Raw genomic sequence first — 57,671 nt, 5'->3', positions numbered from 1 at the left:
AGGGCAACTACGGCGCCGACCGGCCCTTTCCAGCGCGAGCTGGTCCGCGCCAGCCACCAGGCGATCGGTGTCCCGATCAGGAGTAACAGGATCGTGACCAGGCTGGCCAGGCGCAGGGTCAGCCAAATGGCCTGAAGGTCAGCGTCGGAGAAGCCCATGGCGTGTGGTCCCTTACTGAATCTGGTAGCCGAAGGAACGGATGATGGCCTTGACCTTGTCGGTCTTCAGATAGTCCACCAACGCGCTCGCCGCCGCATTGCCCTCGCCCGTCTTCAGGATCACCGCATCCTGGCGGATCGGCTCATGCATCTCGGCCGGGACGATCCAGGCCGACCCCTCGGCGATCCGGCCATCCTTGAACACCTGCGACAGAGCGACGAAACCCAGTTCGGCATTACCGGTGCTGACGAACTGATAGGTCTGGGCGATGTTCTCGCCCTGGACCAGCTTGGGTGCGAGCATTTGATCGACCTGGAGCGCCTTCATGGTCTCGACGGCGGACGCGCCATAGGGCGCGGTCTTGGGATTGGCAATGGCGAGTTTGCGGAACTTGTTGCGGCCCAGCACCTTGGCGCCATCCTCGATCAGCGCGGGATCGGCGCTCCACAGCACCAGGGTGCCCGTGGCATAGGTGAAACGGGTTCCGGGCTGCGTCATACCCTCGGCTTCCAGCTTGGCCGGCGTGTTGTCATCGGCGGCCAGAAACACCTGGAAGGGGGCGCCGTTCGTGATCTGGGCGTAGAACTTGCCGGTGGACCCGTAGGCGGCCTCGGCCGTATGGCCGGTGTCCTGCTTGAAGGATTCGGCGATGAGTTTCATGGGCGCGGTGAAATTGGCCGCGACCGCGACCTGGACGGTCTCGGCGTGCGTGGCAAAGGTCGCCGCGATTAGCGCGAAGGCACTGAATGTCGTCGTCAAAGTCTTCATGGGGTTCTCCGAATCATGGGTGATCTGTTGGGGCGACCAATCGTTGTATCGATATGGATATAACGATTGGCGCAACAATGAGTCGTTACGGTCGTCCGTTTAATCCTTGACGGCCAGGATGACGTGCGGCGCCTTGATCAGGGCGCAGGCCCGCTCACCCACCGTCAATCCCAGCTCGGTGGCGCTGTCGTTGGTGATCATGGCCGTCAGGCGCGTCCCGCCATTGAGGGCCAGCACCACCTCGGTGTTGACGGCACCCGTGACGATGCGCTCGATGACCCCGCACAGCCGGTTGCGCGCCGAGGTCTTGAGTCCGCCGTCCTCGGTGGCCAGGATGACGAAAGACGCCTTGATGAGCGCAAACGCCTCGGCACCGACTGTCAGACCCAGCGACCCGACGCTGTCGTTGGTGATGATGGCGACCAGTGGGGCGCCGTTGATGTCGAGCGTGACCTCGGCATTGACCGCGCCGGGCTTGATCGCGGAGACGGTGCCGCACAGATGATTGCGTGTACTGACTTTCATGCTAAGTGTTTCCAAGAGTGCGTGAAAATGATCAAAATCCTGAATACCGGCGCTCAAGCGCTCCAGAAAGCGCTGGTGTTCGCGTTCGGCGGCCTCGTAGACCGCAATCAGGCGTTGCCCTTCCTCGGTGAGTTCGGTCCCGCCGCCATGACGACCCCCGACCTGACGCCGAACCAACGGTTGGGGCGAGAGGTTGTTCATGGCATCGACTGAGTCCCAGGCCTGTTTGTAGGACAGGCCGAGCGACTTAGCCGCGCGCGAGATCGAGCCGGTCTCCGCGATGCGGCGCAACAGATCGATCCGGCCATGACCGGCGAACCGCTGTTGGTTCAGTTCCAGTTGCAGCGAGCTGCTGGTTTCCAGACCTTGCTCCAGGGTAGGCGTCATGTGATCGATCTCCGAGTCGGGGGTTATATCCTAGACGATATAACGCCAGGGATTAAAGCAATTTTCGGTCCAATTTCAGTAAAACTCCCGGCGTGCCACGCCATTCGGCCGCTTGAGGCCGAATCAAGCGCGATCAAGGCGCATAGCTCGATCGACAATGATGCGACAATATGCGCGAAACCGAACAATCGAACGGGCACGAGAGATTATGAGCAAGAGCGAGCATAACCTGATCTGGATGGACCTGGAGATGACCGGGCTGGACCCCGGCCAGGATCGTATCCTGGAGATTGCGACCCTCATCACCGACAGTCAGCTCCGGGTGCTGGCCGAGGGGCCGGTGATGGCGATCCATCAGGATGAGGCGATCCTGGCTGGTCTGGACGACTGGAATCGCGAGCATCACGGCGCGTCCGGACTGCTGGAGCGCGTGCGTCTGAGCCAGCACAGCGTGCGTGATGCCGAAGTAGCGACGCTCGACTTTCTTGCTAAATATGTTCCATCCGGTGCCTCGCCTCTGTGCGGCAACAGCATCTGTCAGGACCGGCGCTTCCTGGCGCGCTGGATGCCGCGTCTGGAAACCTATTGTCACTATCGCAACCTGGACGTGAGCACGCTCAAGATCCTCGCCCAGCGCTGGGCGCCCGAGGTGGCGAGCAGTTTCAAGAAGGAATCACGCCATCTGGCGCTCGACGACATCCGCGAGTCCATCGACGAACTGCGTCACTACCGAACCCATTTACTGAAGGTCGACTGAAGCCGGCGCCAGCCGCCGAGCAGTATCAGAGCGAACGCCAGACCCACCGTCGGCCAGTTGCCACGCTGACTGAAGGGCGTCGCTCCCTGGCGCGGCTGGATCTCGGCCGTGACCGCGCCGCGCACGAAGGAGGGCAGGGTGTCGATCAAGCGGCCGCGATGATCGATGATGGCCGAGATCCCGGTATTGGTGGCGCGGAGCAGATCGCGTCCGGTCTCCAGCGCCCGCATCCGCGCCATCTCCAGATGTTGCGGCGGGGCGAGCGAGTCGCCGAACCAGGCGTCATTGCTGACATTGATCAGATAGGCGGCCTCGGGCAGCGCCTCGATGACTTCGGTCGGAAAGGCATCTTCATAGCAGATGGAGACGCCAGCCTGATGCACGCCCAGGTTGAGCAGCGGGCGGCGGTTGTCGCCGGGGCTGAAGTCCGACATCGGGATCTCGAACAGCCGCACCAGCGGTCCCAGCCAGGATTTGAAGGGCAGAAACTCACCGAAGGGCACCAGATGACGCTTGGCGTAGAGATCCTCCTGGCTCCCGATCGCCAGCAGGCCATTGAAATAGCGTCCGCTCTCCAGATCCATCACCGGCAGCCCGAGCACGATCTCAGCACCCTCGGCGCGCGCGCGCTCGGCGAGCGGATCGAGCAGGGACGCACGAATCTGGTGCAAAAAGTCGGGCAGGGCGGTCTCTGGCCAGACGATCAGGTCCGAATCCAGGTGTTTCAGGGTCAGATCGACATAGGTCTCGGCGATCATCCGGCTCGCCTCGGGATCCCACTTGATCGCTTGCGGGATGTTGGCCTGGAGCACGCTGGCGCGTAGCGGCGGGCCGGATGGCTGTGTCCAGTCGACAGCGCTCAGACCGGCCCCACCGATCCAGAGTGCCGCCAGCGCGATCCAGGCGCCGTGCCGCGCGCGATCACGCCAATGGATCGCGCACCACAGCAGTCCGCCCGAGAGCACGACCAGCAGACTGACCCCATGCACACCCAGCAGCGGCGCATAGCCGGCCAGCGGTCCGGCGATCTGACCATAGCCCAGACTGAGCCAGGGGAAACCGGTGAAGAGCCAGCCGCGCACCCATTCGAGCAGCACGGTGCTCCCCGGCAGCAGGATCAGCGGACCGACCCAGGCCGGGCCTGGATCCAGACGGCGGACCAGCCAGCCGGTCGTGCCGTAATAGAGCGCCATGGCCGCGATGAAGAGCGCCGTGAGCAGATGCGCGGCCCAGGCGTCCATGTTGCCGAATTCGTTGAGACTGATGCGAATCCAGAACACGCCGACGCCGAGCAGCCCGACGCCGAACAGCCAGCCGCGCCAGAACGCGGCGCGCGGGCTGGCGTCGACGAGCGACTGATAGAACGCGGCGCTGGCGAGTACCGCCAGTGGAAACAGCGAGAAGGGCGCGAAGCTGAGGACCGTCAGCGCACCCGCGCCAAGTGCGAGCAGCGCGGGATGGCAGCCTGTCAAACGCGCCTTGAGCAGCGGAACCATGGAGATCGCCGGCGGCTGGATGGAAAGGCGCTGTTTCTATCAGCCGCAGGTCCAATGGTCAAACGAAGAACCCATGACCGGGCGCTCCTGTCCCGGCTCAAGCCGCGATTTTCTGCGGCTCGTGCGCCAGACAGCTCTTGGGACAGACACGCGAGCAGGACTCGCAACCGATACAGTCGAGCGCGTCCTTGAGGTTCATGACCATGCCGGGCGCTTCATCGTCGAATGCATCATCGTCGTCGAGGTCGTCCAGATCCAGATCGTCGCGATCAATCAGCTCAAACACATCGCGCGGGCAGACCTTGTAGCAACGCCCGCAGCCAATGCAATTCTGTTGATTGAGCGCCACGATGAAAGCCGGTGTCCATTCGGCGCCGCCGCGCGTAATTCCAGTGATGACGGACATATCAGGGTCTCCGAATTCGGCGCCTCGCGCGCCGTGTCAATAAGGGTATGGTGGATGGGTGTTTGGCCGGAAGCGCGCGCTAGCCGCTTGCCGCCTTGAGTCGGGCACTGGCCTCGGCCCAGGCGTGGCAGGCATCGTAGGTCGCCTGGGCGATCGCCGGGATGTCTTCGTAGGCGGCGGGCAGCCGGTCCTCGACCAGATCGTGCAATTCGCTCGCCCGCTCGCTGGCGATGCGCTTGGCCTTGCTGACGGCCTTTTCCAAGACCTTGAGTTCCTCGGGTGTCATGCCTGTACCTCCGGGGTTCAGAGACCCGCGACCTTGGAATGCTCGCCGATGAGTTCGAGCGCAACCGAGAGAATCTTGTCGGCCTCGTCCTTCATCTTCGACAGACTCGGAAAGCCGAAGCGGTGGACGTCACGCAGGGTGCGATCCATCACCACCAGCTTGCCGACCGTGATCAGCGCGCGCCCGAAGCCCTCGTGGGTGAGGTTGATCAGCGGCACGGCCATGAGTCCGCATTCGGACTCGATCATGGCCGAGATCGCGTTGTAGAAGACCTTGACCCGCGCCACCACCAGCTCGTCCGGGTCGCCGATGATGGGGATCTCCTGTTTCTTCTCTTTGGTCAGGACGAAGGGTTCCAGGATCTCGGTGGTCGAGAGCCGATCGTAATGGCCGTAGGCGTCGATGGCGCGCATCTGGCGCACCATCTCGACGATGAAGACCGATTGCAGAAGTCCTTCATTTTCGATGTGTGGTGTCTCGGACATGGTCGTGACCTCTTGGATCATGGATACGATTGCGGTTGTGAGCTGTAGGCGGTTTTGTCGAGGTCGGAGGCTGAGCCCAGAGCGCGGTGCGCCGCGCTCATTCGGCCCAGCCTTCGGCTTCCATGAGATCGAAGCGGTTGGCGCGCTCCGGGTTCTGACGCTCGATGGCGCGCGCCAGCCAGGCACTCGGGCCGTCGCGCAGTTCGCTCTGGAGCGCGCGGATCAATTGGTTCAGCGGGGTGCGAGCGGCGACCTTGATCGGCTGGATGCCGTAAGGGCGCAAGCGGTCGACCGCCGAGGCACCGATGGCCTGACAGTAGACGGCGATGCAGCCGTCGAGCGCGGCGATCTTGGCTTCGAGCTTGTCCTCGTTGCCGTCCATGTCGGCGGGGCCGAACTGGACGACTTCCAGCAGATTGGCCGTCTCGGCGTCGATCGTGTGGATCGCGAAGGACTCGGCAGCCCCGAAGTGCTGATCGATCTCCTTGAGATTGGAGGTCGCGAAGGCGACCCGAATCGCCGTGGTCATGGGTTTGGTCTCGCTTGGGTCACTCAGGAGGCGCAGTCGGCGTTGCAAGGGCATGGTGGCTGGTCCTGGTGGCTTGGGTTTGAGCGTGGGCCATGTTCTGCGTTTTACGCAGCGTGTTTGACTGAGGCCTGTGTGTCCTCAGTCGGCCATTGCTTGAGCGTGGAGCGATAGGGATGGATCTCGCCCTTCTCCAGGCTCAGGATCAGATTGGCCAGATCGAAGAGCGTGGCGCGCGTACCCGAGTAGCCGATCCAGGTGCGGGTGTAGCCGCCGACACGGTCGTACTGGGGGAATCCGGCGCGCAGCAGCGGCAGGCCGAGCCGTTCAGCGGTGTGGACGCCGTGCGAGTTGGTGATGATCAGCTCGGCGCGGTTGGCGCGTACGGCCAGTTCCAGGTCTTCCAGGTCGCCGATCTTGACCTGCTCGCACTGGGCGTGCTGAAGCACCGGGGCATTGCTCGGGCTGACGGCGGCGACCGTCTCGGCGCCGAAGCCGGCCAGCATCTCGGTCAGGCCGACCAGCAGATCCGGCTCAGCAGCGATGGCCAAACGCGACATGCCGAGCATGAAATGACAGTCGAGCATGGCGTCCTGGAGCTGCTGGCGCTGGCGCTCGATGCGCGGCGGCACGGGCGCGGCAGCTAGCTCCGAGAGCGTCAGGATCAAACGGTCGACGGCCTCGATGCCCATGAGATGGGTGAATCGATGGTCGGGCACCGCGGTTTTGGCCTTGAGCACATCGGCTGGGCCGTGCATGGAGTCGCCGATCACCAGGGTCGCCAGGGCATCGCCGAGTGTGTTGAGTTCATCGACCAGGGTGCCGCCGATGGTCAGCGGGCTGTAATCGGCTTCGGGCAGATGGCCGTCGAGCGAATCGGACAGATCGGGCAGCACCAGCGGGCGCAGACCAAAACCCTCGATCAGCTCCTTGAGATGCTCCAGATCGCCGGGCGTCAGGTGCGAGCCGGCCAGGACGTTGATCTGACGCCGGCGCCGTCCCGGTTGGGTGCCGGCCTCGTCGGCGCTCGGCACCAGTTCCTCGATGATGGCCTTGACGGTAGCGGCATAGCCGGATTCCATGGCGCCGCTGAAATCGGGCGTGGAAACCGGCACCACCGGGATGGCCGCGAATTCGGGATGCGCTTCACGGAAGGCCCGCACCGCCTGACGGATATCGGCGCCCTGGGTCTCGACCAGTCCCGTGGTCGGCAGCCCGATCAGGTCGGGGCGATGCTTCTCGCACAGGGTACGCAGACCCTCGACGACCAGCTCCTGACTGCCCATGACCGCGCTCACATGATCGATGGCCGTGGTCTGGAGCGGGATCGGCTCGCGGAAGTGGCGCACGAAGAAGATCTTGCCGAACGCGGTACAGCCCTGTGAGCCGTGCATCATGGGGATGGCGCGGTTGAAGCCGAGAAAGGCGAGCGCCGCGCCTACGGTCGAGCTGGCCTTGAGCGGGCTGACGCAGAGCGCCTTGCTACGCTTGATGATCTCAGGCATGACGCACCTCCAGCGTGGCGGATTCGGAATCGATGGAGGTTGCGACAGCGGGCGGCTGGGCCGATGACGATTGCGTCGTCGCCGCAGACCGCGCCCAGGGCGGCGGACGGCGCACCACCTCCCAGATCGGACTCTCGATGGTCAGACAAAGCTGACGCGCCAGCTCTTCCATGCCCGTATAACCGGCATAGCCGAATTCGCGTTCCTGATTGATATCGAGGAAGGGCAGACGTGCCTTGAGGGCGGTGTAGAGGTTGCGCCCGCCGGCGATCAGGATGTCGACGCCCTGATCGTGCACCATGTCGATCAGGGTGCGAGGATTGCCCTCCTCGATCATCACGGCGTCCTCGCCCATCAGCTCGCGGATGCGCGCCTTGTCCTCCTCGGTCGACTTGCGCGTCCCGCTGGCCACCACGGTCATGCCCAGATCCTGGAGCGCCGAGATCACCGACCAGGACTTGACCCCACCTGTATAGAGCAGCACCTTGCGGCCCTGGAGCCGCTCGCGCCAGGGGGCAAGCGCGGCCTCCGCCCTGGCTTCTTCGCGCGCGATCACGGCTTCGGTGCGCGCGGTCAAATCCGGGTCGTCGATGATCCGCGCGAAATCGCGCAAGGCCTGCGAGACATCGCGCACTCCATAGAAACTGCCCTCGAACCAGGGCGTGCCATAGGTTTCCTGGAGCCGCCGCGCCACGTTCACCAGGGCGCGCGAGCAGACCATCATGTTGACCTCGGAGCGGTGCATGGTCTGCACTTCGCGGAAACGCGCATCGCCCGAAAGCGTGCAGAGCACGCGCAGACCCAGTTCGTCGAACAGCGGCAGGATGTGCCAGAGTTCGCCGGCGATGTTGTACTCGCCGATCAGACAGATGTCGTGGATCTTGAAATCGGGACGCTCGATGCCCTCGGGGATGGGGTCAGGTTCGCGTCCGCCGCAGACGCGCTTGACCATGGTCTCGCCTGAGATGCGGCTGCCGAGATTCTTGGCCCCATAGAACCCGGCGGCATCGATCGAGATCACGGGCGTGCCCCAGCGCTGCTCGGCGGCCTGGCAGACGGCCTCGACGTCGTCGCCGGTCAGGGCTGGAACACAGGTGTTGTAGACGAACACTGCCGCTGGCTGGTAGCCGTCGATGGCCTGCTTGATGGAGTGGAACAGGCGTTTTTCGCCACGTCCCATGATGATGTCCTGCTCGGTCAGATCCGTGGTCATGCCGATCTTGAAGAGCTTTGGACCGCTGGAGCGCGTGCCCCGGTTGTCCCAGGAATTGCCGGCGCAGGCAATCGAGCCATGCACGATATGGGCGACGTCTCCGATCGGCAGCATGGCGATCTGCGCCCCATCGAAGGCGCAGCCGCCGGCCGTCGCGCCCGGCTTGGGCTTGGCGCAGCCCGATTTGGACTTGGTGTTATGCGCGCAGGCCGGCTCGTCGAGCAGGGCGGAGAGGTCTTTTGACTTCATGCGTGGCTCCAAAAAATGCGTTTCGAGAGCTTTTAAGCATGAATCATGCCTTGAGTTTGGCGGACCGTTACGGGATTGATTCGATTGAAATAATCGGCAGGATACAGCGGCTTTGCGGACGTGGCGCCTTGTCGCTGGCTGTCGGAGTCGCGACAATCGGCGGTCTTGTTACAACCCCGACATTGATCGCGACTCGATCCTGTTTGACGCGTGGCGTGATGGCCGCTATCATTGCGCGTCTCATCTGGCTACGTAGCTCAGTTGGTTAGAGCATCGCACTCATAATGCGAGGGTCCCCTGTTCGAGTCAGGGCGTAGCCACCAGATCTCAACGGCTTAGCCGACACATGGATGTGTGTCTAAGTTGTTCGCCTCAACTCTCTCCCAAAGCGCCTTCGCGTTCACGCGCCTCAAGCCATTCGAGATTCAAGCTCCCTTGAATGATCTCGCTTCGCGGCCTGGGTGTCGCGACTGAGCGCGGCTCAACGTGCTTCAAGCGCAACGCCCACTGCCGGGTTCGGCATTGAAAGCAGTTGCCGGACCGGGCCTCAAGTCGATATTCTGTTGCGCCGCACAAAAGACTGGATCCCTTCAAGATGACTACTCCCAGACCCGTGTTTCTCGATCTGTGGCGGATCAAGCTGCCGCTTTCAGGTCTCGTGTCCATTCTCCACCGTGTCAGCGGGATCGTCATGGTTCTGACCATCCCGATCGTCGCGATCCTGTTCCATCAGGCCCTGTCCAGCCCCGAGGGCTTCGCGGCGACCGCCGCCGTCCTGGATACCTGGCTGACCAAACTGGTGCTGCTCGGACTGCTCTGGGCGCTGTTCCATCATCTGCTCGCCGGGATCCGTCATCTCTTCCTGGACTATGGCGTCGGGCTCGATCGCGCGCCGGCGCGCCAGACCGCCCGCCTCACGCTCTATGCCGCGCCTGTGCTGCTGGTGCTGTCCATCATCCTGTCGTTCCTTCTGGGAGACTGAACGCATGAGCCGTCAAGCATCCGGACTCATGGCCTGGCTGTTGCAGCGCACCACGGCCATCTATCTGTCCTTTCTCGCGGGCTATCTGCTGCTCAAATTCATCTTCGACGCCCCCGCCGACCATGCCGAACTGGTGGCCTGGGTAGCGCATCCGCTGGTCGCTATGGCGCTGATGCTCGGTGTGCCCCTGGTGCTCGCCCATGCCTGGGTCGGCATTCGCGACGTGCTGATCGATTATGTGCGTCTCACCAATCTGCGCGTGGGTCTCATGACCTGGTTCGTCTTCATCATCGTCGCCTCCGGACTCTGGTTCGTGAAGGCGATCATCACTGCCGGCATCGGGGGTTGAGTCCTGCTATGAGTCTTCCAACACGTCATTTCGACGCCCTCATCATCGGTGCCGGCGGTGCGGGTCTGAACGCGGCGCTGCAACTGGCCGGCGCGGATCTGCGCGTGGCCGTGGTCTCCAAGGTGTTCCCGACCCGCTCGCACACCGTGGCCGCGCAGGGCGGGGTGAACGCCGCCCTGGCCAATGTCCTGCCCGACTCCTGGCACTGGCACATGTTCGACACCGTCAAAGGCTCGGACTATCTGGGCGACCAGGATGCCATCGAGTTCATGTGCCGCGAGGCCATCCCCACGGTCTATGAGCTGGAGCACGCGGGCGTGCCCTTCTCGCGTCTGGACAACGGCAAGATCTATCAGCGTCCCTTCGGCGGCCAGAGCCAGAACTTCGGCGGCGATCAGGCCGCGCGCACCTGTGCGGCGGCGGATCGCACCGGACACGCTATCCTGCATACCCTCTATCAGCAGAACATCCGCGCCCGCACCCACTTCTTCGACGAGTTCTTCGCCATCGATCTGGTGCGCGATGCCGAGGGCATCATCTGCGGCGCCCTGGTGCTGGAGATCGAGAGCGGCGAGCCGCTGCTGATCGAGTCCAAGGCCACATTGCTCGCGACCGGCGGCTGCGGTCAGGTGTTCCGTACCACCTCCAATGCCCACATCAATACCGGCGACGGTTGCGCCATGGCCCTGCGCGCGGGCATTCCGTTGATGGACATGGAGTTCTTCCAGTTCCATCCGACCGGCATCGCCGGCAAAGGGATGCTCATCACCGAGGGCACGCGCGGCGAGGGCGGCTATCTGATCAACAAGGACGGCGAGCGCTTCATGGAGCGCTATGCGCCGCGCGCCAAGGATCTGGCCAGCCGCGACGTGGTCTCGCGCGCCATCGTCACCGAGGTCAAGGAAGGGCGCGGCTGCGGTGAGAACGGCGATCATGTGATGCTCAAGCTCGACCATCTCGGTGAATCAGTCATCGCCAAGCGTCTGCCGGGCATCCGTGAGTCGAGCAAGATCTTCGCCGGCTGCGATCCGGTCATCGAACCCATCCCGGTATTCCCGACCGCGCACTATGCCATGGGCGGCATCCCGACCGACCGCTTCGGCCGCGTGGCCATGCCGGCCGGGCACGGCTCGGAAGAGGTCGTGGTCGGACTCTACGCCGCCGGCGAGTGCGCCTGTGCCTCGGTGCATGGGGCCAACCGTCTCGGCGGCAACTCGCTGCTGGACATCCTGGTGTTCGGACGCCTGGCGGGCAAGGATATCATCGACTTCGTGCGCGAGAATCCCTATCAGCGCGCCGCCGACTCGGCGAGCCTGGATCAGGCCATGGCGCGTCTGACGCGCTGGGAGCAGAAAGGACAGGGGGCTACGGTGCAGGAACTGCGCGCCGAATTCCGCAAGTGCATGGAAGACCACGCCGGCGTCTTCCGCACCGAGGAGATCATGAGCGAGGGCGTTGAGAAGCTGCGTGAGCTACGCGACCGGCTGCCCGAGGTGCGTCTGACCGATCACTCCAAGGTCTTCAACACCGCGCGCATCGAGGCGCTGGAGCTGGAGAACATGGTCGATGTGGGTCTGTCGATCGCCGTCTCTGCGCTCCACCGTCAGGAGAGCCGGGGTGCACACTCACGCCCTGACTATCCCGAACGCGACGATCAGGTCTGGCTCAAGCACAGTCTCTATTATCAGGAGGCCGATCGTCTGGACTACAAGCCGGTGCGCACCAAGCCGCTGACCGTTGAGTCCTTCCCGCCGAAAGAGCGCGTGTATTGATTCAGGTGTGCCGGGTCTATCTGATGGACCCGGCGACCACGCTAAAATTTCCCCGCAATCACAGGCGCTCGAACGTCCAGCGTCCTGAAGCAGGCGACGTGCGCCAGCTCCAGAAGAGTTTCGATGTCATTGAAAAAATCCGGCCGGACTGCGCTATGCTTGTCCACCTAGCGGGCACGAGTTCGATTCGTGTCGGCCGGGTGCCTTCTCAGGCATTGGATTTACCCATCTTGACATGCAGTGAATACAGCATGTCCTCGTCGGCGATATGATCGATGAGCCAGTCCTGGGTGATATCGAGCGCACGATCAGCAAGATCCTGGCTGGGACCGAAGATCATGAGATCGTTCTCCAGCTCGTCGAGACGACGGAAGAAAGCCGTGTGTTGACGCAGGTGATCCTTGAGTCCGGGGTAGTTATGCTCACGCATGAACGCTTCCTCGGTCTGGAAGTGCTGGTTGGCATAATCGCGCATGAAGGCAATCGCCTCGACAACGGCATTACGGCCCTCGCGATCGAGGATGTCCTCGTACAAGCGGTGAGCCGCGTTGAAGAAGCCGCGGTGTTGCTCGTCGATTTCGGCGATGCCGATCGAGTAGACGTCGGACCAGTCTCTTAACATGTGACACCCAGTCTGGATTGAAACTCAAGCGTCCAGCGCGCCAAAGGCGCCTGGCTCAGGCTGATCATAGCCCAACATGCACGGCGATTCGCGCTGGATTTGCGACAGTTGCCTGAAACGTTGGGCGGCCTAATACACTAGAACGTTGGACACACAAACAGCGGGGTCATTGCACCGTGGAACCAGAATTTGCTCAACTTTCCGCTCAGATCGGACAGCGTCTTCGCACCGAGCGCATGCGTCGTGGCTGGTCGCTCAACGACCTCTCCAAGCGCACTCAGGACCAGTTCTCCAAGTCCAGGATCAGCAATTACGAGCAGGGGATCCGCCGTATGGGGTTGGAAGCCGCCTGTCAGTTGGCTGATGCCTTCGGTGACGTGACGCCGGCCTGGCTGCTGATGCTCGACGACAGCGGACCGCTCAGCATCGAGGAACGTGAACTCGTCGAAGCCTTCCGCGCCATGAACGAGAAGGAGCGCCGCCGGGTGCTCGACCTGATCGCGCCAGCGGACGCAGACTGAGTGTAGGACTCAGGTTTTCGGGTTTGGAGTCGATCACGCCGATGACGCGCGATTCGGCTCCGGCCTGACAGCGACTCCAGCACGCGCGGCGGCGATGCATCCCTGACCCAGCGCCAGTCCGCCGTCGTTGGCCGGCAACCGGCGATGGACGAGCACCTTGAATCCGGCACCGCGCACTCCAGCGGCGACCGACTCCAGTAAACGCCTGTTTTGAAACACACCGCCCGAGAGCGCGAGGGTCTCGACGGCGAAATCCTGCGCCAGCCGCGTGCCCGTGTCGACGATGGCGGCGGCGAATCCATGATGGAACCGGGCGGCGATACGCTCCGGTGTCACATCCCGCGCCAAGTCGGCAAAGAGCGCCTCCCACAGCGGCGCCGGGTCCAGGCACCAGGGCTGTGCCGAGCGTTCGAGCGCGAAGCCATAGCCCGACGCGTCCGCGCCGGTTTGATCCAGCTCGCCGGCGGCCATCCTGACCCTGGAGGCCAATGCCTCCAGCTCGATCGCCGCCTGTCCCTCATAGCTCAGACGCTCGCCACCGACACCGAGCGCGGCGGCCACGGCATCGAACAGCCGTCCGGCTGAACTCGAGCGCGGTGCGTTCAGACCCTGCGTGATCAGACCTCTGACCAGTCCGAGCGGCTTGGTCTCCAGACGTCGCACGATGTCCAGCTCGGGATAACGCGCACGCCAGTGTTCCCAGCCGCCCGCGTCCTCCAGCCGCGCCAGCAGATTGCGCCACGGCTCGCGGATGGCCTGGACACCGCCCGGCATCGCCGCCGGTCGCAGATGGGCGAGACGCTGGACGCGCCGATAGTCGCCCAGCAGGAACTCACCGCCCCACAGCGTCCCGTCCTCACCCAGTCCCAGACCATCGAGCAGGATACCCAGCACCGCGCCACCCTCTAGCGGCCAGTCATTGTCGGCCAGCACCGAGGCCAGATGGGCGTGATGGTGCTGGACCTCGATCAGCCGCAACCCTTCGCGCTCGGCCCAGTCGCGCCCGAGGTGCGTGGAGTGATAATCGGGATGACGGTCGATGGCCAGGATCTCGGGGCGATGCTGGAACAGGTCGCCATAGAGGGCCAGCGTGGCGCGATACTCGCGCGCGGTGCGTGCGTCTTCCAGATCGCCCAGATGTTGCGAGAGGATCGCTTCGCCGTCGCGGATCAGACAGAGACTGTTCTTGAGTTCGCCGCCGAGGGCCAGAATCGGTGCCGTTGACTCGAATCCGGGCGGCAGCCGGATCGGCGCTGGCGCATAACCGCGTGCACGCCGTAGCGGGCGTGGCTGGCCGTCCATGACCCGCCAGACCGAATCGTCGACCCGATTGACGATGTCGCGGTCGTGCAGCAGCTGATAATCGGCCAGATCCGCGAGCCGCGCGTGGGCGTCGGTATTGTCGATGCACTGTGGCTCGTCGCTGAGATTGCCGCTGGTCATCACCAAGGGCCGATCCCAATCGGCCAGCAGCAGATGATGCAGTGGGCTGTAGGGGAGCATGAAGCCGAGCGTGGATTGGCCCGGTGCGATGCCGGGGGCGAGGTCGGCATCGTAGTGACGTTCGAGCAAGAGGATCGGGGCCGCCGGACTGGCGAGCCACTCGGCCTCCAGCCCGGACAGGTGCGCCCAGCACCGGATCGCGTCCAGATCGCGCGCCATCAACGCGAACGGCTTAGCGAAGCGTTGTTTGCGCTGGCGCAGGGTCGCGACTGCCGCGGCATTGGTGGCATCGCAGGCCAGATGAAAGCCGCCGATGCCCTTGATCGCGAGGATTCGCCCCTCGGCCAGCAGGCGACTGGCCGCGGCGATGGCGTCCGGCGCGTCCAGATCCGCCGGCTCGATCTCCAGTCCCTCCGCAGCGACCAGCCACACACGCGGCCCACAGTCCGGACAGGCATTGGGCTGGGCATGGAAGCGCCGGTCAGCCGGGTTCTCGTATTCGGCCCGGCAGCGCGCGCACATCGGGAAGGCGGCCATGCTGGTGCGCGCGCGATCATAGGGAATCCCGCGCACGATGCTCAGTCGCGGGCCGCAATGGGTGCAGTTGGTGAAGGGATAGCGGTAGCGCCGGTTGGCCGGATCGCGGATTTCGGCCAGACAGGCCGGACAGGTCGCCGCATCGGCCACGATGCCGGTATGGACGTCGCTGTTGTCGCTACTGAGGATCGCGAAGGTCGTCGTGTCGAGCCGGCCATCCAATGGGGTGCGCTCAATGGCATCGATCCGCGCCAGCGGCGGGCATTCGGCTTGCAGCCGGATGCAGAAGCGATCGATGGCGTTCGTGTCGGTCGGGTCGCCCGGCTGGAGCCGGATCAGCACGCCCTCGCCATCGTTTCGCACGTCACCGACCAGCCCCAACTCATGCGCCAGACGCCAGACGGTCGGACGGAACCCGACCCCTTGCACCAGCCCCCGGACACGCAGGCGCTCGGCGTTCATTGGCGCGCGCGCCGACACTTGGCTCGACCAATAGATGCCCTTATTTGCATGGATTGATCCGTGGTCTGAAATATCAGGCGTTCGATATTCATGGAAAACAATGGAGGTAGATCATGGCGATAACCATTGCGACACTCGGTGGAGGGTGTTTCTGGTGTCTGGAAGCGGTCTTTCAAGCGCTTGCAGGCGTCGAGTCGGTGCACTCAGGCTATGCGGGCGGACAGCTCGCCAATCCAACCTATCAACAGATCTGCACCGGAACGACCGGACACGCCGAGGTGGTCCAGATCGCGTTCGACGATCAGGTCATCGACTATGAGACCCTGTTGAACGTCTTCTTCAGCCTCCACGATCCGACCACGCGCGACCGTCAGGGCGCGGATGTCGGGAGTCAGTATCGATCAGTCATCTTCCATCATGACGACCAGCAGCGCGCTGTTGCTGAATCCGTCGTCACGCGGCTCAATGCTGGCGGCCTCTGGCCGGAGCCCATCGTCACCCAGATCGAACCCGTGCCGACATTCTATCCGGCTGAGCGTTATCATCGGGACTATTATCGCCGTTACCCGACTCAGGGCTACTGTCAGGCCGTGATCGCGCCCAAGCTCGCCAAGCTGCGCCGGAGCTTTCGCGATCTGATCGTCGATGAGGAACGGCGCTCGGCCTGAAACCTTAGCCAGGACAGCTCATGACGCCTGAAACCGCTTTCGACCGCAACGCGCTCAACTTCTCAGGTGGACCAGGCGCGCTACCGGCGGTGGTGCTGGCTGAGACCCGGCAGGCGATCCAGGCCGTGCCTGGGGTCGGACTTTCGATTCTGGGCATCAGCCACCGCTCGGACTGGTTCGCCGAGCTGATCACGCAGACCGAGCGCGACCTCCGCGCGCTCCTGAAGCTGCCCGACAGTTACGCGGTGCTCCTGCTCCAGGGCGGAGCAACGCTGCAATTTTCCATGATTCCCATGCTGCTGCTACGCGGTTCGGGGTGCACGGCTGAGTATCTGCGGACCGGTTACTGGAGCGCCAAATCCATTCCGCCCGCCCGACTGGAAGGCGAGGTGCGCGTGCTCTGGGATGGCGAGCGTCAGGGCGACGGTTTTCGGCGACTGCCGACGGCGGACGAGTTGGAGTGCTCGTCGGCGGCGGCCTATTTGCACTATGTCTCGAATGAAACGGTCGAGGGCGTGCAATTCCAGACCATCCCCGGACGCGACGGGGTCAAGCGGGTCTGCGACATGTCATCGGATTTTCTCTCGCGTCCCTTCGACCCTGAGCGTTTCGATCTGGTCTATGCCCATGCGCAGAAGAATCTGGGACCGGCCGGAGTGACCCTGGTCGTCATCCGCCGCGCGCTGCTCGATCAGGTGCCGGCCGGCATTCCTGAGATCCTCGACTATCGCGCCCATCTCCAGGCACGTTCGATCTACAACACGCCGCCGGTCATGGCCATCTATGTGGTCTCGCGCGTTCTGCGCTGGCTGCGTGAAGAAATCGGGGGGCTGGAGCCGATGGACGCGCTCAACCGGCGCAAGGCTGACGGTCTCTATGGGGTCATCGACCGGCATCCGGATGTCTATGCCGGCTGGGCGAATCCGGCGGACCGCTCACGGATGAACGTCGTCTTCCGGCTGCCGACGCCCGAGCGCGAGGCCGATTTCCTGCGCCGTGCCGAGTCGGCTGGATTCAGTGGACTCAAGGGCCATCGCTCGCTCGGCGGTATCCGCGCCTCCATCTACAACGGCATGACGCTCGCCGCGGTCGAACGGCTGGTTGAGTTCATGGACGATTTCGCGCACAACGGACACTGAATCGGCCATGTCAAACGTTTCAGGTCTCGCCAAATGGTTGCGGCTCGCGCTGTCGGGCACGGATCTGGTGCCCTTCGGTCAATCGCTGTTGCAACGCGCGGCGGACGATCCGCATGACAGCGCGGCGCTGCTGGATGCATCCATCGTCTTGCAGTGTCTCGGCAACCTGGACATGGGCTTGCAACTCCAGCGCGAGGCGTTCAGCCAGCAGCGGCTGTATCGGATTCCGGCCAGGACGTCGCCCGCGCGGCTACGCCTGCTGGCGCTCATGGCGCCGGGCGCGATCATGGCCAATGTCCCGGTCGAATGTCTGCTCGACGGTAGCGATATCGAGCTTGATCTCTACTATGTGTCGCCCGCTGTACCGGATCCGGCCAAACTCCCCGCGCATGATCTGCTGTTCGTCGCCATCGGTGAGTCAGAGGCCAACCGACCGCTGCTCGAAGCCTGGGCGCCGCGTCTGCGCGACTGGCCCTGTCCGGTGCTGAATGATCCGCGCCGCATTCTCGACGTAGCGCGCGATTGGGCCGGCCGTCGGCTCCAGGGCCAGTCGGGACTGGTGGTTCCACTCACGGTGCGTCTCGATCGCGGCCAGCTTCAGGCGTTGGCGAGCGGGGAGGGCGGTTCGGGACTCGATGTTCCGTGGCTGGTGCGTCCGCTCGACTCGCATGCCGGGCAGGGATTGACCAAGGTCGACCGGCCGGAAGCGCTCTTGAGTCTCCTCGACGCTCAGTCGAGCCAGACCTTCTTCGTTTCGCCCTTCGTCGACTATCGCCGTCCGGATGGACGTTTTCGCAAATTCCGTGTCGTTTTGATCGACGGTCTGCCCTTTGCCGTCCACATGGGGATCTCGGATCACTGGATGATCCACTATCTCAACGCCGGCATGGACGACAGCGCCGCCAAGCGTGCCGAGGAAGCCGAATTCATGGCCAACTTCGAGCGGGATTTCGCCCGGCGGCATGCCGAGGCACTGGCGGCCATCCAGGCGACCTTTGGCTTGGACTATCTGGGCATCGATTGCGCCGAGACCGCTGATGGACGCCTGCTGATCTTCGAAGTCGATCCGGCCATGGTCGTGCATGATATGGACCCGATCGATCTCTATCCGTACAAGCCAGCGGCCATGCACCGGATCTTCGCGGCTTTTCGTGCGCTCTTGATCACGGCTGCCGAGTGTCGGTCACCCGGTCTGCCGCCGGATGCTTAATCAGGCTACAGCGTCTCGACCTCGAAGCCGATCACGGTGCGCAGTCATGTCGTCAAGGTGCCGCAAAGGTTTCGCGGCTGCAAACTGCCCCCAGCGTGGGAGCGGCGTGCAGCCGCGATGGAACGAATCGGGAGATACTCAGCTCAGGAGGCTCTACGCATCTGCTCGGGGATGGCGTCCCAGCCGGCTTTGATCTCACGCAGCAGGGTCGAGACTTCTTCCAGTGCTTCGGGTTCGTTGCGGGCGTTGCCTGTGACCAGACGGCGGGTCATATAGTCATAGAGCGCGTCCAGGTTGGCCGCCAGCTCGCCGCCGCGTTCGAGATCGAGTGCACCGCGCAAGCCATCGATGATGTCCATCGCCTGAGTGATCTTCTGGCCCTTGAGCGGGACATTGCCCTGCATCATGGCGCCGCGTGCCACGGCGATGCGCTCCAGCGCGCCCTCGAACAGCAGTTGCGTCAGGCGATGGGGATCGGCTACGGCGATCTCAGCGATCGGACCGGCTTGACGGTATTGGTTGAGTTCTCTGCGCATCGCGTACATGACCTACCTCGACAAATGCTGGATGACTGTCGGTCGTTGAAAGAGGGGGAGCGCTTCAAACCTGAATCGACGGGGGTGTCTGCGCTCTTGGTGACTATAACGACGCAGAGTTGGATTTCTTGAGGCTGGATATGCAGAGCGTTGTGATCGAGTTCACACCAGCCCCTGGGAAGCCGGCCTCCCAGGGGCGTCAACAGGGCTGTCTCAATTCGAGGCGGTGAAGGGCAAGCGGTCGTTGATGCCCTCCAACTGGCTGCCGGTATCATTCAGGCTGTTGACGATGTTCTCCATGGCCATGAACTGAGACATGAGCCGCGCCTGGAACCCCTCCATGCGCCGGTCGAGTGTGCTGCGCTCTTCCTTGATGCTATCGAGCTGTTTCTGGATGCTGGACTCTCGGGTCTTGATGGACCCCGTGCTGCTCATAAAATTCTCGATCATGTTCGACAGTTCACCCGCCACGCCGCGCGAGAAGCTGATTTGAAACGCCCCCTGGGCGGTTGCGCCTTCGCCAATGGTCAGATTCAGACCATAGGCGGGAGAATCGACGGCCGGCAGCAGGACGTTTCCGGCACCGAAACCCTCCACGCCGTTGATGGTGCCCTTGACGTCCAGACCCTGGGTTCCGGTCAGGGCGGTGTCGATGCCCATCTCGGCCATCTGGGTGCTGGCGGCGGTGAAACTCACGTTTGAGATCGAGCCATATTCGCGCGAGACGAAACTGAATTGGTTGGTGCCTGTGTCATAGCTGACGTCCAGCGCCACACCTGCCGCCTTCAGGCTGGAGTCGCCGTTGATGCGTGCCTGCAAGTCGGCGCGCAGTTCATCGGCGTTGGCGTAGGTGCCGGTGAGCTGGATCAGGCTCGAATTGGTGCCATCGACATTGATCTTGAAGCTGTAATCGGCGGCCGGGTCCGAGGCATCCAGCGGTGCAGAGAAGTCATGGGTCAGGGCGTTGCCGGCGATCTGGCCGCGTGTCGGGTCCTGGGTGATCTCGACGTCATAGGTGCCGGCAGTGGCGCGCGAGGCGAAGGTGCCGGCGTTGACTTCCACGGCGCTGTTGGTCGAACTCATCTTGCTCGCGAACAGCCCTTCGAGCAGGTTGAAGTTATTGTCGAAGGCGTTTTTGAAGTCGGTTTCATTGATCGTGAGCGAACCGTCGCGCTCGGTGCGGATGCCGACATTGGTCAGGGCCGTGAAGCCGCCCTGGGCGCCGGGCAGGATGCCGCCGATCTGTTCGCGCATGCGGTTGATCATGGTGCGTGCCGTGCTGTCGCCGGCCAGACCGCCGCGCACCAGGTTGTCGTCTTCGTCGCGGGTGTAGCCGACCAGTTCCGCGGTGGTCTTCTGAAAGCTGTTGTAGGCTTCGACGAAATCGCGGATCGCCTGATCGGGGGCGGTTTTGTCGGCGGTGATCGAGAAGTTCAGACTCTCGCCGGCGGTGCCCTTCTTATTGAGCGTGAATGCAAAGCCCTCGATGACGTCGTCGATCTCGTTGGTTTCGCGCCGCACCTCAAGACCATTGACCTTCAACTGTGCATCCTGCCCCTGTTGAGTTTCGTTGGCGTTCTGGGTCGTGGCGTCGAAGACGAAGTCGTCCAAACCGACCGAACCGGCGCTGGCTGTGATCTCCATCGCGCTCGACTGGCCCGAGGGGGCGGTCAGCATGAGCTGATATTGATCGTCGACCTTGACCACGGCGGCTTGAACGCCTGCATCGCTCGCGTTGATCTTGTCGGCGATGCTGGTGAGCGAGTCGCTGGCCTCGATGCTGATGGTCAGGGCGTCGCGGTCGTCATTGAGTGTGAAATTGGACGGAGCGCCCGTGCCGCCATCATAGGTCCAGTCGCCGAAGCGGATGGTGAGATCGCCTGACTTGCTGAGCGCGGCCTTATTGTCGGGTTGTGCGGACATCGCCAGCGATTGGGCACTGGCCACTTCCAGTACCTCGATCTTGTAGGAACCGGTCTGAGCGCCAGGCTCGACCGCGTTGGCGGTGATGACGTCCGAGTTGGGCACGGTGGCCGAGCGGGCGTTGAAGAGGTCGCCATTGCTCAAGGCTGTCAGTGAACCCTTGAAGGTATCGAAGGCGCTGCGCAGTTGGCCATAGCCGGAGATCTGCGCCTCTAGTTTCTCCTTGCGCGTATCCAGGCGCTGTTCTTGCGGGGCGCGCTCGACGGCGGTCAGTTGGGTAACGAGACTCTTGATATCGATACCGGAACCGGCGCCCAGTGAACTGATGATGTTGTCGGCCATGGCTATTGCTCCAGTGTCTCGTCGAACCTGCCTGCCACACCACGCCCGTTACATCAGCGGCAAGCGGCTCACGCCTTCTTGTTGAAAATCAGACCCGCCAGCCCATCGACATATTTAGCGAAGTTGAGTGTCTCCTCGCTTGGGATCTGGCGGACTACTTCCTTGCTCTGGGAATCGACCACTCGGACCACCATCCGCCCTGAGTCGTCGTCGAGCTGAAAGGTCAGCATTTGCTTTCCCTGCTGCATCATTTCGTTGATCTTGTCGACGGCCTCGGTCAGCTTCTCGACCATGGCGGTGTCGGTGGCGGCGACGCCCTGGGACGGATCGCTTTTCGAGTCGCCGGTTCGGCCCGGTTGATTGGATTCGAGGCGGTTCGTTGAGCGTGTGGTGGTGCCCGGTGTGGTGTCGGTACGGCTGCTGGCTGGCGGCAAGCCGTTTGGACGTATTTCTGAACTCGAAGGCGTTCGTGTGCCTGTGTTGCCGGTGTGTTGAATCGGTTGTGTCGTTCCCATGACACCGAATGAATCGCTGGCCATCGCTTGCTCTCCTGGTTTGAGCGGGCGGTCTCCGTCTGGAGCGCCGCCCGCGTCTGTCGCTTACCTGGCCATGAGTTTAGCGCAGGAGTGACAGTACCTGCTGTGGCTGCGAGTTAGCCTGGGCGAGCATCGCCTGGCTGGCCTGTGTCAACACCTGCGAGCGCGAGAGTTTCGAGGTTTCCAGCGCGAAGTCCGCGTCCTCGATGCGCGAGCGCGAAGCCGAGGCGTTCTGCGAGATGCTGGTCAGGTTGTTGATGGTGAAGTCGAGTCGGTTGTTGACCGCACCCAGGTCGGAGCGGACGTTGTTGACCCTCTCCAGGGCGTTGTCGATGGCTACGATCGCCTTGTTGGCACCCTCAACGGTCGAGATATCGACGTTGGCGAGTGCTTGGCCGTCCTCGCCGCCGCCATAGTTGCCGACGGTCATGCCCGAATCCGCGATATCCCCGTCTGTGCCACGGGTAATGACGATCTCCTTGTCGGAGTTAAGCGTGAACTCGCCGACAAAGGTCGTGGTGGCGTCGGCACCACCCGCACCGAAACCAGCGGAAGCGCCATTGGTCAACTGGGCCTGGATATTACGTCCGTCCTCGGCAATGAGTTGGACACCGCCGCCAGCGGTGGTGCCATCCTCGCCGGTATCGACGGCGCGCACCCCGGTCTGGTCCTGGATGGCATTGATCGCATTCACCAGCGACTGACGGTCGGCGCTCGTGTTCGATGCTCCTCCAATCGTCGAGAATCCGGTAATCGCCACGCCGTTGATACTGCCGGACACCGATGCGCTCGCCGTGTTCTGAGTGGTATTGTTGTCCGCTCGGTTCTGGTTGACGGTCGCAGTCACGCCAGTCTTGTCGGAAACGGCATTGACCGCCGCTGCCTTGGCGATGGCACTGTAGTCATTACCCGCCGAGGAGGCGGTGTCGTCCCTGGCATAGGATGGACCGATCGAAACGCCATTGATGAAGACGTTGCCGGCGGTCATGGCGGTCGTCGAATCATTGAGGTTCGATGAAACCTGGGTGTTGGTGCCGTTATAGGTGCCTTCCATGAAGCCGGCGTCGCTCGCCTTGCCGGTTGCCCCCGAGGTGATTTCGATCGCCTTGCCGCCCTCGGCTACCAGGGTCACAGTGCCGCTGGTGATCGAGGAGTTTCCATTCGCCGCACCCGCCAGGCCCAGTCCCGTGTTGGCGGCCGTGAGACCACCGGCCTCATTGGAGAGTGCGATATTACGCCCGTCCGCCGCGACCAGGGTCACGCCACCGTCAGCCGTGCCGGTATCGATGGCCGTGACGCCGGTTTGATCCGATTTGAGGTTGATCGCATCGACGACCGATGAGCGGGTGGTGTTGGTATCAGCGGTCGTCTGCAGGGTGATCTGCACGCCATTGAGCAGGATGGTTCCCGTTGCAGAACCTGCCGCCTGTGAGGCACCGCCTACGGACGTCTCGCCCACGATGGCCGTGACGCCGGTCTGATCGCTCTTGGCATTGATGGCGGCCGCCGTCGAGATAGCGCTGGAACTCTTGGCGGCCGACGACGCGGTATCGGAGGCCGCAACGGCACCATCGATGGCGATGCCATTGATGACCAGATCGCCGGTGCCGAGTGATGTGGCATTGGCCGCCGGCGCGGAGACATCGCTGCTAGCACCCGTCGCTGTGCGAACGAAGGAGCCAACGCCTGCCGTATCCTCCACGCCCAGCGACTTTGAGTCGAGCTGACCGATGCTGACGCTGATGGTCTCATTGGCTTCGGCGCCAACCTGCAGCTTGACATCGCCCGCCGAGCCATCGAGCAGGTTGAGACCATTGAAATTGGTGCTCTCGGAAATGCGATCCAGCTCCTTGATCAACTGCTGGGTTTCGGCGTTCAGCGTGGTACGGTTGCCGCTGGTGTAGGTGCCGTTCGCCGACTGCACCGACAGCTCACGCATCCGTTGCAGGATGTTGGACGACTCACTCAGCGCACCCTCAGCGGTCTGCACCAGCGAAATACCATCGTTGGCGTTGCGCACCGACTGATCGAAACCGCGGATCTGCGAGGTCAGGCGGCTGGCGATGGCCGAGCCGGCGGCGTCGTCCTTGGCCGAGTTGATGCGCATACCGCTACTCAAGCGCTCCATCGACTGCCCCAGAGCGCCCTGGGATTTGGTGAGATTCCGCTGTGCATTCAGCGACATCACGTTGGTGTTGATGACCATTGCCATGACTGTTCTCCTGTCTGTGTTGACCCAGGCCGACGGCTGAACACCAGCGCTGCCTTGGTTTTAATCGCTTCGATCCGACTTGGGTATCGGCCGGCCGGATGAAACCTTGAGCCGCTGTACCACGCCGATTGTGACATCGATCACGCTTCATAGAGCCGTGCTCGGAGGGCGATGTCGACGGCCGGCACCATGCTATCCTCATCGCGATTGGAGCGTCGATCCTGTTTTCCAGAGACCTGCCATGGGTGAAGTCAGAATCAAGGCCAGATTGCGCAATTTCGTCGATGTCGCCTTAGCCGAACGCGGCGGCGGGACTGTGGATCGATTGCCAACGAGCGAACTCGACTGTCTGGTAGATACCGGGGCCGTGATGATATTGTTGCCAGCCGATGAGGTTGGAAAACTCGGTCTAGCGCGCGGTGGGCGAGTCATCGTGACCTATGCCGATGATCGCCGCGAGGAGTTGTCGACCGCACGCGGCCTGGAAGTGACCGTTCTCGGACGCACCATGGTCACGGATTGCGTCATCGGCCCGCCGCTGTGCGAGCCGTTGCTCGGTCATTTGGTGCTGGAAGAACTGGATCTGGTCGTCGATTGCGCACGCCGCTCCCTTGGACCACGCCCGGAATCGCCGAATCTGCCGCTGCTCAAACTGAAGTAAGCGTCTCGACCTCGAACCCGACCACGGTGCGCGTCTCCCGCGAGAACTCGACGCCGATCAGATGAATGGGTCCGCTCTCGTTCCGGTACTTATCGGCATAGCCGCGCGCCTTGATCTGCGCCAGCGCCTGGCCCTCCGGTTCAAGCTCGACCACCTTGAACTCAAACAGCCACACCGCGCCCTGAAAGCGCAGCGCCATGTCGAGCCGCCCCTGACGGCTGGCGTCCTCCAACCGGATCTCTAACCCCAGCGCCGCGAAGTAGGAATAGAACACGCTGGCGTAATAGCCTTCGTATCGAGCGATGGGATTGGCGCGGTGCCAGTCGTTCGGGATGCTAGCGAAGAACGCCTCGAACAGCGCGCGCAGTTCGGCCGTGTCACCGGCCTGGAGCAACTGGAGCAGCCGCAACCGATTGGCGAAAGCGCGCTGTCCATCGACACCATAGCCGATCAGCAGCGCGGCATTCAGACTGGTCTCGACCTCGTGATTGGGATAGCCGAGGGTATAGACCCAATAGCCGGTCAGCGGCTGCTCGACGGCATGGAAGGTCAGATAACCGGTCTGCCACAGCAGGGCGTCGCTGTCGATGTGCTCGACATCAAAGCTGGACAACAGCTCTAGACTGGTCTGGCGTCGCGTCAGATCGGGCGTGAAATAGCCACGCTGGGTCAGGAGTTCGATCAGAAAGGTCGGCGTTCCCGTTTCGAACCACCAGGGCCGAAATTCGCGCTCCTGAAACAACAGCAGCACATCGAAGGGGTTGTAGACCGACTCGCCTGTCCAGTTGTAGCCATTGTACCAGCGACGGATCTCGTCACGATCCAGGCCCGGAAGTTCGGGTGCGAACACCGTCTCCAGATCGTGCTCGGTATAACCGCACAGGGCCGAATACTCGGACGATACCGTAATATCGCGCAGATTGTTCAGCCCCGAGAAAATGCTGACCTTGCTGAACTTCGAGACTCCGGTGATCAAGGCGAAGCGGATATGGGCGTCCTGAGCCTTGATGACGGAGTACAGGTCGCGCAGACCGGCGCGGATCTCACGCGCTACCTCGGGGTGGAGCAAATTGTCCAGGATCGGTTTGTCGTACTCGTCGACCAGGACCACCACCCGCTCGCCCGCAGCGGCATGTGCGGCGCGGATCAGACCCGATAATCGCCCAGAGCGGCTATGCCCCGGCTCATAGACGCCCAGGCGCCGTTCGTTCTCCTCCAACTGCTCATCGATCTTGGCATCGAGATCTGCGCGATTCTCCACCACGCCCTCGGTAAAATTCAGGCGCACGACCGGCGCACGGCGCGACCAGTCCCAGCGCTCGTGGATGAACAGCTCGCGAAACAGTCCCTCGTTGCCGGAAAACAGTTCGGCGATCGTATCGATCAGCAGCGATTTGCCGAAGCGGCGCGGGCGCGAGAGGAAATAGTATTTGCCCTCATCGATCAGACGCCCGATCAGCGGCGTCTTGTCGACGTAATAGCAGTCATCCTCGCGGATCTCGCGGAAGGTCTGGATGCCGATGGGCAGCTTGCGACGCGGTGATGTCATAGCAGGGACTGTTGAGTGTTCGACGATAGGTGTTGTCTGGATTCTAGGGTAAGGTCGCGATCACGGCTAGAATGCTTCGATCCATCGTCAAACGCTTTTCCGCCGACTATGCGCAAGAACAAACGCTCATCCAGTCCGCGCGTTCCGAACCGTCTCGGAACGCGCTCCACCGCCATCGCGTCCATGCCATCTCAAGCCGAGCAGGACGCACTGGTCGCGTTGTTCAACGCCGGGCGTCTGAGCGAGGGCGAGACGATGGCGCGACAATTCACCGAGCGTTATCCAAACGCGGCCTTTAGCTGGAAGGCGTTGGGCACGGTTTTGCTGGCGGTCGACCGGAATCGGGACGCGCTGCCGATCCTGGAGCGCGCGGTCGCACTCGCCCCGCGTGACAGCGAAGCCATCAACAGTCTGGGCAAGACACTTCAGGATCTGGGGCGTGCCGAGGAGGCGCTAGAGTGTTTTATCCGCGCTCTGAAGATTCGGCCGGACTATTCCAGCGCCCTGATCAATCGCGGCAACGCACTCGCCCGACTTGGCCGTCACACGGAAGGTCTGGCCTGCCTCGATCAGGCACTGTCGTTGAATCCGAACGCCCCGATTGCCCACAATGACCGGGGCAACGTGCTCAAGGCGCTGGAACGATTCGAGGACGCGCTGGCCGCCTATACCCAAGCCCTCGCGCTCAAGCCGGAGTTTGCCGAGGCGCACAACAACATCGGCTCCGTACTGCGTGATCTGGGGCGGTTCGAGGAGGCGCTGGAACACTATCGGCGGGCGCTGGAACTGAAACCGGATTTCTTCATGGCCAAGAGCAATGCCGCTCATTGTCTCAAGCGCCTGAGCGTCCGGCACGATCAACCCGGCGTGCGCACACTCCTGCTCAGGGCGTTGCGCGAGTCCTGGTGCCATCCGGGTGAACTCATGGCGGTCTGCGTCGCCTTCATCAAGATGAATCCGCTCGTCCAGGCGGGCCTGCGTCGTCTCGACCAGACCGCCTCGCTGTCGCCCGAGGATCTGTTTGGACCGGCTGGACTCCTGGGTCTGGCGGATGACGCGCTACTGATGAGTCTGCTGGAAACCGTCCCGGTCGCGGATGTCGATCTGGAGCGTCTGCTGACCGGCATCCGGCAGGCCATGCTGGAGACAGTCGCGCTGAATGGGGCTGGCGCTCCATTAACGGCGGCCCCGCTACGCTTTTTCGCCGCGCTGGCCACGCAAGTCTATCTCAATGAATATGTCTTCGCGGTGAACGAGGCGGAACGTGCGCGGATTGATGTGCTGAAAAATGCGCTGACCATCGCGCTCCAGCATCAAGCCACCATCTCGGCGCCTCATCTGCTCGCGCTGGCAGCCTATGTTCCGCTCGATACGCTACCTGGTGCCGCGACCTTGCTGGAACGCATGTGGCCGGAACCGGTCATGGGTGTTTTGATCCAGCAGATCCGCGAGCCGCTGGAACAGGCCGAGTATCGCCACACCATGCCCTGTCTGACCGGGATCGCGGACGACGTTTCAGTGCAGGTGCGCCATCAGTACGAAGAACATCCCTATCCGCGCTGGATCAAGGCCGGGATCGTCCCGCCCGCACCGACCATCGACGCCTATATCCGCCAGCAATTTCCCAGGGCGCGGTTTCAGCCGCTGCGTAAAGAGACGGATGTCTCGATTCTGGTCGCCGGTTGCGGCACCGGGCTGCATTCGCTCGATACCGCCCGGCGCTATCCGGACGCACGGGTGTTGGCCATCGACCTGTCACTGAGCAGTCTCGCTTACGCGCAACGCAAGACGGTCGAGGCCGGTATCGCCAGCATTCGCTATGCCCAGGCGGACATCCTGCGCTTGAGCGAACTGGCCGCGTCGGATACCGGCGAGGCGTCATTCGATCTCATCGAATCCGTTGGGGTGTTGCATCATCTGCAAGACCCGGTCGCGGGCTGGAAGGCGCTACTGTCGCGTCTGCGGCCGGGCGGATTCATGTCGATCGGACTCTATAGCGAAACGGCACGCCGCCCCGTGGTCATGGCGCGCGAGCTGATTGCCCAACAGGGGTATCAGGCAACGGTTTCAGACATTCGCCGGTTTCGGCAGGAACTCATCGCCAGGCGCGACGAACCCGAATACCGTCACTTAACGCAGGGAAGCGATTTCTTCACCCTGAGCGGCTGTCGCGATCTGCTGTTTCATGTCAACGAACATCGCTTCACTCTGCCGCAACTGGCCGGGTTGCTGCGCGAACTGAAGCTGAACTTTCTGGGTTTCATCCTCGACCAGTCGGTCATCGACCTCTATCGGCAACGCTTCCCTGACGACCCGTCCGCGACCGACCTGGAGCATTGGCACCAGTTCGAGCAGCAGAACCCAAGAACCTTTGCCGGCATGTATGCGTTTTGGGTGCAGAAAAGTGGGTTGAGGGGCTGAGTGTCTGTCCGGTGCCGTGTCTCAGTGCCGAGCCTCATCAGGGTCATGCTCCGCCGCCGCCAGCGCCTCCATGATGGCCGCTTGAATCCATTGCCCCAGATCACCTTCAACCTGGCGATGATCGAACGCTGCAATTGGCGCGAGGAAGGGACGGTTGATATGAATCTGCAAATCGTCCGGGAGGGAATCGGCCAGCCAGGGCATGAGTTCCAGCATTTGCGTGATTGCATCCAATACGGCTTGAGAGTCACCGAGTTCAGCATGTAGGCGAATCAAAGCTAAACTCGTGCCAATGTGCTGGTCGCCGTTCGCGTTCAAGGCCTGAAACTGATCCCGGCTTTTGATGAGCCGGCTATGCCGTTCGTTCAGTGAGCAGGTTTCGTCTTGGGATGCCAGATAGGCATCGAGTGCCTGCTCATAGTCTGACCAATGAATATCCCTCGCACGATCAGCAATCTGCCAGCCAATCAACAGCGGTTGGGCATAGGGGTAGGCGGCAAGTTGGGTCGGCCAGCGATGTTGGTTCATGAATGTTCTCGATTGTGATGATATCGCAGGGAACGCAATTCGAGTCGCGTCCAGAGTCTCTCGCAGAATGGGCAGGATGCTGTGTCCATCTGAACCCATGTTAAACCACCGTCGCACACCAGTGCTGCCACATGTTGCGATAGGCCTGCTCGACCCGGCGCGCAAAGCCGGCCTCGTCTCGCCAGAGACCGGTTTCCAACTCACCGCGCAAGCTAGCGCGGACGGTCGCCAGGCGCTCCAGATCGCTCGCCAAGGCTACAGCTTTCTCGATGTAGTCATCCTCAGTGCTGGCGATCCACTCCGCATGCCCCGCACCCGCCAGTATCATACTGCCGATGCGTCCCACGCTGGGGCGCTCGGCGAGCGTGACGAAGGGCACGCCCATATAGAGCGATTCGATCAGCGTGGTGCCGGAGTTGTGAGGAAAGCAGTCCAGGCCGATATCGATGCCGCGCAGCACGTCCCAGGGCGGACTGTGACAGCCGATCTCTAGGCGTTCAGGGCCAATGCCGTGCGCACCGAAGCGTTCGGCCAGTCGGGCTTGCATGGACTGCGTGGCGAAGTTCTTGCTGTCGATCACCAGCCGCGCGTCGGCTACTTGCTGGAGGATCGCCGACCAGACGCGGATGGTGCGGTGATTGATGCGCACGCTGCGCGTGAGGGTGCCAAAGGTCAAGTAGCCTCGGCTCAGCGCCGGCAGCGGCCCTGGCTCGCCCATGCCCTCGTCGGGTCGATAGACGAGCGAGGGGGGCGCGAGACGCCAGGGCTGCTCGGCAAACAACCCCTCGCTGCCTTCCGGCACCATGACCGGATCGCAGAGAAAATAATCGATGGCTCGCAAGCCGGTGGTATAACCGTAGCCCATCCAAGATACCGAGACCGGCGCGGGACGACGCGCGAAGACCCCAAGGCGATTGCTGGCGGTATGGCCAGCCACTTCCACCAGGATATCGATCCCGTCGGCGCGGATGCGCTCGGCCAACGCCGCGTCGCTCAATCCCCGCGTCGCGACCCAATGATCGACATAACCGCGATAGCGCGCCGTGACCCGATCCTCGCACGCCAGCTCGGCGTAGGCGGTGATCTCCACTTCATTCCGGTCATGCCGTGCCAGCAGTGGTTCCAGAAAATGACGCGCGGAATGCTCACGGAAATCCGGCGACACATAGCCGACACGCAGGCGCCGCGCGGGATCGCGGGTATTGCCATGCGCTTGCCAACTGGATCGATGCGGCTCACCAAAACGTCGGTCATAGTCCTGATAGGCTGCAAAAATATCCTCGGCCGGTTTGTCTGGGTGGTAATTCAAGACGAACAGCGCATTCGATAGCGCAATCGAAAAGTCAGGATCAAACTCTAAGGCCTTGGCATAATCGACCAGTGCATCATCCAATCGCCTCATTGAAAACAGCGCATTGCCACGATTGATCATGGAAAACAGTATATTTTCGCGATCAGTCAGAACTGCGGTGCCATTTTTTTCGAGCATCTTGGCATGGATCGCCAAGGCTCGATCATAACAGGCCAGAGCCTCGTCGATACGCTCCATGGCCTGTAAAGCCAAGCCCCGATAACTGTGTGTCTCGGCATTATTGGGAGCAATGGCCAATGCCCGATCATGGGTTGCTAATGCCTCCTCGACGCATCCCAATTCGCGCAGCAACTTTCCTCGATTGTTAAGCGCCTTGACATAGGCTGGTTGAATTGCCAAGGCTCGATCATAACTTTTCAGCGCGTCATCATGCTGCCCCAATGCATGCTGCGCCGTCCCCTGGTTGTTCCAGCACTCGGCGAATTCAGGCTGCAACTCCAGCGCATCATGATAAAGCTGCAATGCCTCGTGAAATCGCCCCAGAATTTGATAAGCACGCGCCAGACTGTTGAGCGTCTCTGCGTCCTGCGGAGCGAGTCGGCTGGCCTGTTCCAGTACCGATACGGCGTCTTGGCTGCGGTCATCCCGCACCATCAGGGTGCCAAGCACTTTCCAACCGAAGGCATCATCCGGATCACGTTCGGTCAATGTCCTTGCCAGCGTTTCGGCCTGCGCGAGTTGTCCGGCCCGCAGCCGTTCGAGCAGCATTTCATGGTCGCTGGTCATGGTGCGCGCTCCTGCCCGATCAAGATTTCGCTCAACATGCAAGTTGATTTTCGTTGATTGCGGTTGAATGCTTCAGGCACCAGCGTTGCCACATCTCGCGATAAGCCTGCTCGACGCGCCGTGCAAAGCCGGCTTCGTCACGCCAGGGACCACGTTCCAGCTCGTCGCGCAGACTGGCGCGGATCATGGCCAGACGTTCCAGATCGCCCGCCAGCGCGACCGCCTTGGCGATATAGTCCTCCTCGCTGTCGGCGATCCATTCCGCACGGCCTGCCCCCGCGAGCATCAGACTGCCGATGCGTCCCACGCTCGGACGTTCGGCCAGCGTGATGAAGGGGACGCCCAGATAGAGCGATTCGATCAGCGTGGTCCCGGAGTTGTGCGGAAAGCAGTCCAGGCCGATGTCGATGCCGCGCAGCACGTCCCAGGGCGGGCTGTGGCAGCCGATCTCCAGGCGCTCGGGGCCGATGCCGTGCGCGGCGAAGCGCTCGGCCAGCATCTGTTGCATCGCTTCAGTGGAAAAGTCCTTGCTATCGACGACCAGTCGTGAGCCGGGCACCTGCTGGAGGATCGCCGACCAGACGCGGATGGTGCGGTGATTGATGCGCACGCTGCGCGTGAGCGTGCCGAAGGTGAGGTGTCCGCGATCCAGTGCCGGCAGTGGTCCAACCTCGCCCATGCCCTCGGCCGGGCGATAGACCAGCGAGGGCACGTCGAGCCGCCACGGCTGCTCGGCAAACAGCCCTTCGCTGCCGTCCGGCACCATGACCGGGTCGCAGAGAAAATAGTCGATGGCGCTCAGTCCCGTGGTATAGCCATAACCCATCCAGGACACCGACACCGGCGCGGGACGACGCGCGAAGATCCCCAGACGGTTGTTGGCTGTGTGTCCGGCCACGTCGATCAGGATATCGATGCCGTCGGCGCGGATACGTGCAGCCAAATCGGCATCACTCACGCCTTTGGTCGGCACCCAGTGGTCAACGTATTTTCGATAGCGCGCCGTGACAGCATCGTCCCGCGTCAGCTCAGCATAAGCGGTCAACTCCACCTGTGACTTGTCATGCTGCGCCAGCAGCGGCTCCAGAAAATGGCGCGAGGAATGGCTGCGAAAATCCGGCGAGACATAGCCGATGCGCAGGCGCCGCATGGGATCAGGGTCGTTCGCGTGCGGCTGCCAGCTTGCGCGGTGCGGCTCGCCGAAACGCTGGTCGAAATCCTGGTAGACGGCAAAGATCTCCGAAGCCGATTTGTCCGGGTAATAGTTCAGCGTGAAAAGCAATTTGCTATAAATCGAGTAATCGACACTGATGGCCAATGCCCGGCGGTAAGCGGACTCTGCTTCATCGAGATTACCAAGATACTGATTGGTATTACCCAGAATGACGAGCATTTCAGGGTGTTCGGACTGAATCAGCGAGGCTAACTGCTGGGATGCCAAAGCCTTCTGGTCGATGGGGTTGTGCTCCGCATGAATCGCCATTGCTCGCTGATAGGTAGCTAGCGACTCATCGAGTCGCCCGAGATGCTGGAGTGCATTGCCGAGATTAGACAAAATCTTGGGGTGACCGGGCTGGAGCATGGCTGCACGCTCATGGCAGGCCAGGGCTTCGTCCAATCGACCCTGTGCGATCAGAGCGTTGCCCAGATTGCTGTAGGCATCGGCCTGATTCGGCTGAATGGCTACCGCTTGCCGAAAACAGGCCAGTGCCTCGTCCAGGCGCCCCAACTCGCGCAGGACGGAGCCATGATTATTGAGTGCTTTGACATGCTGTGGGTCGATGGCCAACACTCGGGCGTAATACGCCTGAGACTCTTCAAGCCGGCCCATGGTCTGTAACAGGCCCGCCAGGTTGTAGATGGCGGCGACAAAGCCAGGTGACAGTTTGGCCGCCTGTGCATAACGCACACCAGCTTCTGCGAGTCGCCCCAGATCCTGAAGTGCCGCACCGAGCGTATTCAGTGATTCGGAATCCTGCGAATCAAGCCTGAGGGCTTGTTCAAGGGCGGCAGCGGCTTCCTGATTCCGCCGGCTCTGCTGCAGGATCGCGCCTAGCAACTTCCAGCCAAAAGCATCGCTGGGATGACGCTCGATCCATTGTCTGACCTGTGTTTCGGCCTCGGCATAGCGACGCTGTTCAAACAGCGCCAGCAGGGCATCGGCCTCCCGTTCGGACGCGGCATCCAGCGCATCCCGAGGGCTTTCATGCAGATTACGATCAGTCATGATTCACACCCCCGTTGAGACAACGAACAATCGGGATAAAAATCCTCATCGAAGAGCTGCTCTACCGAGTAGGGACAATCAATTGGGAAGACTTCCGGAGCCAAAGCGGTTTCTTTGATGGCCAGCCGCCGCGCTTCAGTGTATGCCTCTGTCATCGCCAGATGAAGCGATGATTTGAGGCTTGGGACTTTTTTAATCAGGAATGAAATTTGCGTGCGCTGCTCGATGATGGTCTTACGCCAGCTTTTCCCCTCGAATTCCTTCCATTGCATCGCCAGCATCTCCAGTTGAAATTGCCATTTCAGCAAATGCGCGATCAGGATAATGAACCGGCTTTCAAGCTCTCGAAGGTTGCTTTTACCCATCTCTTCCAGCTCTTCGATGAGATGCTCCACGTCAATCTCGCCGGTTTTGCCCTGCCTCAATAGAAAAACTTGGCTTTGCACCCAGGCATCAAAGTCGCGTTCGTAGATTTCAGCAGAGTAGTTCATGACGTTTTGATCCCGGAAAAATGTCATTTTAAAGCGGGACGGGGTATTCACCCTGTCCCGGACGTTTGACTGCCCCAGAGCGTCAGCGCGCCTTCAAAACGTTCCGAACGGGGCGAATGCCCCGTCCGGCCCGGGAGCGATCCCGCACCAGCGCCGCCACATCTCGCGATAGGCCCGTTCGACGCGCCGCGCAAAGCCAGCCTCATCGCGCCAGGGGCCGCGTTCCAGTTCGTCGCGCAGACTGGCGCGGATCGTCGCCAGCCGCTCCATATCGCTCGCCAGCGCAACCGCTTTGGCGATGTAGTCGTCCTCGCTGTCGGCGATCCATTCCGGATGTCCCGCGCCGGCGAGCATCAGACTGCCGATGCGCCCCACGCTCGGACGTTCGGCGAGCGTGACGAAGGGCACGCCCATGTAGAGCGACTCGATGAGCGTGGTGCCGGAGTTGTGCGGAAAGCAGTCGAGGCCGATGTCGATGCCGCGCAGCACGTCCCAGGGTGGGCTGTGGCAGCCGATCTCCAGGCGCTCCGGGCCGATGCCGTGCGCGGCAAAGCGCTCGGCCAACATCTGTTGCATGGCGGTTGTCGTGAAGTCCTTGCTATTGACGACCAAGCGTGAGCCGGGTACCTGCTGGAGAATCGCCGACCAGACACGGATGGTGCGGTGATTGATGCGCACGCTGCGCGTGAGCGTACCGAAGGCCAGATATCCGCGACCGAGGGCCGGTAGTGGCCCAACCTCGCCCATACCCTCAGCGGGGCGATACACCAGCGAGGGCACGTCGATGCGCCACGGCTGCTCGGAAAACAGATGTTCGCTGCCCTCCGGAACCATCACCGGGTCGCAGAGGAAATAATCGATGGCACTCAGTCCCGTGGTATAGCCATAGCCCATCCAGGACACCGATACCGGCGCGGGACGCCGGGCGAAGATCCCTAGACGGTTGTTGGCCGTGTGCCCGGCCACATCGATCAGGATGTCGATCCCGTCGGCGCGGATGCGCGCGGCCAAATCCGCATCACTCAAGCCCCGTGTGCTGACCCAATGATCGATATAGCGGCGATAACGAACCGTCACAGCGTCTTCGCGTGACAGCTCGGCGTACGCGGTCACCTCCACCTGTGACTTGTCGTGATGGGCCAGCAGCGGCTCCAGAAAATGGCGCGAGGAGTGACTGCGGAAATCCGGCGAGACATAACCGATACGCAGGCGCCGCACGGGGTCGCGGTCGTTAGCATGCGCCTGCCAGCTGGCACGATGCGGCTCGCCGAAACGCCGGTCATAGTCCTGATAGGTTGCAAAAATGTCTTCGGCGGATTTGTCCGGATGATAGTTCAAGGCGAAAAGCCAGTTCGTCAGCGCCATCGCCGCATTCGGATCGATGGCCAAGGCGCTTGCATAATCCACCAAAGCATCATCCAGGCGCCCCAGGGAAGCGAGGACATTGCCACGATTGATCAGCGTGGCCGCTTCATTCGGTTTAACGTGTTGGGCTTGATTGAAGGATGACAACGCCTCATCGAGACGTCCCAGATCTCTGAATACATTTCCGCGATTATTCCACCCGACCGCCTGATCCGGCTTGAGCGATAAGGCTTGATCCAGACAGGCCAGGGCATCGTCGAGCCGGCCTTGATGCTGCAAGACATTCCCCAGATCGATCCGCGCATAGACATGATCCGGCTTGATCGCCAGGGCCTTCTCGAAGCAGGCGCGCGCCTCTTCAAGCCGTCCGAGCGCCATCAGGGCCAACCCCATGCTGTTGTAGGCATCCGGAGAGTGAGGCTTGATGGCAATGACGCGCAGATAACAGGCCAGAGCTTCTTCGAAACGACCGAATTCCTGCCAAAGATTGCCCAGATTACCGTGTGCCTCCGCCAGATCAGGATTGAGTACCAGGGCTTGACGATAGTGGGTTTCGGCTTCATCCAGGCGCCCCAGATCCTGCATGGCCAGCCCCGTATCGTTGAACGCCTCGGCAAACTGAGGATTGATGTTCAATGCCTGGAGATGATGCGCCAGTGCCTCGTCCAGATGACCAAGTGTGCGCAGGACGCTGCCGAGATTGTTATGCAGCAAGGCATCCTCGGGCGCGAGCGCCAGCGCCTGCCGGTAATACGCTATTGCTTCATCATGACGCCCAAGTTCGCGTAACAGATTGCCCAGATGATTAAGGACATCCACCGAATCGGGTTCGCGCTGGGACGCGCGCATGAAAGACGCCAACGCCTCATCCAGGTGCCCGAGCGCATGGAGAGCAATGCCCATGCCATACTCGACCCCGGACAGATGCGGTTTAAGTCTGATGGCGCGCCTGAAACCATCTAGGGCGTCCTCGTGACGTCCAAGATCGCAGAGGACATTGGCCATGTTATGCCAGGCCTCGGCAAAGTCGGCGTTGAGCGCGACAGCCTGCTCCAGGCAGGCCAGAGCTTCGTCAAAACGGCCAAGGGACTGGAGTGTGCTGCCCAGATTGTTGTGCGCCTCGACAAAGGTCGGGCTGATCGCCAGGGCATGCTGGTAATGATCGAGCGCCTCGTCCAGTCGGCCAAGCATCTTGAGCGCATTGCCGAGGCTGTTCAGACAGGCCGCATCAGCAGGATCGAGCGCGAGTGAACGCTCGAATGCGGAGAGCGAATCCTGGATCTGGCCGCACTCAAGTTGGGTGATACCCAGAACCTTCCAGCCAAAGGCATCGTCAGGATGATGGATCGTGAGACGTTGCGCGACGACCTGCGCGTCCTTCAGTCTTCGTGCCTCATACAGCGCAATCACAGCTTGCTGTTCGTCCAGGGATGCCGTCGTGATCGTTCGGCGTGAATCAGACGTTGGCCGCCGTTTTCCGGCTTTATCTTGATGCTCAACTAAAGGCGACGGGTGCGTTTCATGTCCGATGGTGCTGTCTGTCGTTTCGGCTCCAACACACCAGTGCTGCCACATCTCACGATAGGCCTGCTCGATCCGGCGCGCAAATCCAGCCTCGTCACGCCAGGCACCATGCTCCAGCTCATCGCGCAGATTGGCGCGGATGGCCGCCAGACGCTCCGGATCGCCCGCCAGCAACAGCGCCTTTTCGATGTATTCGTCCTCAGTCGTCGCGATCCATTCGTCATGTCCGGCACCGCTCAGGATCAAGCTGCCGATACGCCCTACACTCGGTCGATCGGCGAGTGTGATGAATGGCACCCCCATATAGAGCGACTCAATCAGCGTAGTGCCGGAATTATGCGGAAAGCAGTCCAGGCCGATGTCGATGCCGCGCAGCACATCCCAGGGCGGACTGTGGTAGCCGATCTCCAGCCGCTCGGGGTCGATGCCGTGCGCGGCGAACTGTTCAGCCATTCGGGTTTGCATCGATTGGGTGACAAAGGCCTTGCTGTCGATCACCAGACGCGACTCTGGTAAACGCTTGAGTAATGTCGCCCACACGCGAATGGTGCGATGGTTGATGCGAATCCCGCGTGAAAGGGTACCGAACGTGATGAAGCCTCTACTCAATGCCGGCAGCGGGCCAACCTCGCTCATCTCCTCGGCTGGTCGATAGACCAGCGATGGAACCGCGATTCGCCAGGGTTGCTCGGCAAACAGCGCCTCACTGCCCGGCGGGACCATAATCTCATCGGTGAGAAAATAATCGATGGCGCTCAAACCCGTGGTATAGCCGTAACCCATCCAGGACAGCGAGACTGGCGCAGGACGCCGGGCAAAGACGCCCAAGCGGTTGCCCCCAGTATGACCGGCCAGCTCGACCAGAATATCGATCCCGTCGGCACGGATGCGCGCACTCAATTCGTCATCGCTCATCCCGTTTGTTTTGACCCAATGATCGACATGTTGCCGGTAACGCGCGGTGACGGCATCCTCGCCTGTCAGCTCGGCATAAGCTGTGATTTCCACCTTAGACTTGTCGTGATGGATCAGCAACGGCTCCAGAAAGTGGCGGGCGGAGTGTTTATTGAAATCGGGCGAGACATAACCAATGCGCAGCCGGCGCTTAGGATTGCGGTCATTGTCATGTTGTGCCTGCCAACTGGATCGATGCTCGCCAAAACGCCGATCAAAGTCACGATACGCCGCAAAAATTTCCTCGGCCGGCGTGTCCGGGTGATAATTCAAGACAAACAGTCGATTGGAATAAATGGCAGCAAGATCAGGCTCCAGGTTGATCGCCCGATCATAAGCCGTGAGTGCTTCATCCAGGCGTCCCTGTTCCTGCATGGGTCCGGCAAGATTGTTGTAAGCGTCGGCAAAGTCAGGATTGATCGCCAGCGACCGTCGAATACATTCCAATGCCTCATCCAGACGCCCCATGTCACTGAAGACGGATCCTAGATTGTTATGTGCTTCAGCCAGATCGGGGTCGAACCGGATCGCCTGCCGGTAGCTGGAAACAGCCTCTTCCTGGCGCTTCAAGTTCTTTAACGTCACACCTTTGCTATTGTGTGCAGCCGCATATTTTGGGTCGATCTCAAGCGCGCGATTAAAACAATCCAGTGCCTCTTTCAGACGACCAAGGCTTTGCAAGGTATTGCCAAGAGTATTGAGGCACTCAGCATTTCGTGGATCAATGCCGATAGCACGCAGGAGCATAGTCAGTGCGTCCTGGTATTTTTGACGCTTGAATAGCATGGTTCCAGCTGCCTTCCAGCTGAAGGCGTCTTGCGGATATTTTTCGACCAATCTTCGGGCGACGTTTTCCCCCTCGGCAAACTGTTTTTGACGCAGGAAATTCAACACCCTTCGCTGCTGCCACATAGGGACAGTGCCCGATGAGGGTTCTGTCACAGCGGTAGGGTTTGTCTCTAACGCGCGGTTAAAATAATCAATCGCCTCATTCAGGCGACCAAGGTTGTGCAGAGTATTGCCGAGGGTATTGAGGCATTCGACATCGTGTGGATCGATGTCGATGGCACGCAGAAGCATGGTCGAAGCCGCCTGGTACTGCTGGCGATTGTAAAGCATCGTTCCCAGCACCTTCCAGCCGAAGGCATTTTGCGGATAATGCTCGGTCAGTTGACGTGCGACGACTTCTCCCTCAGCGAACTGACCCTGACGCAGTAAATTCATCACTCTTTGCTGTTGCCACACAGGGATAGCGCTTGATGAGGGTTCCGCGCCGGCGGCAGTGTCCGTCGGTTCAATGGCGAGACGTTCACACAGCGCCATTGCGGCTGGAGTGTTGAGTCCGATCGCCTTCGCCCGCTCCATCACCGAACGCGCCTCGTCGATCTGTTGCGCGACGAGCAAACCCTCTGCCAGCGAGAGCCAATAGCCGCCCATGCCTGGAGCCAGTTCCAGTGCCCGCCGAAGATGCGCCAGACCTGATTCGTGTCGACCACGCTCGATCTCGATCACGCCCAGATTGTGATGGGCTTCGGCATGCCCTTCATCCCGCGCCAGAATCTCGAGATAAAGGTTCTCCGCTGCCTCCAGACGACCGGCACGATGATGAATCAGGGCTTCGTTGCATCGATCTGTCGTTTTATTCATGGCGCCGAATGGATTCCATTATCTGACTCGCCGCAAATAACCGTCTGGTGCGACGGTGATCATCAGCTTATGTTGAATGCTGTAGTCGATCTCGAATTCAGGGTGGCGCTTGAGATAGGCCCGCACGGCACTCTTGGGATTGTTACCCGGCCCCCAGGGGCGATCAGGATACATATCGGCAGGCAAGTCTTCGATTATGGTGTCAAAGACGACGCAGTAACTGTCGATACTGGTCAATGGAGCGTAAGCTTCAAGCTCGGCGAGCACATGCTCATGGGTATGCATGGAATCCAGACAAACTAGGATGCGATTATGATTGGCGGCAATGGCCTTGACCTGCTCGACGATGTCCGGCGCGATACTTGAGCCTTCGATCATCTGAATGCGCGAAGCCATGGGGTGCGCTTCGATGGCGGCACGATTGTGAGCACGAATGTCGATGTCGATGCCGAGCACACGGCGCTTGGGCTTGGCAGGGTCGAGAAGGGTTCCGGCTTCAACCGCATCGTTGTAATCGAGCAGCGCCAGCATTGAGGCACTGAGGATCAGCGAACCGCCATGGGCGATGCCGGTTTCGATGATCAGATCGGGTTTGACCGACCAGATCAGTTCCTGTATGGCGACAATGTCTTGCGGATATTGAATAATGGGGCGATCAAGCCACGCGAAGTTATAGCAATATTTTGGCTGTGTCGATACATGAAGAAATGCCTGAGCAGCCGCTGCCATCTGGCGGTTCTCTCCATTTTCCGCAATGCGGGCAGAAACTTCCTGCTTGAATTCGCTCATGTTAAATTCAGCCATGGCCGATGCCTCATTCAGGAGTAATGATTCAAGACAAGACCTTGACCGGTTGGAAGCTCAAGAACCTCAAGCCCGTATTCTGCAAACAAAGGATCTTCGGCTTCTTTTTGTTGATGATATGCATGCCACCCATAATCATCTAAAATAATCACTGCACCCGGTGCAAGGACGGGGATGATCTGCCGCAAGGCACCGACTTCAGCCGGTGCCTGATTAAGATCAATATGCGCAAAAGCAATTTTTTCAGGAAAATTTAGCGCAAAAGAATCCGGGACATATCCCTTGACAACCTTTACGAATTCATATTTATCGAATCGCGCGCAGACTTTATTATAAAGATCAGGCCCATGTTCAGGCATCGCATGATTGATGTCTTTTTCAGAGTGATCAAAGGCATCATAAATAAAATAGCTTTTACCTGTTGCCGCTAGGTCCGCTTCTTCGAGGATAATATTAGCAGTATTTCCCTCATAAGCACCGACTTCTACAAAGTCGCCATTAATGGCTTTTGCGTATCGCGCAAACCAGCAGAGAATATAGGTTCTCCAAATAATTGATAACTCGATATTGTTAGTTGAATTGCGACGCACCGTATCCCAAAATCTTTGGTTACCCAAGAACCCCAGATTTTTGTTCCAGGTGATGAGGTTGTCAGAACAAAAAAAGTGATCTGGGGTCGAGATGCTTTTTCGGATTCCTTCTACACATCGAGCAAACGCCTCAGGATCAGATACATTAAAATTTAAGCCCGTAAACCACATATGATTTTCTATTGCCTCAGATGTTCTATAAACGACAAGCTAGGCGTCCAACCTAATGCCCTAAGCTTGAGATTTTCTCCGACCAACAGGCATGGCTCTCCTGAACGTTCCGTTATCCGATCCAGGATCAAGCGTGCATCCACATTGTAATGACGCGCCATAATTTCGACCAAATCGCCAATCCGCACAGGCTCCCCCGAACTGATGTTGTAAGAGCCATTCGCGCCAGATATCAGTAGCGTGATCAATCCTTCGGCTACATCCGATGCATGCAGAAAGTCTCGATACGCTCGCGCATTCACGCCAAAAGGTGCTCTTCTGCCCTGAAAAGCTTCGATCAGCGAAGGAATCAGACGTTGGCTGGGTTCGCCTTGGCCATAAGGCAGAAAGATTCTGCTCCAGGCGCAGGGAACCTGGGCCTGTTTGCACACCCCCGCAACCAGCCGACGGGTCGCATCCTTGGCAACGCCGTAGAGCGTGGTCGGATTCAGGGGCGTAGTGTCCTCGCGGCAGTAACCGTAAGACCAGTCATATTCCGCACAGGTGCCCGCCACCACTACTTGACGTCCTCCGGCACGGCAAAAAGCTTCGACGAGGCGGACGCTGGCCTCGCTCCAACGCAGATTGAGCGGCGAAGTCCAATAGTGACCATGTTCGGCATACCAAGCCAGATGGAGCAAATGCGTCGCGGCCGTGCGGTCACAGAGCTGATTCAACTCGATATCCGTGGCCGTCAGCAGATCAATCGCTTGAAATTCGCCCGATGCCGGCGAATGCCGCCCAACAGCTATTGTTGCGATTTCGTAACGCTGCAAAGTTTCTAAAACATAGCGCCCAATGAACCCGCTTGCGCCGGTCAATACAACCTTCATGAATGAACGCCTCACCGGCAGCACTGATAACTCCCTGACTTCAGTCAGGATGAAACTCAGGATTCAAAATTTCATTTTCCAAAGTGGTCGCTCAGGACGCGCTCATCATAAAAGCTGATTGTGTGCATCTCAGTAGAGTCTGTTTCAATCGAAGCAGCTGACGGTTCTAATGGTGGCTAGGCCCGTTACGCAACGCCCTGACCTCTTCCACGGATAATCCGGTCAACTCGGCAATGGTGGCTTCATCGAGCGCCGTGCGCTGGAGCATGGCCAGAGCCGTTGAACGCTGATTTTCCTGACGACCTTCAGTACGTCCCTCAAGACGTCCCTCAAGACGCCCCTGCTCGCGAATCTCCGCATTCCACTGTTCGACCCGTTGTTGCAACATGACATGCACCTCATGGAAATCGTCGATATCCGGCAAGCGAATTCCCGGACGCTTGCGCCGGATGAAACTCTTGTAGATCCAGCGCCCGAAGGCCCGCTTGAGGCTATCCAGCGCCTGGCTGTCGAGCACCTCGACCAAGCGCGCATAGACCGCCAGCCAGGTGGGTTCGTCACGCGCCTTCTCCAACTGAAACAGTGCCACCGCCAGATTGCGCACCTCCAGCGGATAGTCCGCATTCCCGATGATCGCCCCCTCATCGAGTAGCAGATAGGCCCAGTGCGGCCGATAGGCTTCCAGCCCGCCCGGAACCGCCTCGATCAGCGTGTGCAGATCGGTCGGTGCCGACCAGCGACTCTCGCCATTGTAGAGCACGATCGGCAGCACCGGCGGCAGAAGGTCATCGTCGGTCAGCGCCTGACGCGCCAGCAGATCCTGATACAGCAGCGAGACATAGTTGGCGATACGCACGCCCATGAAGGCATCGACCCGGCTCTGGAACTCGATCAGGATATAGACATAGAGCCAGCCGTCGGCCCAACGCACGCGCCAGATGACATCATCCTCGCGTTCACGGAAATCGTCGGTGATGAAACTGGCCTTGACCGCCTCCAGCGATCCCAGATCCACCGAGGCGACCCAGCGCTCATGCACAAAACCGGTCAACAGATCACGCACCATCTCCGGATGCGAGAACAACTGTTTGTAGCTGTGGTCATGATGGCGGGGGCGGCGAGTGCCCGCGTTTGGACGGGGCTTGGCGGGTTTACGGGAGCGGGGTGTCTTGGGCATAGCGAGATGGATTCCGAACGATCGTGAGTGAAAGGCGCTCAATCACCACAGTTGAAGCCTTGGCACAGCCGTGACGAACCGACCGCCCCAGGCTCGAACCTCCGCAAGCTGCCGCATCACCTCGTCGCGCAGATTCCACGGCAGGATGAGTACATACTCAGGCCGGGTCTCGGTCAGCCGTGATTCATCGACGACCGGAATCCGGCTCCCCGGCAGATAACGCGCCTGCTTGGCCGGATTGCGATCGACGACATAGGCTAGCAGGTCGGGGCGCACACCGGCATAGTTCAGCAGCGTGTTGCCCTTGGCGGCGGCACCATAACCCACGACCTGCCGCTCCTCCCGCCGTGCCTGAAGCAAAAAGCCTAGCAGCTCATGACGAATCGTCTCGGCGCGCGCCTGGAAATCCGAGTAAGCCGCCGGCGTTTCGAGTCCGGCCGCCCGTTCCCGTTGCAGCAACGCATCAACGCGAGCTTGGCGTGGCCAGCGTCCCGTGTCGGCACGCTGCGCATAGACCCGCAGACTGCCGCCATGGGTCGGCCATTCCTCGACATCGAAGACGCTCAGACCATTAGCTCGGAAGATCCGCTCAACCACGCCGAGCGCGAGATAGGAAAAGTGCTCGTGATAGAGCGTATCGAACTGCGTCTCGGCGAGCAGGCGCAACAGATGCGGAAATTCGAAGGTCGCCAGACCGGACGGCTTGAGCAGCCGGACCACACCGCGCACGAAATCATCGATGTCGGGCACATGAGCGAGGACATTGTTAGCCACCACGAGATCGGCCGCCTGGCCTTGAGCAACCAGGGTTTCAGCCAGCTCCAGACCGAAAAAGTCCCCAACGATCGTCAGCCCCTTGGCACGCGCGGCGGCCGCCGTCGCCGTCGTCGGCTCAATGCCGAGACAGGGGAGGCCGCGTGCCTGGACGTATTGCAGCAGATAGCCATCGTTGGCGGCGATCTCGACCACGCGATGGCCGGTATCCAGTCTAAACCGCTCGACCATATCGGCTACATAACGCTCGGCATGCGCAAGCCAGGTGCTCGACACGCTGCTGAAATAGGCGTAATCGGGATGAAAGAGCGCGTCGGCACGGGCAAAGTCCTGGGTCTGCACCAACCAGCAGTGCTCGCAGACGAGAACACGCAGGGGGTACCAGATCTCGGGCGCTTCCAGATCCTCGTCGGTGAGATAGGCGTTGGATGGCGGCGCGCTGCCAAGATCGGCTAGCGTGAGCCTGAGCGGCGCGCGACAGTGGCGGCAGCGTTGTTCACTACTCACAGCCGCAGTCCCTCGAATGAGGCGTCGATCAGCGGATGCGCCCGGTCTCGGGGTGAAAGCTCAGTGATCGACACCGGCCAGCGGATGGCGAGCCGGGCATCTTCGGGATGCAGTCCAGCCTCAGACGCGGGCACATACTCGGCCGTATGCAGATAGAGTAGTTCGACATCATCGCTCAGCGTCTGAAAGCCATGGGCGCAGCCCTCGGGAATCAGCAGCATCCGTCCGTCACCAGCACTGAGCCGTTCGCCATGCCACTGCAGGAAGGTCGGCGATCCGGCACGCAGATCGACCGCAACATCGAAGATCTCGCCGCGCAGACAGGTGACGAGCTTGATCTCGGCGTGCGGCGGGCGCTGGTAGTGCAATCCACGCACAGCACCACGCTGACGGGTCAGGCTGCGATTGATCTGCACGATCGGCTTGCCGCCCGTCAGCGACTCCAGCTCACGCGCACAGAACAGCCGTTCGAACCAGCCGCGTTCATCGACGATCGGCTGTCGCTCGACAACGACGACATCATCGAGCGCGGTCGGCTGAACACAAAAACGCGCTCTCACTCGTAACGGGCCAGCCATGAATCCAGATCCGCGCTGGTGCTGAAGTCCAGCAAGGCTTCACCAAGGTCTTCGAGTCGCTCGAGCGGCAACGCTGTGATGCGCGCCTCCCGCTCAGACGTTAGCGGCCCGAACCGGCGCTTTAACAAGCGCAGAATCAAGGTGCAAGCTTCACGCTGCCGGCCTTCCTGCCGACCTTCCTGCCGGCCTTCGTCGTGCCAGATCGGTCGATTCTTCTCAACGATCTCCCGATAGGCGCGGGTCTGTTCCAGCGGGGTCAGTTCACCAAGCATGGCAAGAATCTCCTCCAGGGTCAGATCATCGAAACGGGCCAGCAACCAGGATTGAAACACATCCAGGCACTGGCGCCGGGCGAAGTCGGGTAACGAACTTTGTTTGAGACGACGATAGGCCGAGGGCACCTGCTCGCGCAACCGGGCGCGATCCTCGACCAGATAGGGCAGGAACGCCGCCAACAGCGGATGCTCGGGGTCGCTCGTTTGCAGCTGATCGAGCACCTTGACCAGATACAACCGACGTAGCGGACAATGCGTCGTCGCCTTGATGAGACAGTCATCCCAGGGCGGTGTCTTGGGATCATGGCCAGGACTGATGAACAGCAGCAGGCCACGCACCTCGCGCCCCGGATAACGCTCACCCAGCAAGCCCATATCGATCAGCAAGCGGTGATAGATCGCCGGATCACGCCAGGCCTGTACCTCGATGGCCCAGATCGGCTCGGCCTCATCCTCAGGAACCACCACGCCGTCGATGCGCCGCTCCAGTGCCTTGACATCCAGCGCGTCGAACCGATAACGGCCCTCGATCCGCAGACCGGTCAGTCGATACAGAAACTCAGGATCGGCTCCCAACAGCAGGTAGATGTGCTTGTCGCTATGCATCGCGTTTGCATCTGATCGATGCTTCTGAGGCTACAGCCTGATGGATTGATAATCGCGGATCTGCTCGCGGGTGACAACCTGCATATCGGCTCCCGCGCGCCAGGCATGATGCCAGTCGAGTGTGCGCTCCAGGGCCTGACTCAGACACCAGCGCGGACGCCAGCCGAGCCGGGTGCGCGCTTGCGTGCTGTCGAGATCGAGTCGCACCGACTCGCGCGGCCCCGGATCGGGATCGGATTGCCAATGTCCCTGAGTGAGCTCGCACAGCCGGCGCACGACCTGCTCCACCGGCCAGGCATCGCCCGGATCCGGGCCGAAGTTCCAGGCCGTCGCCAGCTCGACCTCCTGGGCCTGAAGACGCTCGGCCAGGCTCAGATAGCCGGCGAGCGGTTCGAGTACATGCTGCCAGGGGCGGATCGCGTGGGGCGCGCGCAGACGCACCGCTTCACCGGCATCGAGCGCGCGCAACACATCGGGGATCAGCCGATCCTGTGCCCAGTCACCGCCGCCGATGACATTGCCGGCGCGCACACTGGCGACCTGAATACCGGCCTCGGCGAGAAAGGCGCTCCGATACGCCTGGGTTACCAGCTCGGCAGCGGCCTTGCTGCTGGAATAGGGGTCATGACCGCCGAGCGGATCGTTTTCGCGATAGGGCCAGACCCATTCACGGTTGTCATAGCATTTGTCGGTCGTCACCACGACCACGGCGCGCACACTCGGGCACTGGCGCACGGCCTCCAGCAGATGCACGCTCCCCATGACATTGACGGCATAGGTCGCGACTGGATCTGAATAGCCCGCGCGCACCAGCGGTTGCGCGGCGAGATGGAAGACGATCTCGGGTGCGGCGTCCAGGATCGCCCGGTTCAGGGCCGACGGATCGCGCACGTCGCCGATGACGTGTCCCGACAGACACTCAGCCAGACGCGCGACGCTGAACAGATTGGGAGTGGTTGGCGGTTCGAGCGCATAGCCATAAACCTCCGCCCCCAGCTCGGCCAGCCAGAGCGCCAGCCAGCCGCCCTTGAAGCCGGTATGTCCAGTGATGAAGACGCGACGCTGTTGCCAGAACTCGGGTGTCAAGTCCAGCACTTCCAAGGCGCATGTCCCGAGGCCCAGAGGGCTTCGAGATGATTTTTGTCGCGTAGAGTGTCCATCGGCTGCCAGAATCCATGGTGCTCGAAGGCCATGAGTTGACCTTGAACACTAAGTTTGGGAAGCGTATCACCTTCCCAGGTCGTTTTATCGTCGGCGATGAGGTCGATACAGCGCGGCGAGAGCACGAAGAAACCACCGTTGATCAGGCCATCCCCACCGCGTGGCTTTTCGATGAAACCGGTGACGGTCGACCCGGCGCGCTCGATGGCGCCATAACGCCCTGGCGCCGGCACGGCGGTGACGGTGGCCCAGCGTCCATGTTCACGATGAAAGGCGATGACTCCCCGGATGTCGACATCGCTCAGCCCGTCACCATAGGTGAAACAGAACGCTTCCTGATCGCGCAGATAAGGGGCGACCCGTTTCAGACGCCCACCGGTCTGAGTACCGGCGCCGGTGTCGACCAGCGTCACCCGCCAGGGCTCGGCCTGATGCTGGTGGACTTCGAGCCGGTTGTTGGCCAGATCGATGGTGACGTCCGACATGTGCAGGAAATAGTTGGCGAAGTATTCCTTGATGATATAGCCCTTGTAGCCGCAGCAGACGACGAAGTCGGTCACGCCGTGATGGGCATAGAGCTTCATGATATGCCACAGGATCGGCATCCCGCCGATCTCGATCATGGGCTTGGGCCGCAGATGCGATTCCTCGACGATGCGGGTGCCCAGTCCGCCGGCGAGGATGACGGCCTTAATAGTGTCAGAGTTTGTCATGAATGCGTGTGGATACGGTGCTTACGGAGCGATCACCTCGCTCCATGCTATGCTCGTCATTCAATCCTGTCGACGCTCAATATACCCCAGACGAGGTCAAGGCCATGTCGCTCTCCAGTCTTGGACGGCTCGCCTCATGGATGCTCCTGTTGGCACTTCCGGCACTGCTGGCACGCGCCGAGGTGACGGATGCCGAGTCACTGCCTCCGCCGAAGATCGAGATGGCCGAACCCGGATCTGGGGTCGCAGACGCAATGGCTGTCCCTGAATCGCTCAAACCCTGGGTGCCCTGGGTGCTGGAGCAGGGACCGAATGGCCTTGACCGGCGCGCCTGTCCGCTGGATGCGCGTGGCGTCAATCGACTCTGCGCCTGGCCGGGTCTGTTGACGCTCGAACTGGATGCCGGGGGCGGTCGCTTCGAGCAGGTCTGGGAGCTGAAGGCCGAGGACTGGGTCGCCCTGCCGGGCGATGTGGAGTCCTGGCCCCAGGACGTGCGTGCCGATGAGACGCCGCTGCCGGTGGTGGCTCGCGCCGGTCGCCCGTCGGCACGGCTGCCCGCCGGCCGGCATCGTCTGACGGGACGCTTCCAGTGGCACGAGCGTCCCGAATCATTGCCGCTGCCGCCCGAAACCGGACTTCTGACCCTGGCGCTCGATGGACGCGCGCCGATCACGCCACGCCTGGATCAGGACGCGCGACTCTGGCTGCGCGATCCCGGTCAGACGCGCGCGGACGGGGAGGGCGACGGTCTGCGGCTGGAGGTCTATCGACGTCTCGATGACGACCTGCCGCTGCGCGTCCTGACCCGACTCGAACTGGAGGTCTCGGGACGCGCACGCGAGATCCAGCTCGGCCCGGTGCTGTTGCCCGATGGTATCCCCTCGAACGTCACGAGCCCCCTGCCAACCCGCCTGGAGCCGGACGGGACACTGCGCGTCCAGGTCCGTCCCGGACGCTGGGTGCTGGAGGTCGCGAGCTATCATCCAGGTGATGTGACCCAACTGGCGCGACCGACCACGCTGGCCGCACCCTGGCCCGAACGCGAGGTCTGGGCCTTTGCCGCCCAGCCTGAACGCCGCCGGGTCGAGCTGTCCGGGCTGGAGATGCTCGACCCGAGCCAGACCGGGCTGCCGGGCGATTGGGCGCGGCTGCCGGTCTATGCGGCGACTCCCGGCGCGGTGCTCATACTCACCGAGCAGGGACGCGGCGATACGGACCCCGAGCCGGATCGACTGCGGCTCGCGCGTAAGATCTGGCTGGACTTCGACGGACAGGGTTATAGCGCGCGCGATCGTCTGAGCGGCGACCTGACGCGAAGCTGGCGGCTGGAGGCGGCGCCTGGTCTGGATCTGGGTCAGGCACGGGTCGATGACGAGCCGGTGCTCATCACCCGGCTCGACGCCGACTCACCGCCTGGGGTCGAGGTACGGCGCGGTCGTCTGGATCTGATCGCCGACAGCCGTCTCGACTCCACGTCCGACTGGATACCGGCCTCGGGCTGGTCACTGGCGCTCGACGGCGCGACCAGCCGGCTGCATCTACCACCGGGCTGGGATCTGTTGGCCGTGTCCGGGGTCGATAATCGTCCCGACACCTGGCTGACGCGCTGGACACTGCTCGATCTCTTTCTGGTGCTGATTCTGGCGCTCGGTGTCGGGCGTCTGTGGGGGGCGGGCTGGGGCGCACTGGCACTCTTGACGCTGGCGTTGACCTGGCTTGAACCTGGTGCGCCGCGTCTGGTGTGGCTGCATCTGCTGGCGGCTGCGGCGCTGTTGCGCCTGCTGCCCGATCAGAGCGAATCGCGCGGGCTGGCGCGCTGGCGCACCTTCGTGCGCTGGTATCAGCGGCTGGCGGTCCTCGCACTGCTGGCGATCGGCTTGCCCTTCCTGGTTACCGAGATCCGCAGCGGACTCTATCCGCAGCTCGCCCAACCGTATTGGACTTCGACGGGAGGCGTGGTGGGTGCCCGGATGCAGGCACCGGCGCCCAGCTTCGCCTTCGATGAAGCCCTGTCGGACGCGGAGATGCTGTCCGCCCCAGCCGAACCCGAGCTGGCGCGTCGCGAGGGCAAGGCACGCCTCCAGTCGTCGCTGGCGCGCCCGGTCGCGCCACCGCCGCCTCTGGAACGGCTCGACCCCAAGGCGCTGGTCCAGACCGGGCCCGGCATCCCGGACTGGCAGTGGCGTCAGGTCGATCTGAGCTGGACCGGCCCCGTTGGACCGAACGATGGGGCACGACTCTGGTGGCTGACACCTGGGTGGCGTCTGGTGCTCGCCTTCGTCGTCGGACTGCTACTGCTGGCCCTGGGCCTGCGTCTGTCGGACCTGAAGCTCTCGGGGGCGAACCTGAAACAGCACTGGCAGACCAGGGTCAATGCCAAGGCTCCGCTGTTGGCGCTGGCCCTGATCCTGGGCGCGACGCTGGCTCCGCGTCCAGCCCTGGCGGCTGATTTTCCGAATCCGGTGCTCCTGGAGGAACTGCGCACGCGCCTGCTTGCACCACCCGAGTGTCTACCCGAGTGTCTGACGCTCTCCAGCCTGGCACTGCGCGCCGAGCCGGAGCGTTTGACTCTGGATCTAACCCTGGATGCAGCGACCGCGATGGCGGCCGCCGTGTTGGATGCGCGCTCGGGCTGGTCGCCGAGTACCGTGGTTTTGAATGGTGTCGTGCTCGACCGACTGCGCCGCGATGCCGATGGCCGTCTGCTGGTGCCGCTTGCGGTGGGTCGGCATCGCCTGCAACTGACCGGCGCGCTTGGGGCCGAGACGCGCATCGACCTGCCGCTGGCGCTCGAACCACGCCGCGTCGAGATCATCGACGCGGATGGCTGGCGCGTCGAAGGCCTCCGCGCCAATGGTCGCCCTGGACGGCAGATCCAACTCATTCGTCTGGCCAGTGCCGAGTCCGAGGGTGAGCAACCGCTGACCCAGGATGCCTTGCCGCCCCTGCTCCTGGTCGAGCGTCGGCTCGAGTTCGGACTCGACTGGCGGGTCGAGACGCTCGTGCGCCGGCTCTCGGCGCCTGAGTTTCCCGCGCTGGTTCCGGTGCCATTGCTGCCGGGCGAGTCGGTCCAGACAGCGGCACTCCAGGTCGAAGGGGGACAGGTCCGGGCCGCGCTCGCTCCGGGACAGACCGAGTTGCGCTGGACCTCCAGTCTCAAGCCAGTGGCTGAACTCGAATTGACGGCCAGCACCGACCCGCGTCTGACCGAATCCTGGTGGCTGGATCTCAGTCCGATCTGGCATCTGGACGCCATGGATCTGGCGCCGATCCATCATCGGGGCCAGGGTGAACGCTGGCTGCCGCACTGGCGCCCGCTGCCCGGCGAGCAGCTGCGCTTGCAGATCAGCCGCCCCGAGGGCGTGCCCGGACCCACGTTGACGCTCGACCGGGTCGATGTCCAGGTCGAACCGGGACGCCGTGGGACGGATACGACTCTGACCCTGACGGCGCGCAGCACCCAGGGCGGGGTCTATCGGCTCCAGTTGCCTGATGGCGCCGAGACCCGAACCCTGAGCGTTGATGGCCGCACGTTGCCGCTGCCGAGCGGCCAGAGAACCCAGGTCGAGCTGCCGTTGGTGCCCGGCACACAGGAGATGCGCGTCGGCTGGCGCCTGGAGTCACCACTGACGGCGCGCTTCAGTCCGGCCAGTCCGGATCTGGGCCTGGCGGCGGTCAATCTCACCCAGCGTCTGCGTCTGCCCGACGACCGCTGGGTGCTGTTCGCCTGGGGGCCGGGGATCGGGCCGGCGGTGCTGTTCTGGGGGCTGTTCGTTGTGCTCGCGGGGCTGGCGCTGGTACTCGGGCGTGTGCGCCTGACACCACTGCGCTGGTACGACTGGCTGCTGCTTGGTCTGGGGCTGGCGCTGTCCGAGGTCTGGGTGGCGCTGCTGATCGGCGGCTGGCTGTTCGCGCTCGGCTGGCGCCAGCGTCTGAACGTCGCGACGCTGACCTGGTGGCGCTTCGATCTGCTCCAGGTCGGGCTGGTGCTGTTCACGCTCCTGGCCCTGTCGGCCCTGATCGGCGCCGTGCAGCAGGGATTGCTCGGCCATCCCGAGATGTGGATTCGCGGTCATGGCTCCAGTGCGACCCTGTTGAACTGGTATCAGGATCGCGGCGGTCCGCGTCTGCCCGAAGTCTGGGTGGTCTCGGTGCCGCTGTGGATCTATCGCGCACTCATGCTCGTCTGGGCGCTGTGGCTGGCCGTGCGCCTGCTCGACTGGCTGCGCTGGGGCTGGCAGGGCTTTGCGCGCCCGAGTCCCTGGCTGGATCGGCCCAAGCCGGGGGCCGGGCCGGATCCCGAATCCGAACCTCTGCGGCTCGATGGCTATGACCGGGGCGATGTGGCCGAACGCTAAGGAACGGCTCAAAAACAACTTGGCTATGACGGTTTCTTCTTCCCCTCTCCCGCGAGGGGAGAGGGGCGAGGCGGTGGCCCAGCGCGACCGCTCCGGCGTCACAGTAATTTCACCAGTGCCGCGATCGCGGCGACCTGAGCGAACATCAAGGGCACTAGCCATTTCAGCAGATCGACCTTGACGCGCGCGACATCGCCGCGCACACGTTCGATGTCGAGCTTGAGTTCGGAACGTAGTTGTTCGATTTCGAGCTTGAGTTCGGCTCGGACCTGCTCGATCTCCTTTTGCAGCCTCTGCTCCGTAGCTCGCAAGTCGGCTCGCACTTGCTCGATATCATGTTTGAGTTCTGCGCGTAATTGCTCGATCTCGAGCTTGAGATTGGCTCGAACCTGTTCGATCTCCTTTTGCAGTCGCTGCTCGGTCGTTCGCAGGTCAGCGCGTACCTGCTCGATCTCTTTTTGTAGCCGTAGCTCGGATTCGCGCACATGCCCCTGTGTGGCCAGTTCGGGCAGATGCGGATAGCGATCCTCCAGCCGTTCGAAGGCCTCGGCGATCACCCGCGCTCGGGCACGCTCGTCGGGGGCGGTGCTCAGGGCTTCATACAGTTCAACGACGGAACTCATGGCATGTGCTCCACAATCAGATCTTATGACCCCTAGAGTACCGAGCACTCGTCCCGGAACCAAGCGACTTGGAGGCGCTCAGCTCTTGCGCTGCGTGAAACGCTTGAGCCGCTGCTTCTTGGCGATCTGGCGGGTCGTGAGCGTGTTGCGCTTGCCCTGGTAGGGATTGGAGCCGCTTTTGAACTCCACCCGCAGCGGAGTGCCGAGCAGTTCGAGTTCTTTGCGGAAGCGATTGATGAGATAGCGCTTGTAGGTCTCGGGCACCGAGTCGGTCTGGTTGCCGTGGATGACGATGATCGGCGGGTTGCGGCCGCCCTGATGGGCGTAGCGCAGCTTGATACGCCGGCCCTTGACCAGCGGCGGTTGATGCTCCATCACGGCTGCTTCCAGCAGGCGCGTCAGCTCAGGCGTGGACAGGTCGCGGGTGGCGTTGGCATAGGCCAGATCGACATCGTCGAGCACATGGCCGACACCGCTACCGTAGAGTGCCGAGACCCGGTGCAGCTTGGCAAAATCGAGAAAGGCCAGCTTGCGCACAAACTGATCGCGCACGCGATCGCGCGTGTCCGTGTCCAGCCCATCCCATTTATTGATCGCCACCACCAGCGCTCGCCCGCTGTCGATGATATGTCCGGCGAGTGTGGCATCCTGTTCGCCGATGCCTTCATGAGCGTCGATCACCAGGATGATGACATTGGCCGCTTCGATCGCTTGCAGGGTCTTGATGACGCTGAATTTTTCAATCGGATCACTAACACGCGCGCGTCGGCGCAGTCCGGCGGTATCGATTAGCGTGTAGCGCTGGTCGTGACCGGGTCGCTCGAAGGGAATGAAGATGCTGTCGCGCGTGGTGCCGGGGCTGTCGAACGTGACCTGCCGCTCCTCGCCGAGCAGCCGGTTGATGAGCGTGGACTTGCCCGCATTCGGACGCCCGACGACCGCGACCTTGATCCGGTCGTCGTCAATCTCCGCGCCGTCTTCGTCAGCAGCCTCGGGCAGTTGCTCGAAGACATGGTCGATGAGTCCGCGGATGCCCAGCCCCTGAGTCGCCGAGGCGGCCCAGGGATCACCCAATCCGAGCCGATGGAAGTCGGTCACGGCCAGGGTCGGATCCATGGTGTCGCTCTTGTTGACGACCAGGGTAATCGGCTTACCGAGCCGGCGCAGCCGCTGAGCGATGTCGATATCCTCGGGCGTGCAGCCGTCGCGGGTGTCGACCATGAACAGCAGATGATCGGCTTCCTCGACGGCACGCTGGACCTGACGCTCCATCAGCGCCTCGATCCCCTCCGCCGCACTGCCGATGCCGCCGGTGTCGACGATGACATAGGGACGCGGGCCGATGCGTCCGATGCCGTATTGACGGTCGCGCGTCAGGCCCGGAAAGTCGGCGACCAGGGCGTCACGGGTGCGTGTGAGCCGGTTGAAGAGGGTCGATTTGCCGACATTCGGGCGGCCGATCAGAGTGATGACGGGCAACATGCGGATCAGCGCTTCCCTTGGGTAGTGTTTTGAGTGGATGGCGGTACGGTGGTCGCACCGAGCGTCAGCGCGGCCAGCGTACCATCATCCGTATAGACATAGACGCGATTGCCCGCGACCAGTGGGCGGGCGCTGATACCAGTCTTGGTCAGGCGCGTCCGCCCCACCAGCCGCCCATCGCGTTTGTCGAGCAAATGCAGATAACCCTCGAAGTCACCGACCAGCAGCCGCTCGCCAAGCAGCGCGGGCGCGGTGAGCCGGCGGTAGCGCAATTGGTCCTGATGCCAGCGTCCGGCACCATCGGCCATCTTGGCGCCCCAGACCTGATCCTCGGAATCCGTCACATAGAGTCCGTCAGCATTGGGTCCGTCGACATCGGCCACCAGCCCGGCATGGGCCGAGAGTTCGCGACGCCACAGCACCTCGCCGTGCTCGCGATCCACAGCGGCCAGATCGCCATTGTAGGCGCCGACATAGACCGTCGGACCGACCAGAACCGGATCGGCATCGATATCGGCAATGCGCGCCAGCTCCGAGCGTCCGCTCGGTCGGGTGATGACGACCTCCCACAGCGGCAGACCGTCCTTGGGATCGAGCTTGACCAGTTTGCCGCCCGAGAGTCCGACGATCACGCCGTTCTCGGTCAGGGCCGGTGTGCTGCTGCCGCGCAGGGTCAGGACCGGCGGTGGATAGTTCACGCGCCACTGGCTCTGTCCGGTCGTCGCGTCCAGGCCGTGGAGGCTGTCGTCGAGCGTATGCACGAAGACCTGCCCCGTCGCGCTCAGACGTGGCACCGAGAGCACTTCACTGCCGAGTTGGGCGCGCCAGAGTTCATGGCCGTCCTGGGTCGAGAGCGCAACCAGCTCGCCCTGGCTGGTGCCGAGGACCAGACGTTCGCCGGCCACGTCCGGCCCGCCACTGAAGTTCAGCCCTGTTTCACGCTGCCAGAGTTCGCGTCCCGAGTCAGCCGCAAGCGCGACCACCCGGCCGCGCGCGTCGGCAACATAGAGCCGGCCCTCGGCGAGCGCCGGCACCAGATAGAGTCGCCGGCCCTCGGTCCCGCGTGTCGGGCGTGCCGACCAAAGCGTGTTGACGCCCGTCTCCTGCGCCAGAGGCGGCAGCGGGGAGGGCGGTGTCGGGTCTTTTTCCTTACCGAACCAGGGAATACCGCCGCAGCCAGTCAGCGGCATGGCCAGCAGCAGAACCAGGCTGAGCCGCAAAAGTGAAGATCCGAAGCGAAGTCCCATCATCAGTTCCTCCGCGAGAAATCCCGTCCTTCAGGGCGGGGTAGTTGACGGCGCTATCCAGTCCGCCTAACCGGCGGCAGGCAGGTTGTCGAGCTTGAGACGGATGAGTTGCGAGAGACTGCTCCCGGACTCGATCGCGCGTTGATAGGCCGCGCGCGCCGCCTCCAGGTCTCCGCGTGCGGCGGCGATGTCGCCACGCACGGCGGCGAACTCACCGGCGAAAGCGGGGCTGACGTCGTATTGATCGAGGGTCTTGGCGGCGGCATCGAGTTGATTCTCCGCGAACTGGAGGCGTGCCAGACGCACGGCAGCCAGACGTGCAATGGCCGGATCTGGGGCCGTGTCGATCGCCTTCTGGAACGTGGCCATGGCGTCCTTGGCCTGACCCGCTTCATAGAGCGACTTGGCCGCGACCAGCTCGCCGAGCGCTGAGTAGGGCGTGGAGCCGAAATCGTCCTCAAGACGCTTGACCTGTTTGGCGACAGCCTCGGCCTGTTGATCAGCGGCGTTGATCATCAGCTGCTCGAAGGCGAGTGACGCCTGGCTGGCCGTGCTTTCCTGATGGCCGATCCACAGTCGCCAGCCCCAGATAGCGCCCAGACCGATGGCCGCGCCGGCGATCACCGACAGCCCATTGTCCTTCCACCATTTCTTGATGGCTTCGACTTTTTCCTCGTCGGTTTCGTAGCTCACGACAGTCTCCGTCAATCCTCAGGTTGAATCAGTTCGGCCAGAATAGCGGCCAGATCCGCGTGGCGCAGCTCACGCTGTTCGGACTCGCCGCGCAGATCCTTCACGCCGACGACGCCGCGTTCCAGTTCCTCGTCGCCCAGGATCAAGGCGAAACGCGCGCCGCTTTTGTCGGCCTTCTTGAACTGGCTCTTGAAGCTGCCGCCGCCACAGTGCGCTTGCAACCGCAGAGACGGCAGTGCCTCGCGCAGCTGCTCGGCCAGCGCCGGCGCGGCGGCTTCGGCACGCTCGCCGACGGCAACCAGATAGGCATCGAGGCGCGGCGCGGGCGCGAAGCCGGACTGCTCCAGGATCTCGACCAGACGCTCCAGGCCCATGGCAAACCCCACCGCCGGCGTCGAACGCCCGCCGAGCTGCTCGACCAGTCCATCATAGCGCCCGCCAGCGCAGACCGTCCCCTGAGCGCCGAGATCCTCGGTGATCCACTCGAAGACGGTGCGGTTGTAGTAGTCCAGACCGCGCACCAGACGCGGATTGACCTGATAGTCAATGCCGGCGGCATCGAGTCCGGCCCGCAGGCGCTCGAAGTGCGAGCGCGTCTCCTCGCCCAGAACATCCATGAGACTGGGGGCGTCAGTCAGTAGACGCTGGGTCTCGGGGTGCTTGGAGTCGAGGATGCGCAGCGGATTGGTGGTCAGACGGCGCTGGCTGTCGGCGTCGAGCTGATCGGCGCGCGCCTGGAGATAGGCCACCAGACGTTCGCGATAGACCTGACGCTCGTCGCTGTCGCCCAGGGTGTTGATCTCCAGCCGGAAGCCGGTCAGTCCCAGACGCCGCCACAGCCGGGCAGTGAGCAGGATGACCTCGATGTCGATATCCGGACCGGTCAGCCCGAAGGCTTCCACGCCGATCTGATGGAACTGACGATAACGGCCCCGCTGCGGGCGCTCGTAGCGAAACATCGGTCCCTGATACCAGAGCCGTTGCGGCTGGACCAGCAGGCCATGCTCGATGGCGGCGCGCACGCAGCTCGCCGTGCCCTCGGGACGCAGACTGAGACTGTCGCCATGCCGGTCGGCAAAGCTGTACATCTCCTTCTCGACGATGTCGGTCACCTCGCCGATGGAGCGCTTGAACAGCTCAGTCACTTCGACCAATGGGGTGCGGATCTCGTTGTAGCCATAGCCGGCCAGCACCGCGCGCGCGGTCTGCTCGATGTGTTGCCAGAGCGCGATGCGCTCCGGCAGGATATCGTTCATGCCACGGATGGCTTGGATGTATTTACTCATGGATGGGAGCAGGATTCAGCGCGGCTGTCTGTTCTGGCCGATGGGATCATTCGACGGCATTGGGATCGAGCGAGAAGCGGGCGACATTGCCCTGGGCGCGGCCCTTGAGATCAAAGGGCCGGCCGCCGATCGTCAGTTGGGTCGCGGCGGCATTGCCGATGACGAACTTGTAGGGCGGTTCGCCGTCGAGCACGCGCCGGTCGCCTGAGCGCATCTCGCCATTGAGCACCACACGACCGTTGGCGCCACGCACATCGATCCAGCACGTCCCGG

The 57,671-nt window shown here is 62.1% G+C and carries 48 protein-coding genes and 1 tRNA gene (2 of these 49 cut by a window edge); 12 read left to right on the top strand and 37 right to left on the bottom strand.

Features of this window, described 5'->3' with window-relative positions:
• From modB to GJ668_RS06085, 3 genes are all read right to left on the bottom strand, one after another.
• Nucleotides 1-158 carry the start of a molybdate ABC transporter permease subunit gene (gene modB, locus GJ668_RS06095; protein ID WP_155449254.1) on the bottom strand. It extends 520 nt beyond the left edge of the window, so only the first 158 of its 678 coding nucleotides appear in the window; it begins with the start codon at nucleotides 156-158; the stop codon falls past the left edge of the window.
• A gap of 13 nt (nucleotides 159-171) precedes the next feature.
• Nucleotides 172-927, bottom strand: coding sequence for a molybdate ABC transporter substrate-binding protein (gene modA / locus GJ668_RS06090; protein WP_155449253.1), 756 nt, complete (start codon nucleotides 925-927; stop codon nucleotides 172-174).
• A gap of 99 nt (nucleotides 928-1,026) precedes the next feature.
• On the bottom strand, nucleotides 1,027-1,839 hold the full coding sequence (locus tag GJ668_RS06085; protein WP_155449252.1) for a TOBE domain-containing protein: 813 nt from the start codon (nucleotides 1,837-1,839) through the stop codon (nucleotides 1,027-1,029).
• A gap of 208 nt (nucleotides 1,840-2,047) precedes the next feature.
• Between GJ668_RS06085 and orn the strand changes: the two genes are divergently transcribed.
• Complete coding sequence (gene orn / locus GJ668_RS06080) at nucleotides 2,048-2,596, top strand: oligoribonuclease (protein ID WP_155449251.1); 549 nt, start codon at nucleotides 2,048-2,050, stop codon at nucleotides 2,594-2,596.
• Here the strand turns inward: orn and lnt are convergent.
• From lnt to nifE, 7 genes are all read right to left on the bottom strand, one after another.
• Nucleotides 2,566-4,092, bottom strand: coding sequence for an apolipoprotein N-acyltransferase (gene lnt, locus GJ668_RS06075; protein ID WP_155449250.1), 1,527 nt, complete (start codon nucleotides 4,090-4,092; stop codon nucleotides 2,566-2,568). The two genes, orn and lnt, sit on opposite strands and share 31 nt — an antisense overlap.
• Before the next feature lie 97 nt (nucleotides 4,093-4,189).
• Nucleotides 4,190-4,498, bottom strand: a complete 309-nt coding sequence (fdxB, locus tag GJ668_RS06070) for a ferredoxin III, nif-specific (RefSeq protein WP_155449249.1) — start codon at nucleotides 4,496-4,498, stop codon at nucleotides 4,190-4,192.
• 79 nt (nucleotides 4,499-4,577) lie between these two features.
• Nucleotides 4,578-4,784: a CCE_0567 family metalloprotein gene (locus GJ668_RS06065; protein WP_155449248.1), complete on the bottom strand. Its 207-nt coding sequence runs from the start codon at nucleotides 4,782-4,784 to the stop codon at nucleotides 4,578-4,580.
• A 17-nt stretch (nucleotides 4,785-4,801) separates the two neighbouring features.
• On the bottom strand, nucleotides 4,802-5,269 hold the full coding sequence (locus GJ668_RS06060) for a NifX-associated nitrogen fixation protein (protein ID WP_155449247.1): 468 nt from the start codon (nucleotides 5,267-5,269) through the stop codon (nucleotides 4,802-4,804).
• A gap of 97 nt (nucleotides 5,270-5,366) precedes the next feature.
• Entirely contained in the window at nucleotides 5,367-5,852 is a 486-nt protein-coding gene (locus GJ668_RS06055; protein WP_155449246.1) for a NifB/NifX family molybdenum-iron cluster-binding protein, read from the bottom strand.
• A gap of 50 nt (nucleotides 5,853-5,902) precedes the next feature.
• Nucleotides 5,903-7,300, bottom strand: coding sequence for a nitrogenase iron-molybdenum cofactor biosynthesis protein NifN (nifN, locus tag GJ668_RS06050; protein WP_155449245.1), 1,398 nt, complete (start codon nucleotides 7,298-7,300; stop codon nucleotides 5,903-5,905).
• Nucleotides 7,293-8,762, bottom strand: a complete 1,470-nt coding sequence (gene nifE / locus GJ668_RS06045) for a nitrogenase iron-molybdenum cofactor biosynthesis protein NifE (protein ID WP_155449244.1) — start codon at nucleotides 8,760-8,762, stop codon at nucleotides 7,293-7,295. The genes nifN and nifE overlap by 8 nt, the downstream gene beginning before the upstream one ends.
• Nucleotides 8,763-9,008: 246 nt before the next feature.
• Here nifE and GJ668_RS06040 point away from each other — a divergent pair.
• The 4 genes from GJ668_RS06040 to sdhA all read left to right on the top strand — a co-directional run bounded on the left by GJ668_RS06040 (nucleotide 9,009) and on the right by sdhA (nucleotide 11,865).
• Nucleotides 9,009-9,085 (top strand) — tRNA-Met (locus GJ668_RS06040).
• A 272-nt stretch (nucleotides 9,086-9,357) separates the two neighbouring features.
• Complete coding sequence (sdhC, locus tag GJ668_RS06035; RefSeq protein WP_155449243.1) at nucleotides 9,358-9,744, top strand: succinate dehydrogenase, cytochrome b556 subunit; 387 nt, start codon at nucleotides 9,358-9,360, stop codon at nucleotides 9,742-9,744.
• Between the two features lie 4 nt (nucleotides 9,745-9,748).
• Entirely contained in the window at nucleotides 9,749-10,093 is a 345-nt protein-coding gene (gene sdhD / locus GJ668_RS06030; RefSeq protein WP_012971159.1) for a succinate dehydrogenase, hydrophobic membrane anchor protein, read from the top strand.
• 8 nt (nucleotides 10,094-10,101) lie between these two features.
• Nucleotides 10,102-11,865 carry a succinate dehydrogenase flavoprotein subunit gene (gene sdhA, locus GJ668_RS06025; protein WP_155449242.1) on the top strand — a complete coding sequence of 588 codons (1,764 nt, stop codon included), beginning with the start codon at nucleotides 10,102-10,104 and terminating at the stop codon, nucleotides 11,863-11,865.
• 208 nt (nucleotides 11,866-12,073) lie between these two features.
• Here the strand turns inward: sdhA and GJ668_RS06020 are convergent, their stop codons facing one another.
• The gene (locus GJ668_RS06020) at nucleotides 12,074-12,487 is read right to left on the bottom strand and encodes a bacteriohemerythrin (protein ID WP_155449241.1); all 414 of its coding nucleotides are present in this window, start codon (nucleotides 12,485-12,487) and stop codon (nucleotides 12,074-12,076) included.
• A gap of 176 nt (nucleotides 12,488-12,663) precedes the next feature.
• On the opposite strand from GJ668_RS06020, the gene GJ668_RS06015 reads away from it, so the two are divergent.
• On the top strand, nucleotides 12,664-13,008 hold the full coding sequence (locus tag GJ668_RS06015) for a helix-turn-helix domain-containing protein (RefSeq protein WP_186342915.1): 345 nt from the start codon (nucleotides 12,664-12,666) through the stop codon (nucleotides 13,006-13,008).
• 33 nt (nucleotides 13,009-13,041) lie between these two features.
• Here the strand turns inward: GJ668_RS06015 and hypF are convergent, their stop codons facing one another.
• Nucleotides 13,042-15,450 (bottom strand): carbamoyltransferase HypF, encoded by a 2,409-nt coding sequence (hypF, locus tag GJ668_RS06010; protein ID WP_155449240.1) that lies wholly within the window; start codon nucleotides 15,448-15,450, stop codon nucleotides 13,042-13,044.
• 113 nt (nucleotides 15,451-15,563) lie between these two features.
• Between hypF and msrA the strand changes: the two genes are divergently transcribed.
• From msrA to GJ668_RS05995, 3 genes are read left to right on the top strand one after another with little or no spacing between them, the layout of a single operon-like run.
• Nucleotides 15,564-16,118, top strand: a complete 555-nt coding sequence (gene msrA, locus GJ668_RS06005; RefSeq protein ID WP_155449239.1) for a peptide-methionine (S)-S-oxide reductase MsrA — start codon at nucleotides 15,564-15,566, stop codon at nucleotides 16,116-16,118.
• A 20-nt stretch (nucleotides 16,119-16,138) separates the two neighbouring features.
• Nucleotides 16,139-17,257 carry a phosphoserine transaminase gene (locus GJ668_RS06000; RefSeq protein ID WP_155449238.1) on the top strand — a complete coding sequence of 373 codons (1,119 nt, stop codon included), beginning with the start codon at nucleotides 16,139-16,141 and terminating at the stop codon, nucleotides 17,255-17,257.
• A gap of 7 nt (nucleotides 17,258-17,264) precedes the next feature.
• The gene (locus GJ668_RS05995) at nucleotides 17,265-18,467 is read left to right on the top strand and encodes an ATP-grasp domain-containing protein (protein WP_155449237.1); all 1,203 of its coding nucleotides are present in this window, start codon (nucleotides 17,265-17,267) and stop codon (nucleotides 18,465-18,467) included.
• Nucleotides 18,468-18,610: 143 nt separating this feature from the next.
• Here the strand turns inward: GJ668_RS05995 and fliS are convergent, their stop codons facing one another.
• From fliS to GJ668_RS05975, 4 genes are all read right to left on the bottom strand, one after another.
• Nucleotides 18,611-19,012, bottom strand: coding sequence for a flagellar export chaperone FliS (gene fliS / locus GJ668_RS05990; protein WP_155449236.1), 402 nt, complete (start codon nucleotides 19,010-19,012; stop codon nucleotides 18,611-18,613).
• Between the two features lie 204 nt (nucleotides 19,013-19,216).
• Nucleotides 19,217-21,268 (bottom strand): flagellar filament capping protein FliD, encoded by a 2,052-nt coding sequence (gene fliD / locus GJ668_RS05985; RefSeq protein WP_155449235.1) that lies wholly within the window; start codon nucleotides 21,266-21,268, stop codon nucleotides 19,217-19,219.
• A 68-nt stretch (nucleotides 21,269-21,336) separates the two neighbouring features.
• Nucleotides 21,337-21,807 carry a flagellar protein FlaG gene (locus tag GJ668_RS05980; RefSeq protein ID WP_155449234.1) on the bottom strand — a complete coding sequence of 157 codons (471 nt, stop codon included), beginning with the start codon at nucleotides 21,805-21,807 and terminating at the stop codon, nucleotides 21,337-21,339.
• A 76-nt stretch (nucleotides 21,808-21,883) separates the two neighbouring features.
• On the bottom strand, nucleotides 21,884-24,016 hold the full coding sequence (locus GJ668_RS05975; protein ID WP_155449233.1) for a flagellin N-terminal helical domain-containing protein: 2,133 nt from the start codon (nucleotides 24,014-24,016) through the stop codon (nucleotides 21,884-21,886).
• Between the two features lie 241 nt (nucleotides 24,017-24,257).
• On the opposite strand from GJ668_RS05975, the gene GJ668_RS05970 reads away from it, so the two are divergent.
• Nucleotides 24,258-24,677, top strand: a complete 420-nt coding sequence (locus GJ668_RS05970; protein WP_155449232.1) for a pepsin/retropepsin-like aspartic protease family protein — start codon at nucleotides 24,258-24,260, stop codon at nucleotides 24,675-24,677.
• Here GJ668_RS05970 and GJ668_RS05965 read toward each other — a convergent pair.
• Nucleotides 24,664-26,226 (bottom strand): ATP-binding protein, encoded by a 1,563-nt coding sequence (locus GJ668_RS05965; protein ID WP_155449231.1) that lies wholly within the window; start codon nucleotides 26,224-26,226, stop codon nucleotides 24,664-24,666. The genes GJ668_RS05970 and GJ668_RS05965 overlap by 14 nt on opposite strands.
• A 183-nt stretch (nucleotides 26,227-26,409) precedes the next feature.
• Between GJ668_RS05965 and GJ668_RS05960 the strand changes: the two genes are divergently transcribed.
• On the top strand, nucleotides 26,410-28,647 hold the full coding sequence (locus GJ668_RS05960) for a tetratricopeptide repeat protein (protein ID WP_246194651.1): 2,238 nt from the start codon (nucleotides 26,410-26,412) through the stop codon (nucleotides 28,645-28,647).
• A gap of 21 nt (nucleotides 28,648-28,668) precedes the next feature.
• On the opposite strand, the gene GJ668_RS05955 is transcribed toward GJ668_RS05960, so the two are convergent.
• The 14 genes from GJ668_RS05955 to rfbF all read right to left on the bottom strand — a co-directional run bounded on the left by GJ668_RS05955 (nucleotide 28,669) and on the right by rfbF (nucleotide 47,691).
• Nucleotides 28,669-29,175, bottom strand: coding sequence for a hypothetical protein (locus tag GJ668_RS05955; protein WP_155449229.1), 507 nt, complete (start codon nucleotides 29,173-29,175; stop codon nucleotides 28,669-28,671).
• 100 nt (nucleotides 29,176-29,275) lie between these two features.
• Complete coding sequence (locus tag GJ668_RS05950; protein WP_155449228.1) at nucleotides 29,276-31,273, bottom strand: O-linked N-acetylglucosamine transferase, SPINDLY family protein; 1,998 nt, start codon at nucleotides 31,271-31,273, stop codon at nucleotides 29,276-29,278.
• Nucleotides 31,274-31,304: 31 nt separating this feature from the next.
• Nucleotides 31,305-33,500: a tetratricopeptide repeat protein gene (locus GJ668_RS05945; protein WP_155449227.1), complete on the bottom strand. Its 2,196-nt coding sequence runs from the start codon at nucleotides 33,498-33,500 to the stop codon at nucleotides 31,305-31,307.
• Complete coding sequence (locus GJ668_RS05940; protein ID WP_155449226.1) at nucleotides 33,497-33,991, bottom strand: DUF29 domain-containing protein; 495 nt, start codon at nucleotides 33,989-33,991, stop codon at nucleotides 33,497-33,499. The genes GJ668_RS05945 and GJ668_RS05940 overlap by 4 nt, the downstream gene beginning before the upstream one ends.
• Before the next feature lie 93 nt (nucleotides 33,992-34,084).
• Nucleotides 34,085-39,481: a tetratricopeptide repeat protein gene (locus GJ668_RS20530; protein ID WP_246194650.1), complete on the bottom strand. Its 5,397-nt coding sequence runs from the start codon at nucleotides 39,479-39,481 to the stop codon at nucleotides 34,085-34,087.
• Between the two features lie 18 nt (nucleotides 39,482-39,499).
• On the bottom strand, nucleotides 39,500-40,285 hold the full coding sequence (locus GJ668_RS05930) for a cephalosporin hydroxylase family protein (RefSeq protein WP_246194649.1): 786 nt from the start codon (nucleotides 40,283-40,285) through the stop codon (nucleotides 39,500-39,502).
• Between the two features lie 14 nt (nucleotides 40,286-40,299).
• Nucleotides 40,300-41,046, bottom strand: coding sequence for a class I SAM-dependent methyltransferase (locus GJ668_RS05925; protein WP_155449225.1), 747 nt, complete (start codon nucleotides 41,044-41,046; stop codon nucleotides 40,300-40,302).
• Nucleotides 41,047-41,054: 8 nt separating this feature from the next.
• Nucleotides 41,055-41,918 (bottom strand): NAD-dependent epimerase/dehydratase family protein, encoded by an 864-nt coding sequence (locus GJ668_RS05920; RefSeq protein WP_155449224.1) that lies wholly within the window; start codon nucleotides 41,916-41,918, stop codon nucleotides 41,055-41,057.
• A gap of 166 nt (nucleotides 41,919-42,084) precedes the next feature.
• Nucleotides 42,085-43,095: an Rpn family recombination-promoting nuclease/putative transposase gene (locus tag GJ668_RS05915; RefSeq protein WP_155449223.1), complete on the bottom strand. Its 1,011-nt coding sequence runs from the start codon at nucleotides 43,093-43,095 to the stop codon at nucleotides 42,085-42,087.
• 42 nt (nucleotides 43,096-43,137) lie between these two features.
• On the bottom strand, nucleotides 43,138-44,376 hold the full coding sequence (locus GJ668_RS21070) for a methyltransferase domain-containing protein (RefSeq protein ID WP_186342914.1): 1,239 nt from the start codon (nucleotides 44,374-44,376) through the stop codon (nucleotides 43,138-43,140).
• Entirely contained in the window at nucleotides 44,373-44,954 is a 582-nt protein-coding gene (gene rfbC, locus GJ668_RS05905) for a dTDP-4-dehydrorhamnose 3,5-epimerase (RefSeq protein WP_155449222.1), read from the bottom strand. Before rfbC ends, GJ668_RS21070 begins: the two co-directional genes overlap by 4 nt.
• Nucleotides 44,933-45,835, bottom strand: coding sequence for a DUF2887 domain-containing protein (locus GJ668_RS05900; RefSeq protein WP_155449221.1), 903 nt, complete (start codon nucleotides 45,833-45,835; stop codon nucleotides 44,933-44,935). Before GJ668_RS05900 ends, rfbC begins: the two co-directional genes overlap by 22 nt.
• Nucleotides 45,836-45,865: 30 nt before the next feature.
• Nucleotides 45,866-46,930, bottom strand: coding sequence for a CDP-glucose 4,6-dehydratase (gene rfbG / locus GJ668_RS05895; protein ID WP_343032183.1), 1,065 nt, complete (start codon nucleotides 46,928-46,930; stop codon nucleotides 45,866-45,868).
• Nucleotides 46,918-47,691 carry a glucose-1-phosphate cytidylyltransferase gene (rfbF, locus tag GJ668_RS05890; protein ID WP_186342917.1) on the bottom strand — a complete coding sequence of 258 codons (774 nt, stop codon included), beginning with the start codon at nucleotides 47,689-47,691 and terminating at the stop codon, nucleotides 46,918-46,920. The genes rfbG and rfbF overlap by 13 nt, the downstream gene beginning before the upstream one ends.
• A gap of 122 nt (nucleotides 47,692-47,813) precedes the next feature.
• On the opposite strand from rfbF, the gene GJ668_RS05885 reads away from it, so the two are divergent.
• Nucleotides 47,814-52,067, top strand: a complete 4,254-nt coding sequence (locus GJ668_RS05885) for a hypothetical protein (RefSeq protein ID WP_155449260.1) — start codon at nucleotides 47,814-47,816, stop codon at nucleotides 52,065-52,067.
• Between the two features lie 98 nt (nucleotides 52,068-52,165).
• Here the strand turns inward: GJ668_RS05885 and GJ668_RS05880 are convergent, their stop codons facing one another.
• From GJ668_RS05880 to GJ668_RS05855, 6 genes are all read right to left on the bottom strand, one after another.
• Entirely contained in the window at nucleotides 52,166-52,690 is a 525-nt protein-coding gene (locus tag GJ668_RS05880; RefSeq protein WP_155449219.1) for a coiled-coil domain-containing protein, read from the bottom strand.
• 78 nt (nucleotides 52,691-52,768) lie between these two features.
• Nucleotides 52,769-54,172 carry a ribosome biogenesis GTPase Der gene (gene der / locus GJ668_RS05875; protein WP_155449218.1) on the bottom strand — a complete coding sequence of 468 codons (1,404 nt, stop codon included), beginning with the start codon at nucleotides 54,170-54,172 and terminating at the stop codon, nucleotides 52,769-52,771.
• Nucleotides 54,173-54,177: 5 nt separating this feature from the next.
• The gene (gene bamB / locus GJ668_RS05870) at nucleotides 54,178-55,422 is read right to left on the bottom strand and encodes an outer membrane protein assembly factor BamB (RefSeq protein ID WP_155449217.1); all 1,245 of its coding nucleotides are present in this window, start codon (nucleotides 55,420-55,422) and stop codon (nucleotides 54,178-54,180) included.
• Between the two features lie 63 nt (nucleotides 55,423-55,485).
• Complete coding sequence (locus GJ668_RS05865) at nucleotides 55,486-56,112, bottom strand: tetratricopeptide repeat protein (RefSeq protein WP_186342913.1); 627 nt, start codon at nucleotides 56,110-56,112, stop codon at nucleotides 55,486-55,488.
• Between the two features lie 11 nt (nucleotides 56,113-56,123).
• Complete coding sequence (gene hisS / locus GJ668_RS05860; protein ID WP_155449215.1) at nucleotides 56,124-57,398, bottom strand: histidine--tRNA ligase; 1,275 nt, start codon at nucleotides 57,396-57,398, stop codon at nucleotides 56,124-56,126.
• 46 nt (nucleotides 57,399-57,444) lie between these two features.
• A protein-coding gene (locus GJ668_RS05855; protein ID WP_155449214.1) for a RodZ domain-containing protein crosses the window boundary here: on the bottom strand, nucleotides 57,445-57,671 show its 3' portion. The gene runs 823 nt beyond the window's last position; the window shows 227 of its 1,050 coding nt (coding positions 824-1,050); the start codon falls outside the window, past its right edge; it ends in the stop codon at nucleotides 57,445-57,447.

Source organism: Allochromatium palmeri, assembly GCF_009720725.1.
GTDB lineage: Bacteria > Pseudomonadota > Gammaproteobacteria > Chromatiales > Chromatiaceae > Thermochromatium > Thermochromatium palmeri.
This window is presented reverse-complemented; position numbering and strand designations above follow the sequence as displayed.

Coding starts and splice junctions, on each gene's coding strand:
- modA (WP_155449253.1), bottom strand. CDS start 927: ATGAAGACTTTGACGACGACATTCAGTGCCTTCGCGCTAATCGCGGCG.
- GJ668_RS06085 (WP_155449252.1), bottom strand. CDS start 1,839: ATGACGCCTACCCTGGAGCAAGGTCTGGAAACCAGCAGCTCGCTGCAA.
- orn (WP_155449251.1), top strand. CDS start 2,048: ATGAGCAAGAGCGAGCATAACCTGATCTGGATGGACCTGGAGATGACC.
- lnt (WP_155449250.1), bottom strand. CDS start 4,092: ATGGTTCCGCTGCTCAAGGCGCGTTTGACAGGCTGCCATCCCGCGCTG.
- fdxB (WP_155449249.1), bottom strand. CDS start 4,498: ATGTCCGTCATCACTGGAATTACGCGCGGCGGCGCCGAATGGACACCG.
- GJ668_RS06065 (WP_155449248.1), bottom strand. CDS start 4,784: ATGACACCCGAGGAACTCAAGGTCTTGGAAAAGGCCGTCAGCAAGGCC.
- GJ668_RS06060 (WP_155449247.1), bottom strand. CDS start 5,269: ATGTCCGAGACACCACACATCGAAAATGAAGGACTTCTGCAATCGGTC.
- GJ668_RS06055 (WP_155449246.1), bottom strand. CDS start 5,852: ATGCCCTTGCAACGCCGACTGCGCCTCCTGAGTGACCCAAGCGAGACC.
- nifN (WP_155449245.1), bottom strand. CDS start 7,300: ATGCCTGAGATCATCAAGCGTAGCAAGGCGCTCTGCGTCAGCCCGCTC.
- nifE (WP_155449244.1), bottom strand. CDS start 8,762: ATGAAGTCAAAAGACCTCTCCGCCCTGCTCGACGAGCCGGCCTGCGCG.
- sdhC (WP_155449243.1), top strand. CDS start 9,358: ATGACTACTCCCAGACCCGTGTTTCTCGATCTGTGGCGGATCAAGCTG.
- sdhD (WP_012971159.1), top strand. CDS start 9,749: ATGAGCCGTCAAGCATCCGGACTCATGGCCTGGCTGTTGCAGCGCACC.
- sdhA (WP_155449242.1), top strand. CDS start 10,102: ATGAGTCTTCCAACACGTCATTTCGACGCCCTCATCATCGGTGCCGGC.
- GJ668_RS06020 (WP_155449241.1), bottom strand. CDS start 12,487: ATGTTAAGAGACTGGTCCGACGTCTACTCGATCGGCATCGCCGAAATC.
- hypF (WP_155449240.1), bottom strand. CDS start 15,450: ATGAACGCCGAGCGCCTGCGTGTCCGGGGGCTGGTGCAAGGGGTCGGG.
- msrA (WP_155449239.1), top strand. CDS start 15,564: ATGGCGATAACCATTGCGACACTCGGTGGAGGGTGTTTCTGGTGTCTG.
- GJ668_RS06000 (WP_155449238.1), top strand. CDS start 16,139: ATGACGCCTGAAACCGCTTTCGACCGCAACGCGCTCAACTTCTCAGGT.
- GJ668_RS05995 (WP_155449237.1), top strand. CDS start 17,265: ATGTCAAACGTTTCAGGTCTCGCCAAATGGTTGCGGCTCGCGCTGTCG.
- fliS (WP_155449236.1), bottom strand. CDS start 19,012: ATGTACGCGATGCGCAGAGAACTCAACCAATACCGTCAAGCCGGTCCG.
- fliD (WP_155449235.1), bottom strand. CDS start 21,268: ATGGCCGACAACATCATCAGTTCACTGGGCGCCGGTTCCGGTATCGAT.
- GJ668_RS05980 (WP_155449234.1), bottom strand. CDS start 21,807: ATGGCCAGCGATTCATTCGGTGTCATGGGAACGACACAACCGATTCAA.
- GJ668_RS05975 (WP_155449233.1), bottom strand. CDS start 24,016: ATGGCAATGGTCATCAACACCAACGTGATGTCGCTGAATGCACAGCGG.
- GJ668_RS05970 (WP_155449232.1), top strand. CDS start 24,258: ATGGGTGAAGTCAGAATCAAGGCCAGATTGCGCAATTTCGTCGATGTC.
- GJ668_RS05965 (WP_155449231.1), bottom strand. CDS start 26,226: ATGACATCACCGCGTCGCAAGCTGCCCATCGGCATCCAGACCTTCCGC.
- GJ668_RS05960 (WP_246194651.1), top strand. CDS start 26,410: ATGCCATCTCAAGCCGAGCAGGACGCACTGGTCGCGTTGTTCAACGCC.
- GJ668_RS05955 (WP_155449229.1), bottom strand. CDS start 29,175: ATGAACCAACATCGCTGGCCGACCCAACTTGCCGCCTACCCCTATGCC.
- GJ668_RS05950 (WP_155449228.1), bottom strand. CDS start 31,273: ATGACCAGCGACCATGAAATGCTGCTCGAACGGCTGCGGGCCGGACAA.
- GJ668_RS05945 (WP_155449227.1), bottom strand. CDS start 33,500: ATGACTGATCGTAATCTGCATGAAAGCCCTCGGGATGCGCTGGATGCC.
- GJ668_RS05940 (WP_155449226.1), bottom strand. CDS start 33,991: ATGAACTACTCTGCTGAAATCTACGAACGCGACTTTGATGCCTGGGTG.
- GJ668_RS20530 (WP_246194650.1), bottom strand. CDS start 39,481: ATGAATAAAACGACAGATCGATGCAACGAAGCCCTGATTCATCATCGT.
- GJ668_RS05930 (WP_246194649.1), bottom strand. CDS start 40,285: ATGGCTGAATTTAACATGAGCGAATTCAAGCAGGAAGTTTCTGCCCGC.
- GJ668_RS05925 (WP_155449225.1), bottom strand. CDS start 41,046: ATGTGGTTTACGGGCTTAAATTTTAATGTATCTGATCCTGAGGCGTTT.
- GJ668_RS05920 (WP_155449224.1), bottom strand. CDS start 41,918: ATGAAGGTTGTATTGACCGGCGCAAGCGGGTTCATTGGGCGCTATGTT.
- GJ668_RS05915 (WP_155449223.1), bottom strand. CDS start 43,095: ATGCCCAAGACACCCCGCTCCCGTAAACCCGCCAAGCCCCGTCCAAAC.
- rfbC (WP_155449222.1), bottom strand. CDS start 44,954: ATGGCTGGCCCGTTACGAGTGAGAGCGCGTTTTTGTGTTCAGCCGACC.
- GJ668_RS05900 (WP_155449221.1), bottom strand. CDS start 45,835: ATGCATAGCGACAAGCACATCTACCTGCTGTTGGGAGCCGATCCTGAG.
- GJ668_RS05885 (WP_155449260.1), top strand. CDS start 47,814: ATGTCGCTCTCCAGTCTTGGACGGCTCGCCTCATGGATGCTCCTGTTG.
- GJ668_RS05880 (WP_155449219.1), bottom strand. CDS start 52,690: ATGAGTTCCGTCGTTGAACTGTATGAAGCCCTGAGCACCGCCCCCGAC.
- der (WP_155449218.1), bottom strand. CDS start 54,172: ATGTTGCCCGTCATCACTCTGATCGGCCGCCCGAATGTCGGCAAATCG.
- bamB (WP_155449217.1), bottom strand. CDS start 55,422: ATGATGGGACTTCGCTTCGGATCTTCACTTTTGCGGCTCAGCCTGGTT.
- hisS (WP_155449215.1), bottom strand. CDS start 57,398: ATGAGTAAATACATCCAAGCCATCCGTGGCATGAACGATATCCTGCCG.